This is a genomic window from Moraxella sp. CTOTU48268 (assembly GCF_032069585.1).
Lineage (GTDB): Bacteria > Pseudomonadota > Gammaproteobacteria > Pseudomonadales > Moraxellaceae > Faucicola > Faucicola cinerea.
In genome coordinates this window covers 57,370-99,903 of the sequence record NZ_DAMALV010000003.1, presented here as the reverse complement: position 1 = coordinate 99,903, position 42,534 = coordinate 57,370, and the positions used below count along the sequence as shown (strand labels likewise).

Here is a 42,534-nt window from a genome sequence, read left to right as displayed (position 1 = left end):
ATTTAATGGGAAAAAAATGAGCAATTATACATCCACCTCACTTGAAGTATTAGAAGGTCTTGACCCGGTACGCCGTCGCCCTGGTATGTACACTGATACCACCCGCCCAAACCACTTGGCACAAGAAGTCATCGACAACTCGGTGGACGAAGCCCTTGCAGGTCACGCCAAAAACATCACCGTGATACTGCACACGGATGGCTCATTATCAGTCGAAGATGACGGACGCGGCATGCCCACCGACATTCACCCTGAGTTTAACCAATCAGGCATTGAACTGATACTCACCCGCTTACACGCAGGCGGTAAATTTTCTACCGACAACTATCAAGTCTCAGGCGGTCTGCATGGCGTGGGGATTTCAGTCGTCAATGCCTTATCGCACAAAGTCGATGTTACTGTGTGGCGAAATGGCGAAGCATTCACCATGCAATTTGTCGATGGCAATGCCGTTGCTCCGCTGGCGGTTGCCCCGTCTTCTAACAAGAAAAAACGCGGTACGCTTGTGCGGTTTTGGGTCAATGAAACATACTTTGATTCACCAAAATTTAACATCAAACAACTCAAACATCATCTTAAAGCCAAAGCCGTGTTATCGGCAGGGCTGACCATCACTTTTATCAATGACATTGACGGCGACAAAGACGTTTGGCAATTTAGCGATGGGCTATCGCAATACTTGACTGAGCAACTGGTCGAAGAAATCACCCTCCCAGAACAGCCATTTGTGTTTAATTACGACGCCAAAAAAGGCGAGCGAGCAGGCTTAAGTTTTGCCATTTGTTGGCTTAGTGAGGGTGGTACGCCTGTGCAAGAAAGCTACGTTAACTTGATTCCTACAGCACAAGGTGGCACCCACGTCAATGGACTACGCACAGGTATTACTGACGCGTTAAAAGAATTTTGTGAACTGCACAATCTACTGCCGCGCAACGTCAAACTCGCTGCCGAAGATGTGTGGGATGGGGTCAATTATATTTTATCGCTAAAATTCTCCGAACCGCAATTTAGCGGACAGACCAAAGAGCGCTTATCGAGCCGAGAAGCGGCGGGCGTGGTACAAGCCTTTGCCAAAGATGGCTTTAGCCTGTGGCTCAATCAAAACTCAGAGATTGCCAAACAAATCGCTGAATTGGCGATTAACAAAGCCGGCAAACGGCTAAAATCTGCCAAAAAAGTTGAGCGTAAAAAAATCACCCAAGGACCTGCACTGCCAGGCAAATTGGCGGATTGTCGCGGTGATTTGCGAGATGGCGCAGAGCTGTTTTTGGTGGAAGGGGATTCGGCAGGTGGCTCAGCAAAACAGGCACGTGACCGTCACTTCCAAGCCATTATGCCCCTGCGAGGCAAGATTTTGAACACATGGGAAGTATCGCCCGATACGGTGCTTGCCAGTGAAGAGATTCATAACATCGCCATTGCCATTGGCGTTGATCCTGATTCGGACGACTTGAGCGAACTGCGTTATGATAAAATCTGTATTTTGGCGGATGCCGATTCGGATGGACTGCATATTGCCACGCTGCTGTGTGCGCTGTTTGTCAAACATTTTAAAGCGGTCGTTGATGCTGGGCATTTGTATGTCGCTATGCCACCGCTATACCGCATTGATATTGGCAAAGAGGTGGAGTACGCCCTTGATAATGACGAGCTTGAGCAAATCTTGAAAAAAGTGGCAAAAAATAAAAAGCCGCAAATTACCCGTTTTAAAGGCTTGGGCGAGATGAGTGCCGAACAGCTACGTGAAACCACGATGAATCCTGATACGCGACGTTTGGTGCAGCTAGACCTTGATGACCCAACTGCAACCGATAGCGTGATGGATATGCTGCTTGCCAAAAAACGCGCCAGCGACCGTAAAACATGGCTTGAGCAAAAAGGCGATTTGGCGGAAATTGGGGTTTAATGGCTAGGCAAAAATGATTGACGTTAAGCCTACAATGATAGCGCGTACATTTGAAAGTGCATGGCTATTTGATACGTTTAAACATTATCAAGTAGATAAATACTATGACGCTTTAAACTTTTCAAAGGAAAATGACGCTCGTGATGCGATTTATCAACTTTCCCTTTCTGCCTAACATCTAATATGGGGCAAATCTGCGAATATGACTAAATTGTTGATTACCCTGTTTTTATTCTTTATCACCGCCATTGCCGAGATTGTCAGTTGCTATCTTGGCTATCTGATGCTCAAACAGCACAAACCGCTTTGGCTCATTGTACCTATGACCATCACGCTTGCTCTGTTCGTATGGTTACTGACCCTTCATCCCACCGCGACAGGACGAGTGTATGCCGCATATGGTGGCATCTATATCGCGACGGCTTTGATATGGCTAAAATTTGTCGATGGCGTTTCTCTGACACACTGGGACAGCATTGGCGGTTTAGTAATATTGTTGGGCGCAACTGTTATTATCCTGCAGCCCAAAAGTTTATTATAAATTCCTCCAATCAACAAATTTGCTAATTTCAGTGAACTAATGTAAACTGAAAATTTTAGCCTAGTATCTTAATTTTAGTATCTCAAAGAGTATATTCATGGATATCAACCAAACGCCAGTAGACCCTAGCCAATTTGGGTCTAACGTGCCGCGCCGTCATGACCCCAAAATTGCCAAACTTGCCGCAAAATACTTACAAATAACAGGTTGGCAAGTGGTCGGTGACGTACCTGATGTCAAACAACTGGTGATGCTCGCTGCCCCGCACACCTCCAATGAAGATGGCTGGAATGCGGTCATGGGTATTTTATCGGTTGGCATTGATTTTAAATTGATGGGTAAAAAAGAGCTGTTTCGTCTCCCCCTCATCGGGTCTTTCTTAAAATGGGGTGGGATGATTTCGATTGACCGTCAGAAAAAAGGTTCAACTTTGCAGGCGGCCATTGAGCAATTTAACCAACAAGAGCAGCTTTGGTTAGGGTTGGCACCTGAAGGGACACGCAGTTATACCGAAAAATGGAAAACAGGGTTTTATCATATTGCTGTAGGGGCGGGCGTACCCATTTTACCGATTGCGATGGACTATAACACCAAGCAAATGCGCTTTATGCCCTTGTTTTACCCAACAGGCGACTATGACGCCGATTTACCCAAAATTTTAGAAAACTATCGCGGCGTCAAAGGCAAATACTTTGAGAAAATGTCACAGCCGTTACAAGATTTGCATGGCTAACTGTCTTAGCTACCCCATAAATTTCTTATGCTGTCTCTACGTTGAGCTACTTTTAGTTAAGGTAACTTTATGTCAAGGGCTTAACAAGCCTGCGGTCGCATTCATCCCATTCATCGTTAGCGGGTTGATAGGGTAAAAAATGGGTAAAAATGCGGTATGAAAGTCCTTCTGCTGCCGATACGGTCAATAAAAGGGTATCGAGGTAAAGACCGTTTTGCTATCGCCGCTATTTGCCCACAAAAAAACCTAAACCTGACGATGCCATAGGTTTTACAAACTATTTCTGCTATGATAGATACAATTTTGAGACGATTTTTTAATAGTTATTAGACCTTAATTGGACATATCAGATAGGAAATTTTATGAGCAATAATACAGTTCCCGTATTGGCAGCAGTTGTGTTAGGTGCTTTGGCATTATCACCCGTTTTTATCAAAAGTTTTGGCAACGACCCACAAGTAGCCGCCATCGGTAGCCGTCAGTTGGCGGGTAATTCAGCCGCTATCAATGCCCAAAGCAGTGAAGTGGCAAAGGTAGGTTATAGCCTAGGTTATATGATGGGTCAAAACGTCAAAAAAGACGCCAAAGACCTCAATCCTGCTGATATCAATCAAGGTATCAATGACGGTTTTAATGGTAAAGAATCGACCATGACCCGTGAAGAAATGATTAAAGCGGTACAAACCTATGAGCAAAATCAAATCCAAAAACGCCTACAAGACAACCAAGCCAAAGGCGAGGCTTTCCTAGCGCAAAACGCTAAAAAAGCAGGGGTCAAAACTACCGCGTCTGGCTTGCAGTATGAAGTGCTCAAAGAAGGTACCGGCGCGCAGCCAAAAGCCACAGATATCGTAGCAGTACAATATGAAGGTAAATTGCTAGACGGTAAAGTATTTGATAGCACCGCACAGCATGGCGGTCAACCTGCGGTATTCCCGCTTAACCAAGTTATCCCAGGTTGGACTGAAGGCTTACAATTAATGAAAGAAGGCGGCAAATATCGCTTCTACATTCCATCAAAACTTGCTTACGGTGAGCAAGGCGCCCCTCAAGGTGGGATTGAGCCAAATAGTGTGCTCATCTTTGATGTTGATTTGCTAAAAGTCAATCCACCGGCTGATGCCGCACAGCCTGCCGCAGCGGATATCCAAGCCCAATTACAACAACAAATTGAATCCATGCAGTCAGCTTCTCAACCTGCTCAATAGGTGGGGTTGGCATCAGATAGGTGATCTCAATCAGCTGGGCAAGCGCAACTATCGAATTCGCTCGCCCTACTCATCGGCACGATGACAAAGGAACATCCCAATGATTTTAGCATATAAAAAAGTAAGTTTAGTGACTGGCATCGCTACTGGCATGCTGTTAGTGGTTACATCAATCAGTGCAAATGCCGCACCGGCCAGCACTCGTGCAAACAAAGTTGCGTCCTCTGTTTATGTACCAAAATCCACAGTGACGGCAGCTAGCCCAGCATTGGCACAAGTCGGCTATAGTTTTGGCTATCTGATGGGTGAGAGCAACAAAGACAGTATTGATGACTTAAATCTTGATGCGTTTTTTCAGGGATTTCGAGATGCATACTCAGCGCAGTCGCCCAATCTTGACAAAAAACAAATGCAAAAAGTATTGCTAGACTATCAAAAAAACAAAGAAATTGCCTATGCCAAAGAAGTACAAGCGTTAGCAGCGAGCAATGCGGCGAAAGGCAAACAATTCTTGCTAGAAAACGGCAAAAAATCAGGCGTGATGACTACCGCGTCGGGTCTACAATACCAAGTGCTAACACAAGGGAGAGGCAAATCGCCTAAAGCGACGGACAAAGTCAAAGTCCACTACGAAGGTCGCTTGATTGACGGTAGCATTTTTGACAGCTCTTATAAACGTGGCGAACCTGTGACTTTCCCACTCAACCAAGTAATTAAAGGTTGGACAGAAGGGCTACAGTTGATGAAAGAAGGGGGTAAATACCGTCTGTTTGTCCCCGCTAATTTGGGGTATGGCGAAGCAGGTAATGCCGATATCGAACCCAATAGCGTGTTGATTTTTGATATTGAGCTGTTACAAGTCAATCCACCTGTGACTCAACCTGTCAAACTTTAAATTTTTTCCTATCTTAAAGTTTTCCCCAGTTGGCTATAAAAAACGCTCATATTCCTATTGAGCGTTTTTTATATGATGGCCTGAACGGCGTACCTTTAAAGCACCTTTTTTAATACTTTAGAGTTGCGGGTATTGTCATAAAAGGCATAGCGATCAGCAGGTAGCGATTCAGCAGGGACTTCCATAAACCCATGCTCGACAAACCAATGCGCGGTGCGAGTAGTCAAGACATAGAGTTCATGAATGCCGCGGCTACGCGCTTGTTGCTCTAAGAATGCGATCAAATCTGCGCCACGGCTACCATTGCGATAATCGGGATGGACAGCCACACAAGCCACTTCCGCGGCTTGGTCGTTGAGTGGGTATAAAGCCGCGCAGCCTAATACCATGCCATCACGCTCAATCACGCTAAAGTTTTCGATATCGCTCTCTAAACGCTCACGTGAACGACGGACCAAAATACCTTGTTCTTCGAGTGGCTCTAGCAGTTCAATCAAACCTACCACATCATCGATATCGGCACGGCGAATTTCTTCATACGGGTCATGGGATATCAGCGTCCCTGAGCCATCACGGGTAAATAACTCTTCAAGCAGTGCGCCATCTTTGGCATAGGAGATGATATGGGTACGGTGGATACCGTATTGACAAGCATCGCTGGCTGCCCGTAAGAAACGCGCGATTTCTGAGCTTTCAGGAACATCACGTAAGAAGCGTGTCACTTCATGCGGAATCATCTCTTTAAGCAGGTGAGTGCCATCTTTATAGATACCTGTTTGCTCACCCAAGAAAATTAATTTATCCGCTTTTAGGCTAATCGCCGCTTGTAGCGCCACATCTTCAGCCAGCAGGTTAAATACTTCGCCTGTCGCAGAATAGCCCATACTGCCCAAAATCACCACATGGTCATGGATTAAATTATTGTGGATGGCTTCGGCATCAATCGCGCGCACTTCCCCAGTGAATTGATAATCGATGCCATTACGGATACCGTAAGGACGGGCGGTGACGAAGTTGCCTGAGATGGCGTCAATACGAGAGCCATACATCGGCGAGTTGGCAAGTCCCATCGATAGCTGCGCTTCAATTTGCAGACGAATTGAGCCAACGGCTTTTAGGATGTACGGCATGGCTTCTTTTGTGGTGATGCGCACATCATCTGCCATCGGTGTTTCGATATGGTTCTCGGCAAGATTGGCATCAATTTGCGGACGCGCACCGTGAACGAGTACGAGCTTAATGCCAAGACTATGCAGCAGCGCAAAATCATGAATCAAATGGCTAAAATTGTCGTGATTGACCGCTTCGCCATTGAACATAATGACAAAGGTCTTGCCACGATGGGTGTTGATATAGGGCGCAAAGTTACGAAACCATAATACATAAGGCGGGGTAACATAAGCTGGGGTTGTGGCAGCGGCATTTTGTTGGGCAGTATTGGGTAAATCAATCATAGCGTGATAGGCAAGTATAGGGTTATTATCAGTCATCGTTTCGCCATCGGCAAGCGGTGCAGTGCCATGGGTAAAACTTGCTGAAGTGTCGGTTGAAGTTGGCATGATAACAGTAGACATGATAAAAAAAGTAGACGTACAAACAGCGCACGATAAAGTTTTTGTCTCTTTTAATTCAACATACATGTAAGCTTAACAGCGTGATTGCGCGCATCGCTCAGAGACTAACGATAAGGCTATCAATAAACCTTACAAAATACAATAGTTAATCTTACTGATTTTGGCTGCGCTGTTTGTATTTAGTAAATTCATCCCGCAACTTTCAACTTGCTAGTGAGTTAAATTGTAAAGTTTGTTATGCTAATCTATAGTCGAGCCTTAACCTATTTGATCACCCAATCAGCGGTGTATGCCAACCTGCCAAAAAAAGAGAATACGCTAGCACCCGCTGACACAACAATTTTGAACATTTGAAAATCATGATTTAATGGAGAATATTCATGCAAAAGCTTTCAGTATTCGCGCTAATGACCGCATCACTTGGCGCATCAGCCGCCGCAACGGCTGTGCTGCCAACGGTGGCCTTAGACCCTGTTGATAATAGTCAAGCTGCATCTATCTCAGCCCCCGCTGCTGGTCAAGTTCAAACCCGCATTTTAGCCTCTGTTGTTGGTCAGGATCCACAAGGTCAAGAAGTGTTAAGCCCCATCAATGCACAAACGCGCCTTGCATCAGGCAACGTCGTAGAGTATCGCGGCTACTTAACCAATAACAGCCCTGACCGTATCCGCAACATGAAAGTGACCATGAACATTCCAGCCAATATGGAATTAGTGAGCACAAGCGATGTGGAGCCAACCCGCGCGTTTGGTAGTATGGACGGTGCCAATTTTCAATATATGCCGCTAAAAACTAACATGAATGGCGTGCTACAGAACCTACCGATGGCTTACTATAAAGCCATACAGTGGGATGTACCAGGTTTGGGTCTTAATGAGGTAGCGATGGTAAAGTATCGTTTAAAAGTAAAATAATAAGCGCTCAATACCTAGAAGCAATGCCTAGAAGGGCTCAACGCATAAAACCGCTCGAAGCGTAGCACTGCTCAATGAATGAGCGGTTTTTTTAGTTACAATTTTTGAAACTTGCCGATTTTTTGCTCAATATCGCTGAGCTTTGCTAAGGTTGCGACTTCCCCTGCTTTTATCGTCGCCTCTCTGGCTACGGTATTGGTCGTGCCAACATCACCAACGGCTGGGCGTATCACTACGTCCGCTAATTTAATTTCAGCAGCGTTTGCTTGATTGGGGATGACGGCAAATGTCTTATCCAATAGTGCCCAAAAATCTTGTGGATGACTGTTTTTTGGCGGGCTTGAGACATCTACCGCGATGATAACGTCTGCGCCCATCTGTTTGGCAGTTTGCACAGGCACAAGGCTTGTCAGACCACCATCGCCATAGCGTTTATTGTTGATACGTGGCGGTACAAAAACGCCATACACGCTACTGGACGCACGCACCGCAAGACCGGTATTGCCTTTATCAAAGACGGCTTTTTGCTTGGTGGTTAAATCGGTGGCGACACTGGCAAAACGGATGGGGAGTTTTTCAATTGGTTGATTATCGACTTGGGTATTGACCCAGTTTTGTAGTTTGATGCCTTCGATAAAGCCTTGTTTGCTCCAGCTATAATCAAGCAATTGATTATTGCTAACATGGGTCGCGATGTCTTCAAGTTCGCTAGCGGACTTGCCACTGGCGTATAAACTACCGACTAGACTGCCGCTACTGGTACCGACGATTAGGTCGGGGGTGATGCCATTTTTTTCCAGTACCTTGATGACGCCGACATGGGCAAAACCTTTGGCACCGCCCCCGCCTAATACAAGGGCGATTTTGGGTTTTATTGATGGTTTAGCAGATGGTTTTATAGGTTGGGTGGGTATCACTGGCGTTTTAGTGCAGGCGGTAACCGTAAAACAAATGCTAGTAGTTATCAGGGCAAAAAAAGAAAGCGGTTTCATAGCAAGCCTAAGTACGTAGAGCAATCATAATGACACTGGGTTGTCTTTTAACTTTTAAAATGGCAATATTTTCTGCCAATTGGGTAAAATTTTTAACCCCAAATTGGGTGGGGTTATAGCCTTTGTTTTTAAGCTCGCTGCCAAACTGTCCAATATGTAGCCAACCTTGGTTTTTAGTCAATAATTTTTTGATTATGGGTTTGGCGAAAATCTCATAAATATCATCGAGCAATTTTTGCTCTTGAGTTAGCGTGGTCGCATCGGTTGGTAGATTTTTTATCTTATTTTGACTCGGTTTTTGTCGAATCATTAACAGATTGTTTTGCATTTGGGTTTCAAATAAATCTATCTGATTAAACAAGCTGCGCCACTTACTATAACCATAATTTTTGGGCGAAATTTTCGGGTAATCGCTATTTAAATAACTGACAACGTTGGAAAAATTTGACCAACCATTATTTTGTCGATGATGTTGGATACTTTGCCGACAGGCATTTAATAAAGCTGTGTCTTGTTTTAGTTGCTGCGGCATTACGCGAGCGATAGGCGGCTCAGATGCGCTTTCATTCATAGCCAGCTTTTGAGTAAAAGATGTATCAGTTAACTGTTGACTTGGGGTTGGTTTGGTCGCGCTATTGCTTGGCTCTGGCGGTATTGTATCATCCATTACAAAATAATCATCGCAAGCAACTTTAAACGATTCTACGGTAGTCGATTTGCCAAAGCCAAAAACTTTCTTGCCTTTGGTACGTAAGTTTTTGGCTAATATGCTAAAGTCACTGTCTGATGAGACGATACAAAAACAGTCGTAATCAAGATAAGATAAGTCAACGGCATCAATAGCTAAGGCGATATCGGTCGAATTTTTACCTTTAACGTAGGCGGGAATATGCATTTGTTCAAGCAATAACTTCAGTGATATATCATCCCAAGTTGTTAGTTTGCCTTGTTTAAAGTCGCCATAAATTCGCTTGCAGGCGATTGTGCCAAGGGTACTGACTTTAGCTAGAATACTTTCAATATTTTTTGCATTGATATTATCGCCATCAATCAAAACAGCAATATTATTAAATGATAAATTTGTTGAGTTCATCGGTTATAAAGCGTAAATTGTGTCGCTATGTATTCTAACTTAATTTGGTGTTTCTTTATGCTATTTTTATCATGGACAGCGCATCTAAGCTTATGATATGACGCTAAAACCTGACATCTTTAATCTCCCTGTTACTGCGCTTGCTGGCGTGGGTAGCAAAATCGCTGAACAGCTTGACCAACTTGGTATTGAGCGCGTGTTTGATTTGTTGCTACATTTGCCGCGTGATTATGAAGATCGCAGCCGACTGGTCAACATGTGTGATGTCGTCGATGGACAATCGGCATTGCTACAAGGCACCGTTGTCCGCGTCGACAACAAAAAGATGGGCTTGAGCGTGACATTGCAAGATAGCACAGCGCAAACAACATTACGCTTTTTCAAAGTCTATCGTGGACTGACCGAAACCATGGCAGTGGGCAATACCTTGCGTGTCTTTGGCGAAATCAGTATCAGTAAGTATGGCACCCAAATCAGCCACCCTGAATATGAAATCATTACTGGGCATCAACCCCTGACCAATACAGGGCTGATACCTGTTTATCCAACGGTCAAAAACTTGCATCAAAATAAACTGCGTAGCTTGATTCGACTTGCGCTGCAGACGGTTAAACAAGCCAATCCTGTGATGGCTACTATCAGTGACACTGAGTGGCAAATCGTACAAAATGCGCTGAACCAACAGTTTCCGTTACTGGCAGGTAGCCACAACCCATTTGGGGAATTTAGCTTGCTAGAAGCCATTAGCTTTATCCATCAGCCACCAATTTATACCGATTTGAACAAGCAAATTTTGGTATTAGAGGCATTAAAAAATCGCAGTCATCCGACGTGTCAGCGGCTCATTATCGAAGAAATGCTCGCCCACCAGCTGAGTCTACTGTACCGCAAACAACAGCTTTATCAGCACAAAGCACCGCGCTGCGATGCCACAAGCGCGCTTGCCAATCGCCTGTTAGCCCATTTACCTTTTACCCCAACCCATGCCCAAAATCGGGTCGTAGCGGAAATCGTCAAAGATTTGTCAACGTCAGTACCCATGCTCCGACTCGTGCAAGGCGATGTTGGCGCAGGCAAAACCTTGGTAGCAGCTTTGGCAGCGTGTTATGCGCTTGATAGCGGCTGGCAAGTGGCGGTGATGGCACCGACAGAGATTTTGGCGGAACAACATCTTAATAACTTTAAAAACTGGTTTGAACCGCTTGGCATCGGTGTGGGTTGGCTGGCGGGCAAGCAAACAGCCAAAGCGCGTGAAAAAGCCTTGCAACAAGTACAAGACAACGAGGTGCAAATCGTGGTCGGTACGCATGCACTATTTCAAGAACATGTCAATTTTGCCAAGTTGGGCTTGGTGATTATCGATGAGCAGCACCGTTTTGGGGTGGAGCAGCGAATGGCGCTCGTAGATAAAGGCTTGGCGCATACCACACCGCATCAGCTGATTATGACAGCCACACCCATACCGCGTACCCTTGCCATGAGTGCATTTGGTGATATGGATACGTCCATCATTGATGAACTGCCGCCCAACCGTACCCCCATCACCACCGTCACCATAAGCCGTGACCGACGCGATGAAGTGATTGAACGTATCGCTGCCAACTGCGAGCAAGGCAAACAAGCTTACTGGGTGTGCCCACTAGTCGAAGAGTCTACCGTGCTTGATGCCCAAGCTGCTGAAGCGACCTATGCCGATTTGAATGACAGGCTCAATCTCAACATTGGTTTGGTGCATGGCAAAATGAAACCCAATGACAAACAAGCGGTCATGGCGGATTTTAAAGCGGGTAAAACCGCTTTGCTGGTGGCTACCACCGTGATTGAAGTCGGGGTCGATGTGCCCAATGCTTCGCTGATGGTGATTGAAAATGCTGAGCGATTAGGGTTATCGCAATTGCACCAGTTGCGCGGACGTGTGGGGCGTGGCACCCAAAAAAGCTTTTGCGTATTGCTTTATCAAACGCCATTGTCAGAAACGGGTATCGAACGGCTCAATGTGCTGCGAGATAGCAATGATGGCTTTGTGATTGCGCAAAAAGATTTGGAACTGCGCGGTGCAGGGGAGCTTTTGGGTAAACGGCAGACAGGGTTTGATAGCTACTATGTCAGTGACCTAGCGAGGGATGAAAGCTTGCTAATCGTGGCGCAAGCGATTGCTAAGTACCTAATTGCTGATGAAAATCGCAAATCACAAGTGCAGCAATATATCAGCCATTGGACACCCGATGCCATCAAATACATTAACGCATGAAAGCCCATAGTAGAGGCTTAAATTCTGATAAAGCGTTGTTTTTACGGATAAAGCGCCTATTCACATCCGCAATTTTTTGTTATTTTATGCCATATGACTGATGGATGAATGAACACTTGCATGGCTATGGGTTTTAGTTGATTTTTTATACACGGGGCAATATCACGGTTATTAATTTAGAATTATCAATATTTTAAGGATACCTGTTATGCCACAAACCAAATATGATGCACCTATCGCAGACAAAGCGCATGCGGATGAAATCATCAAAAAAACCGAAGACATCAAAGGGGTCAAGTTTGTCAACATTAACCCTAATGGCACCATCGTTGTGACCCATGGTGACGATTTTGATGAAGCGGCATTCAAAACGGCCGTGGGTATCTAGCTACTAGTCTTGATAAGCGACTAGGTTTGATGCCTAGTTTTATTGCCTGTATGTTTTATTGCATAGATTTTTGACTGCACAAAAGCTGACTTCGGTCAGCTTTTTTATTGGCTAAAATTTGCCGTAAATTGTTCATTCAATCGTCATACGGTTGTCACCTTCGTCAGCTAATGTTTCCTAGCGATAGCGTATCTTTTTATTACAATTTGACTTATCACAATTTGACTTTTCATATTGTGGCTTTGCCTAACCTTGAGGAAATCCCATGACTGACCAACCCGCTGAGCAAACTTCTCCTATCCACAATTTGATTAAAGACACCCAGCCATCAACCCCAAGTATCAACCGTCGCCGTTTTTTACAATCAACATCGCTTGCGACTGTCGCAGGTGCATCGATGTTGCTAGCGGGCTGTAATAATGACAATGATGATAATGATAACACAGCGAAGGTTAGCTTTTTACATGGCGTAGCCAGTGGTGACCCGCTTGCTGATAAAGTGATTTTATGGACTCGGGTGACACCGGTGAGCAGTGGCAGCAGCCTTGATGTCGAGTGGCAAATTGCCAGTGATAATACATTTAATACTATCATCCATAAAGGCACGAGCAAAACAAACGGTGGGCAGGATTATACGGTCAAAGTGGATGCCACGGGTTTACAGCCAAATACCCCTTATTTCTATCGATTTATATGTGGTGGTGTCACCAGTCCGATTGGCAAAACCAAAACCCTACCTGTTACGAATGTCAATCAAGTGAAACTTGCGGTGGTGAGCTGTTCAAACTATCCTGCAGGCTATTTTCATGCGTATGCCGATATTGCCAAGCGTAGCGATGTCGATGTGCTGCTCCACTTAGGTGATTATATCTATGAATATGGTCGCCATACCATCGATGACCAAGGTAAAACGGTGCCTGCCTATGCTTCAAGCCAGGCCGCACAGCTCAAGCGCGAAGTCATACCAGTCGAAGAGTTGCTCACCATTACTGGCTATCGCTTGCGCTATGCCCAATATCGTACCGATAAAGATTTGCAAGCTGTACATGCCGCCATGCCAATGATTGCGGTATGGGACGACCATGAGATTAGTAATGACACCTTCAAAGAAGGTGCCGAAAATCACCAATCTAATGAAGGCGACTGGAATCAGCGCAAGATGGACGCGATGAAAGCCTATCATGAATGGATGCCCACGCGTAATAGTGTGATGACGCAAATTTATCGTAGTTTTGATTTTGGTAATTTACTCAGTCTACATATGCTAGACACCCGTGTCATTGCCCGGGACAAACAGCTAGATTACAATAATTTTTTAGTTAAAGACGCCAATGGTCAGCTCACTTTAGATGCCGCAAAATTCACCGCAGCAATGCAAGATACTAGCCGCCAATTGATCGGTTTGCCCCAACAAAACTGGCTAGCAGGTCAATTGCAAGCGTCAAAGTCGACTTGGCAAATTCTGGGCCAGCAAGTGGTGATGGGGCAGATGTTTATTCCTGCACCCGTACTGCTCAACTTTATGAACCCTGCTTTGGGCGTAGATGCCGTCACTTATCTAAGCCTAATGCAAAAAGCGCAAACCGCGCCCACGACCTTGACGCCGCAAGAGCAGAGTGTGGTACAACAATTGCAGCAAGCCCCCTTCATCCCTTATAACCTAGATGCATGGGATGGTTACGCGGTGGCACGCGAGATGATTTATGGTATTGCCAACGCTATGCAAAAAAACTTAGTGGTATTGGCAGGCGATACCCATAACGCTTGGGCGAATAATCTAGTCAATGTCAAAGGCGAACCCGTCGGGGTGGAGTTTGCGGTACAATCAGTGACGTCGCCAGGTTTTGAAGAATACTTAGCAACAGTTGACCCAAAGCAGCTATCACTCGGGTTACCCATGCTGGTCAAAGGTGGTACGTTAAAATGGTGTGACACCTCTCAGCGCGGTTATATGATTGTGACAGCGACCCCTGAGCAATGCACCAGCGACTGGGTGTTTGTCAGTGATATCACCAAACCCACCTATACAAGCAGTGTTGGTAAAACCATGCATGTCAAAGTGGGTGAGCCTTATTTGGTTTAGACAAATTTGATAGAACCCAATAAAAAAGCCGCTAACGTTAGCGGCTTTTTTTTGATACATCATTACATATTTGGGTAGTTTGGACCACCACCGCCTTCTGGGGTGACCCACGTGATGTTTTGTGAAGGGTCTTTGATATCACAAGTTTTACAGTGCACACAGTTTTGTGAGTTGATTACAAATTTTGCGCCGCTGTCACTTTGTACCACTTCATATACCCCTGCTGGGCAGTAACGCTGTGCAGGCTCAGCAAAGATTTTGAGGTTACGCTTAATTGGGACGTCTGGATCGGTTAATTTCAAGTGACAAGGTTGATCTTCAGCATGGTTGGTATTGGAGATAAACACGGAAGATAATTTATCAAAGGTCAGCTTACCATCGGGCTTTGGATACTCAGGGATATAAGCGTGGTCTGCGCGCTCAAGCACATCGTAGTCTGGCATTCTGTCACGAATAGTCAGAGGCATTTTACCCTTAAATATATTTTGCTCTAGGAAGTTGAATGCACCGCCCATCCAGATACCCATGCGGTGCATCGCATTTGCGAAGTTACGCGCTTGGTACATGTCGTTGTAGAGCCAGGATGCTTTGAATTTTTGCTCATAGGTTGGCACTTCGTCATGTTGACGACCAGCCGCAATCGCTTCATACACGGCTTCAGCGGCTAACATACCTGATTTGATGGCGGTATGAGTACCTTTGATTTTTGCTGGGTTTAGGAAGCCTGCATCGTCACCCACTAACACACCACCGGCAAAATACAGTTTTGGTAATGAGTTTAAACCGCCTTTGGTCAAGGCACGCGCACCGTAAGATAAACGTTTACCGCCTTCTAAAATATTGCGAATGAGCGGATGGGTTTTTAAACGTTGTAACTCATCAAATGGCGATAGGTAAGGGTTGTGATAAGACAAGTCAATCACCATACCAAATGACACTTGGTTGTTTTCATCAAAGTATAACCACCAACCACCGTTACTATGCGTCTCGCTAAGTGGCCAACCTGAACCGTGCAGCACCATGCCTTCTTGGTGTTTGGCAGGGTCAATTTCCCAAAGTTCTTTTAAGCCAATCCCGTAGTGCTGCGGGTCTTTGCCTTCTGATAGGTTAAAACGGCTGATTAAGCGTTTACCTAAGTGACCACGGCAACCTTCAGCAAAAATGGTGTATTTTGCCAGTAGCTCATAGCCTGGCTCATAGCCTGATTTTGGTTGACCTTCGGCATTAACGCCCATGTCACCTGTCAATACACCACGAACAGAACCATCTTCGTTGTAAAGAATCTCAGCGGCAGAAAAACCTGGGAACATCATCACTTCAAGCTCTTCGGCTTGGGTGGCTAACCAACGCACAAGGTTACCCAATGAGATAATGTAATTGCCATGGTTGTGCATCAAACTTGGGACGATTTTTTCTGGCAATTCGCGGTATTTGGTCTCATTTTTGAGCATGTAGACGCGGTCACCTTTGGTTTGCACGCGAACGGGCGCACCTTTTTCTTTCCAATCAGGAATCAGTTCAGTCAGTGCATTAGGCTCCATGACCGCACCTGATAAGATATGGGCACCAAATTCTGACCCTTTCTCAACGATACACACGCTAAAATCAGGATTGCCCGCAGCAATGGCAAGTTGACGTAGACGAATTGCCGCAGATAGACCTGAAGGTCCGCCACCCACGATAACTACGTCAAACTCCATTTGCTCGCGTTCGATGTCTTGCATACAAACTCCTTAGAAAAATAAAATTCAGTGATGACAACTTACTTAACCTTGTGCGCATTGTTTAACCCGATGCGCTTCTTCAGCTTATATCTGACAATACATCAACATAAGTCGCATCACGATGATTTTTGCAAGGCTAGTGATCTAGAAGGTTAGCCTTTGATTATCAGTTCATCAAATAATTGCTGGCGCAGGCTGGCAATGTTATCAATGGTTTTCTTGATTTTAACATATAATGAATCGTTATATGAATTCAGAAAAAATACTACTTAGTATAATAGATTAACCCTTTAACCACCTAATATTTTTGCAGGAGAAAATGACTGCCGGGCTTAATTTATCGTATCCAATTTGGCTTGTCTTATGCTAGCTGTCACCTTTATATACAATAAATCGACACAGGTACTAACAGCGACTATTTGAAACCCAGCGTTGAATTGACTACTATGTACCACAAATATGTTCCACAAAGCGATGTCAACACAGCGCATCATGGCATTTATAAACCCATACAACACTCTAAATCCTAATCTAAATAAAAACTACCATAATACGAGCTATAAAATGACTAATACTGATACTAATAATGTAGCATCTAAACCGAGCTTTGATATTAATTTTGATACTAGCTTTGATATAGGCGAACTAAGCCAACAAATCGAGCAATCGGTCGCTTCGCAAGCGCTCGCAGCCGCAAACCATCCGACACGCCAAATTCCACCCCTTGAAAAATGGCAACCCAAACTCAGCGGTACGATGGATGTAGTGGTCAAAGCCAATGGCGAGTGGTGGCATGAAGGCAGTCAAATCACCCGTCAACTACTCATTGATCTGTTTGCCAAAGTGTTATGGTCAGAGGTTGATGACAACAACCACGTTGAGTATTTTTTAAAAACCCCTGTGGAGAAATGGCAAATCCAAGTAGAGGACGCGCCCCTGCTAGTCAATCAAGTGGACGTCATTAACGAGCAATTTGGCGACACTACCAAACCTGTGTTGCAGTTCACCACCACGCAAGGCGATGTGGTGATTGCTGACGAGCAGCATCCGATTCGTTTGGGTCTGCCATTTACCCATGCTAGCCCGCATGATGTTGGCTTACAGCAAAAACAAGCCAGCCAGCCTTATTTATTGGTTCGCCAAAATGGTGACTCAGCATTATACGGACTCATTCATCGCAATGTGTTTTACCATTTGATTAACTTGGGTGAGTTGGTAGAGGGTGAAAAGGGGACTTCATTGATTTTGCACAGTGGTGATAGCACTTTTACCTTGACCATGAGCGCATAAGTCTCAGCGTTAACCAAACTGTTGATAAGTTTTGAGCAAATAAAGTGACGAATGGGCTGTCAAATTCGGCCCCGCATTTTTTTGTAGTGAGTACCTAAAAATTGGTATAAGATAGTGGTCTGTTTTATGGGTACAGTTATTTTGCGGTTTAAAATAGCAACACCCTGCGAGTTGGACTGATTAGGCTATGGTAGAGTTAGCAAGCGCGCCGATAGGCGTATTTGATTCTGGGTTGGGCGGATTGTCGGTATTGACCCATTTGCAGCGGCGCTTGCCATTTGAACGTTATATCTATCTCGCCGATACCCTGCACGTACCCTATGGCTCACGCAGTGAAGCACAGATTCGTGAGCTTACCTTGCAGGCCGTTGCCTGGCTACATTCGCAAGGCTGTAAACTTATTGTGATAGCTTGCAATAGTGCCTCTGCGCATGGATTACAGGCGGCAAGGCGGCAGTATCCTCAAGTGCCGATTGTCGGCTTAGTCCCTGCATTGAAACCTGCGGTGATGCAGTCGGCGACCAAGCAAGTCGCGGTGTTGGCAACCCCAGCGACCTTGCACGGGTATTTACTCAATGAAGTTATTGAACAAGTCGCCAAACCGCAGCAAGTGACTGTCCACAAATATAGCTTTAGCAGCTTAGTGCCTTGGGTAGAATTGGGTATGCCAAGCCATCACCCAGCCGTGACTGATTTAGATCATTTGCTAGGTGAGTTACAGGCTAAAAAGGTAGACCAATTGGTACTGGGCTGTACCCATTTTCCTTTTTTTAAAGCCTATTTGGCACAGCGTATCGATGAGCTGATGACCCATCAAGCTATGGGGCAAGTGGCATTGATTGATTCAGGGGATGCCATTGCCAAACGGGTGCATGATTTGCTTGAGCAAGCCAATCAGCTTGCCTCTCATAAAGAGCGACCACGGTTACAGTTTTATGCCACGGGCAACTTACCTGCCGCTGAGCAGGCGGCAACGCGTTTGTTGCAGCGGTTTTTGCCAGAGTTGGGGATTGATTTTTTTACCTTGTGTGTGACTCAACATTGTACAGTGTATTGAGCTTGTTGGTTAGTCAGCATGGCTTTTTACCCTTTTAGTTTTTAACGATTTAGCTTTTAACGATTGAGCTTTTAATCCTTTACCTTTTTTAATTAATTGCGTTCATTAGAGCGTTATGGAGAAGATAGCATGTCTCAAAAGAAACGTTATCATATTCATATCTCTTTGGTGAGAAATGAAAATCTCTACCTAGAGAACGCGCTAGAGTACGCGTTATCGACGGATTATTTTTTGACTTGGGATTTGCTTGCGACCAATACCAATTTTGTTGAGTACAGCCGCCAACAAATCGACCAATGCGATTATATGATTTTTATTTTGGGCAATGATTACGGTCATTTAAGCCTATCTGGTGTCAGTTATCTGCACTTATCTTATATCTATGCGTCTTCAAAACGCGTCCCGATGATTGCGCTAGTCAATACCCAGCTGAACCAAAATGAGCTATTACGCCAACGTTTGGATTTGTTTAATTTGGTGATTAAAGAACAGGGTTTGCGGGTAATTCACTTCGGTCAGACCCATGATGGCGTGTCAGAATGCGTGCGTATGCTTGGGGAAATCAAAGAGAAATTTCCGCGATTAGGTTGGGTTAAAGACACCCGTTCATTGAGCACGCTACCGGCAGCTGCTAGTGGCGATTTAAAGTCGATGTTTGTCTCGGATAGATTTCATATCCGTAATGGCGTGCAACCCGCCTTAACTGATAGCAGTCTAGAGGGCACTCAACAGTCCCCTGAAGCTGAAGCCAGACCGACCCAGGTTACGCCAAAAGAGCTCAATGAAGCGTTATTGGTCAACTATACCGCACACGCGTTTGAAGGCGGCAATTTGCAAGAAATCAGCGCAACTTACACCTTTAGCTGGGGTAATATTGTGCAAACGCTACAAGCATTACCACAGCCTTTTACCAGTAATATGATGTTGACCCAAATTAATGATTCCCTCAAAGATGCTGCAATGGCAGAAGCGCTCAAAATCTCACCCAATATCCATGCGGTCTCGCGCTGTCAAATCAGTAGTATCGATTATCAATGGATAAAAAGCCAACTGGTGAAAAAACGATGGTTGTCCTCGGTCAAAGAAGGGCGAAGTATCCGCGAGCTGTGGCAGATTAACATCATTGTACAAGCTTAATCCGTCGTTTTTAACACACCTTTTTTGGTGTTTTATCTCAGTATTTTACCCAAGCATTTTATATCAGTGTTGACCAAACCATGATTTACTCATGTCATGATAATGTTATACAGACCTGCTAACTAGCGTCACATTTGTTTATGCTATGATAATCTCACAACATACATAACGATAACATCGAGAATAAAAAGAGGAGAAAATTATGAGCAATCATATGACCCAACAAGCAGACGATCTTGAAAATAACATCAACCAACTTGAAGATACCATGCACGAAGCGCAGCAGTTTCGCACCCTCGAAGAGCAAGTCGAAGACATGAAACGCCGTGGCATCAACCCACGCGATAACTTCAAAAAGTGGGATGAAGACGAAGAGGACAATTGGGGCAGCAATTCAAAAGGCGAAGTCAAACCGATCCAAATGGATGATGGTGAAGAGCCCACCCCGCCACCTATTGTATAAGGTCGTCCCATATGTCGATATTAACGAAACCGTATCGATATCAAAAAAAACCCTTAATGCGGACATTAAGGGTTTTTTGTTGGGGGATGAAAAATTGATAAACACCTTAAATGACTAAGTTTTAAATACCTCAGTTTTAAATCATTTAAGGTTTAAATGACTAACGCTTAAATCACTAAGGCGTTGTCACCCCACCTTGCCCATTGTCGATACGATAGTAACTCGTGCGCCCATTGGCGTCGCGTATCACTTTAGTCGGCGTGGCAGTAATCGTTGAATTCGGTACAGACTGGTATCGAACGGGCGTTTGGGTCGGGTATTGGGTTGGATACTGAGCATTGCCTGTTGGCTGAGTCATTAGCATACGGTAGAGTTTCATACCCGCACGACCATCAGGGTTGACACCTTGCTGCCGCTGAAAATCTTGAATCGCATAGCGCGTTTTATCGCCAATCATGCCATCAGCTTGGCCAATATCATACCCACGATTAAGCAGTGCTTGCTGGATTTCACGGGCTTGACGGCGACTAATACCGGCATCATCCGTTGGCCAAGGTGTGACAAAGCCGACATTGCTAGTGCGGTTTTGGCTAATCATATCGGACAAATGCGCAATCGCTAGCGCGTAGTTTTCTGACGCATTGTAACTATAAAACGCATCGAAGTTTTTACCCACTAAGAACGCAGGGCCTTTAATACCTGCAGGTAATAGCAATCCTGCACTATCAAGGCTAGAGGGTAGCGGCTGACCATTGGCAAGGGTCAAGCCTTGGCTGCGCCAATAGCTCATCGGTTTTTTGGCTTTGCGGTTGCTATCTGCCCAAAATCCTGCAGGCAGCTTGACCTCAAACCCCCAAGGTTCGCCCGTGCGATAACCTGCTTTATCCAAGAAATTGGCCGTTGACGCGAGCGCATCAGCTTGGCTGTTGACCAAATCTTTACGTCCATCACCATCAAAATCTTGCGCCAAGCGTAAGAAGGTACTTGGCATAAACTGGGTTTGCCCAAACGCCCCTGCCCATGAGCCAGTCATATCATCACGGCGGATGTCACCATTTTGCAAGATACGCAGCGCATTGGCGTATTCCGTGCGAAAGTACGACTGACGACGGTCAAAGCAAGACAAGGTCGCTAATGACTGGATTAAGTCTTTTTTACCCAGCTGCTTACCAAAGTTCGACTCTACTCCCCAGACGCCAAGTACATCCGCTCCTTTCACGCCATAGCGCTGCTCGATGCGGTTTAGCGTGCTTTGCAGTTGGTTTTTGGCATTGATACCGTCTTGCACACGCTCTTCATCGACCAGACCTGAGAGGTAGTCCCACACTTCTTTTTGAAACTCAGGTTGATAGTTGAGCGAGACAATCACACTAGGGTCAGGCTCACTTGGGCGATATTGCTCTAAAGTGCTGGCTACACCGCGAAAAGTGCTGCTGTTTTTGAGATTGGATAAACACTGTTGAAACTGGGCATTGCTAAGATTAGGCGGTGTCGGTGCGGCATTGGCTTGGCTAATCATCGCCACGCCTGCCAGCGCCATAAAAATCGGAAGTAAACGCATAACAAACCTTGAATAGTGACAGATAAAGACATCAACAAACGGGGTGAATTTTGACTAATTCAAGGGTATAAAAAAAGCTTGCTTAGTGAAAGGAGTAAATGCATTTAATTACATTTTTTCACATTGGGTGATAAAGCGTTAATTTTTGCACTATTGATGTAAGTTTAACTGTCGAACTCAAAAAAATTGGGCATTAACGGTGTAAAGCCCAATTTTGAAAGCATTAACACAGTATCGATACGGGTCATTGTTCAATCATAAAACCGCTAAAATATTGTTTGAGCTTGGCAAGCTTGGGCGGAATCACAAAATTGCAATAGCTTTGGGTCGGGTTGTTGGCGTAATAATCTTGGTGGTAGTCCTCGGCAACGAAAAACTGCGCAGCAGGATGCACTTCGGTCACCACTTTGATGCCTTGCTCATCACGAAGCTCACCAATCACACGGTCAATGGTCGGTTTTTGCTGCGCTTCATCGGTGTAAAACACCACAGAGGCATATTGTCTGCCGACATCATTACCTTGACGGTCTTGTGTTGTTGGATCATGGGTGGCAAAGAAAATATCCAATACTGTCTCAAGCGGAATAATGGTCTCATCAAAATCGACCTTAATCACTTCAATATGACCGGTATCACCGCCACAGACGGCTTTGTAGTTGGCGGTTACTTCATCACCGCCCATATACCCTGATGTGACATCGGTCACACCTTTGACATGGCTAAATACTGATTCGGTACACCAAAAACAGCCACCACCTAAAATAATTGTTTGCATAATAGTACCTTTTTATGGTTATCTCATTGGTTTTATATAAGGGTTAAAATAAATTATTAAAAGTAAAACGGGTGAAAATGTTAGAATAGCAAAGTTTACTCGCCATTCAAGTTAGGCAATGTAAACCAAGTTTCCGCTATCTAAAAACCTGACAGTTTAAGCGTTCCTTGAGCGTTTCATTGTTGAAGCGAGCATAAAACTGTCAGCGATACTAAGTCAGCGATAATGAGTCTTAGTAACGCTCAATCAGCCATAGTGAGTCAGCCGCATGAGTCAGCCCCAAGCCAAACCACCCCACGATACCTTATTTACCACGCCGCTCGATGCCGATGCGCGGTTTAGCTTTGATGAGCAAGTGGTGGCTTGTTTTCCCGATATGATTCGCCGTAGTGTGCCTGGGTATGGGCAGATGCTCGCCATGTTGCCCATTTTTGCCAAACGCCATTGCCAGTTTCGCCAAACCAATAGCGATGGCAATAAAGTCAGCCGCGTCTATGATTTGGGCTGTTCACTCGGGGCGGTGAGTTTTGCGCTCGCAGGCGAGTTTGCGCCGCAAGATTTGCAGATCAAAGCCATTGATATCTCAGAGCCGATGATTGCCAAAGCGCAAAGTGTACTGATGCAGCATTATCCTGAGCATGATATCGAGCTGATTTGTGCCGATGTGTGTGAGGTGGCGTTTGAGCGGTGCGATATGATTGTGCTCAATTTAACCTTGCAGTTTTTATCCCCTGACAAGCGCGAGCAGTTACTCAAACGCTGTTATGATGCGTTGGTTGAAGGCGGTATTTTGATTTTGACCGAAAAAACCCATTTGCTCGATGAAGCGGACGATGCGTGGCGCGTTGAGCGGTATTATGATTTTAAACGCGCCAATGGCTATAGTGAGATGGAAATCAGTGGTAAACGCAATGCGCTCGAGAATGTGCTTATCACCGATACCCTCGATTTTCATCATCAGCGTCTAGCAACGGTGGGGTTTGACCGCCATTTGACGTGGTTTCAGTTTTTAAACTTTGCGTCGATTATTGCGTTTAAGTGATGATTGCCCTTAAACAATGAAAACCTGTCAATCCTAAAAGAGTCAACCATGAACCATACCATCAAAACTGCCGAAACCGACGTCTATCTTACCTTGCTGCAATTAGCGGAAAAATACCCAGTTGCCAATGAATGGCTTGCCCAGTTGCCCAATTGGCTGGCTACCATCAAAGACAAATCACGTTACGCCCATGCGCCATTTTATCAATCGCTTATTGAGCGCTTGCCCGTAGTTGATAACGCGCAAGTAGACTTAAATCAACCCTGTATCACTGCAGCATTCGATTGGCAAGACAATGAATACAAAAAAACCCATGCGCTACTCAAACGTTTGATGCCGTGGCGCAAAGGCGGTTTTTTACTGGGTCGAGATGACCGGCAAATCCATATTGATACCGAATGGCGCAGTGACTGGAAATGGGATAGGGTACTGCCGCATATCAGCCCACTTTACGGCAAACGCGTGCTAGACGTGGGTGGAGGTTCTGGTTATCACGGCTGGCGTATGGCGGGCGCAGGGGCAAGCACGGTGATTGTGATTGACCCATCGTGTCTGTTTTATCACCAGTTTATGGCGATTCGCCATTTTGTGGGGCAGGCCGACCGTAACGATTACGGACGCAACAGGGTGCACTATGTGCCCGTACCGCTTGAAGCTTTGCCCAATCCTAGCTTGACTAGCGGGCAAGCAGGTCTGTTTCATACCGTGTTTAGTATGGGCGTGCTATATCACCGCGCGTCACCGTTTGAGCATCTTGAGCAATTATACCATCAGCTAGCAAAAGGCGGAGAATTGGTACTAGAAACCTTGGTGATTGAAGGGGATGCAACATCCGTGCTAGTGCCAAGTGAGCGCTATGCACAGATGAATAACGTGTATTTTATTCCATCGGTTGCGGCACTGTCGCTATGGCTGTACAAAGTAGGCTTTGTGGCGGTGCGCTGTGTCGATGTGGATGTGACATCGACGGATGAACAACGCAAAACCGACTGGATGGATTATCAATCTTTAAGCGATTTTCTTGACCCCAATGATAGCAGCAAAACCATCGAGGGCTATCAACGCCCGACCCGTGCGGTGATGATAGCCAAACGACCGTAACGGCACATGAACAAGTAACAAGCGTAGAGCAGTTTAAGGTAGTGGCGTTTTAGGCTAGCAAGATTTAGAGTAAGGGCGTTTAAAGCGTCCTACTAAAATACCACTCCAAGACCATTTTGATGAGAAAGCCAAAAAAACCGCCGCCCAGTGCCAAAAAAATCCAAAATGTGCCTTGCTTGCCTGCATTGTTTTTCTTGGAAATATCGTACATGATAAAAAATAAAAACGCGATAAAGATAGGTAGCAGCACATACATGCCAAGTTTGGTGATTAACTCACTAGAGACTAAAACAAACATGTTATTATCCTATGATTGTCATCAGACATTACAAAATTTTAGCGCATATTATACGCCAAAAAACCGCGTTTCCTTGTAATGGCATGTATCTTTTGACAGGATTATAATGAAAAAACCATCAAAAATTGGTATATTGAACGCCAAAATCAATGCCCATCGATTATGAGCGAGTGATAGCCTCAAATCGATGGTGATTCATTGATTTATCGTGATTTTTTAGCTATCAATCCTGCAACAAAACCTGTAAGCCAACAAAGAGAATTTCCATGTCAGAACAACAACCCGTCATTTCGCAAGCCTTAGCATTAGTGGTGGAATCACTAAAACAACAGCAAATTTTGCCAATCGATTGGGTTGATAACAGTACCATCAGCCGCACCAAAGACCAAGCGCACGGCGATTTTGCCAGTAACCTTGCGATGATAGCAGCCAAGACTGCCAAGAAAAACCCGCGTGAACTGGCACAAACCATCGTGGCGATGTTGCCTGCCTCGGACATGATTAGCAAAGTTGAGATTGCAGGACCGGGGTTTATTAACTTTTTCTTAGATGATAACGCGCGTTTTGCTATCTTAGACACCATCATGCAGCAAAAAGGCGACTTCGGTACATCCGAAGAATTTGCCGGTCAAAAAATCCAAGTTGAGTTTGTCTCTGCCAACCCAACCTCAAGCCTGCACGTGGGTCACGGTCGCGGCGCTGCGTTTGGTATGAGCGTGGCCAACTTACTAGAGGCAGTTGGCTACCAAGTCGGGCGGGAGTATTACGTCAATGATGCGGGTCGTCAGATGGATATTTTGGCAACCAGCACCTATTTGCGCTACCTTGAGCTGTGCGGTGAGCCAATTGTATTTCCCACCAATGCGTACCAAGGCGATTATGTCAAAGATATTGCCAAACCCATCAAAAAACAGCATGGCGATAGCCTAAAAACCGCTTGGGAACATATGTTACTCAATGTACCTGCCGATGCCGAGTACCAAATCGATTCCAACGGCGAAAAAGTCTGTGTCTCAGGTGATAAAGAAGCCCATATTGACGGGCTGATTGCCAATGCCAAAGCCAATTTGGGCGATAATTATCAGATTTTTCATGAAGCCGCACTAAGTACCATCTTGGCAGATATCCAAGATGATTTGGCGGATTTTAATGTCCATTTTGACCAATGGTTTAGCGAAAAATCAATCCAAGATGCCATTGTGCCTGCTTTGGAATTATTAGAGCAGCGGGGGTTTTTATACCAAAAAGACGGCAACTTGTGGTTTAAATCCACCGAATTTGGCGATGAAAAAGACCGTGTCGTCCGCCGTGCCAATGGTCAATTTACTTATTTTGCCTCGGATATCGCCTACCACAAAGACAAGCTTGACCGCGGCTATGACAAAATTATTGATGTGTGGGGCTCAGACCACCACGGCTACATCAAACGCGTGAAAGCGGCGTTGATGGCGATGGGCTATGATGCCCAGCGTATGGATGTGATTTTGGTGCAGTTTGTCACCCTATGGCGCGGTACAGAGCAAATCCAGATGTCCTCACGCTCAGGTCAGTTTGTGACCTTACGTGAGCTGCGTCAAGAAGTCGGCAATGATGCCGCGCGCTTTTACTATGTTGCGCGTAAACCAGAGCAGCACATTGACTTTGACTTAGAACTTGCCAAATCCCATACCAAAGATAATGCGGTGTATTATATTCAATATGCCCATGCACGTATTTGCCGTGTGCTTGAGCGTACTGAAGAGCGCGGTATCAAGGTCGATGACAAAGCCGGCAAAGCACACCAACATCTGTTGACCCAACCTGTTGAAACGGATTTATTGAGCTTACTGGCTTCTTACCCTGAAGTGCTACGCCGTGCTGCGGTTAACTATGAGCCGCATTTATTGACCAATTACCTCAAAGATTTGGCAAGCTTGTTCCACGGTTGGTACAACGATAACCGTATCTTACCCAAAGATGGCGAAACCCCGACCCAAGATGAGCTTGACTTGATGCAAGCGCGTCTGCGGTTATCAAAGTCGGTACGCCAAGTGATTCAAAACGGCTTAATTTTGCTCGGATTAACGGCACCGACCAGTATGTGATATGATTAAGATACGCTAAAAACGCTGTAATATTACCGTATCCCATGTCGTAGGAGATGATGATGGCAAGACCCAAAGGAGCGACCCCGCGTAAAGCGCCAAGCACGATGTCGTTTTTTGCTGCCATGTTGGTGGGCATGATATTGACCGTGGGGATTGGTCTGTTTGTTTATTTGTGGAATCCATTTAACCAAGGCAAAACCACAAGCAGCGACGAAGCGCCCATGGTGCAGCCAAAGGTGCAAGATAAACCCAAAACCAATAATTACGAGTTCTATGACTTGCTCAAAGAACAGCAGGTCAGTGCAGTCCCCGACGAGGCGGCTGCCAGTCAGCCAGTCTCGGTGCAGCCTGATGTGGTGTTGACCCAAGCTGACAGCACCAGTGCGCCCAAATCAGCGAATGTCAGTGTGGTCGATAATCCGTTGTTGTCTGATGATAACGGAACCAAGCCACGCGCTTCAGCCAACAATAGTACGATAGACACCACCACCGCTGCCGATGACAAAAGCAGTGCCGATGCCATTGTGATTGGCAATGAAGAGCCTACGCGGACTTATATCTTGCAAATCAATAGTTTTGACAATGCCGATGATGCCGATAAACGCCGTGCTGAAGTGCTAATGGCAGGCGTGGATGCCCAAATCATCAAAAAACGCTTAAGCAATGACCAAACTGTCTATCAAGTCATCTCTCGCGCCATGAGTAGCCCAGAGATGGCGGCACAAGCCCAACGCCAACTACAAAATAGCCGCATTGATTCATTGATTGTCGAGCAGCGTCGCTAGGCTGATTTGCATGCAAAAAAACCGTGTTATCGCAACACGGTTTTTTATTGTTCGGTGGCATTAAGCTTTTTTACGACTAAATTTGCGTTGCTTTTTGTTTTGCAGTTCAGTCAAGGTGCGTTTGATTTCCTCATCAGTCAGTTGTGAAATTTGCTGTAAGATATGCATCACATCCATATTAAGAATAAACCGCGCGCTTTTTGCCATGGTATGAATGCGAGCATCGAACTCAATCACCCCGCTGGCCGACACCGTAATATACCCTAGACGCTCTAGCGCATCCATAAAGCTAGTAAACAAGGCACGGTCAAAAAAATCTGGCATGTCATCTTCGTATAGCACGGATAGACGCTGACCTAGCAGATGACCCAAATCAATCACTTGATCTTTGGTGAGTTTGCCTGAGCCTTGCTGACTCAGCAGCGCAAGTACCATAAAGTAACGCTCTAAACTTTGCTCAACTGAGTTGGCAAGTACTGTCAACTGCTGATAGCTACGGGTATTCGGCTCTGGTGTGGTCAGGATGCGATGACCGTCCGCATTCACCCCTTTGTCTACGATGATGTTTTCTTCGACCAACGTATCGATATGCTCACGCAAAGTGTCATTTAGGGTGCGCAGGGGGTATTTCAAAAACAACTCTGCTTGCAAGAAGGGGTACATAATACCCACCACCCGCTCAATAGTATTTAGACTCATGGTGCCATTACGCTGTATCAATGATGCACACAGTGACGCGATGATATAAATATGCAAAATATTGTTGCGAAAATAGCTCAGTAGCGGCGCTTGACCGTCCGCAATACGAATCAAGTCACCGAGCACATGTGGGGTGCGCTCGATGAGTTTAAGCTTGACACCATAATTGATAATGGATTCTGGGCTTTGCTGGGTGATTGACACATCATCATCATACGGGATTTTTTCTGCGATACGTTGATATAGTGCCAACTGTTCACGACAGCTTTGCTCATCGAGTGCGCCATGCGGCGTGTCGAGCAGTACCAAAGATAGCAAAGTGACTGGATTAAGCACCGCAGAGCGGTTGATACGCTGCATGATTTTGATGCCCAAATTGTCAATCATGTGAGTGACATTGGCAGGCATATCACTATCGGTACGGTCTTTGGGTAGAGTATTTGGGGCGACGTCAAATTTTTTCATAAAATCAGCTAGATACAGTGGCTGACCAAAACTGACGTGCACATGACCAAAGATACGCTCGATTTTTCGGCTGGCTTTTAACAAACCCAATAGCGACTCAGATTCTTTGGGTTTACCTTTAAGCTCACCCACATAAGTGCCGCCTTCCATAATACGTTCATAACCGATGTAGGTCGGGATAAAGACAATCGGTTTGCCTGCTTGGCGCAGATGGCTTTGTATCGTCATCGCTAGCATGCCTTTTTTGGGCGGTAACAAGCGACCTGAGCGCGAGCGACCACCTTCGATGAAGTACTCAATCGGCGTGTTACGCATCAGCATACTATGCACATATTCACGAAACACCGCAGAGTACAGCGGATTGCCTTTAAAACTGCGACGCATAAAGAAAGCGCCGCCATTGCGTAGTATTTGACCTAGCACGGGAATGTTTAGGTTCTCGCCTGCGGCAACGTAGGGCACCCGTAAACCACGTTTATAAATCACGTATGACAGTAACAGATAGTCCATGTGACTGCGGTGGCAAGGCACGTAGATGATTTCATGGTCGGATGCCAGTTCGCGTACCCGCTCAAAGTGCGCCACTTCAACCCCGTCATACAACTGTGTCCATAGCCAGGTCAAAAAGCGGTCAAAAAAGCGCACGGTTGCATACGAGTAGTCACTGGCAATCTCGTTCAAATACCCACGCGCCAGTTTTCGGCTTTTGGCGAGTTCACGCGAGTTTTCTTTGCTATCGACATTCACGGCATGCTGAATGGCAGGTGTATACAGAATTTTATCGACCACATTGCGACGGTCTGATAAGTCAGGACCTAAGATGGCTTCTTGTTGCTTATCCAGATAACCTTCTAAACGCTGCTGTACCCGTGCAGTGATGGTGTGTAAATGATGGCGCTCTTCACTAGCAGCATCAGTGGATATCACGCTATCGGCTTGCAGCGCAGGGTTTTTGCTAATCTCCTCTTCGATAATGCCACGCAAATCTTTGGGTGAGTGAAACTGCACATAGGTATCCCGCCCTTTGACCCCGATATTAAATAGCTGTTTACTGATGGTGGGCACTTGCCATTCATCAGCGGTGAGGAGGTTAAACAGCGAATCTTCTTTTTCTGGCGCGCGACCCCACAAGATAGTGACAGGGATAAAATCAATGTGTAGCGTTGGGTATTGCTCGACGGCTTCAATCAAACGTAGTAGGCGAGGTGAAAATACGGCGCTGTCATCAGACAGTTTTTCTGTTTTATGGTGATGCAAAAAAATCATTGCGGTATTTTCATCAATACCATGCGCCCGATCGATGACATTGGCTAGGGCAGGGGGTAGGTCGTATTGTTTGGTTTCTAGGTCAATTAAAATACTGTTGCTACGAGAATACTCTTTGAGCACATAAAAGGTGAGTCGCTGGCTTGAGGTATTGGTATTGGCGCTTGCTAAGTTATCGCTAGCTGGCGGTAGCTTATCATCGCCACCATGGGTGCTAGCTTGGCTAATATTGGGGATGTCGCCGATAAGTTTGGATTTGACGGCGAGCCCCAATAATTTGCCAGAGACTTGTCGGTAAAGATTTTTTAACAGCGGGGTCGCAGCAGGATGGGTACCTTTGTTGTTCGCTTCGGTAGTGCCTGAATTTTTCCCTACGTGATTCATAGTATGCCTAGTGATTGCGTGAGTTTTTTCGTAAGTTTTTTAAAGATAAATACAAGGTTTAAAATATGTCTTATCATGCCATAGATTGATGAATTTCTAAACCTTATCACTCAAAAATTCTTGTATAATGAGTGACTTTAATCCATTTTATCTACCCAAAATAACGTTAATCATAAGAGTGTCTATGGCAAGCCAGCAAGATATAAACCATACCCATACGATTGATATCACTCACCAACCACAGGTGCCCGTAACAGCCGTAACGCAGCAGCTTGAGCAGCAAGCGAGTTGGCAGCAATTAGTCACGCAGTTATTGGAAACCTTAACCCTCGTACCGTATCAAGACAGTGTATTTATTGGGCAAAGTTACGACTATGTGGGTGCGCGTATTTTTGGTGGGCAAGTACTGGGACAAGCATTGATGGCAGCCAGCCATACTGTGGAGCATGCAAAACCTTGCCACTCGTTCCATGGCTATTTTTTGCGCGGTGGCGATATCAATAAGCCTGTATATTACCAGGTCGAGAAATTGCGCGACGGTCGCAGTCTTGCTTCACGTCAAGTGACAGCACGCCAATATGATGATGATAACCAACCGAGCATAATTTTTACCATGATGGCGTCTTTTTCACCGTTTGAAGAAGGGCTTGAGTATCAACAACCGATGCCAACGTATCCTGCGCCAGATGTGTTGCTGACCGAGCAGCAGCTCAAAGACCAAGTGGTAGGCAAAATACCTGATGCCCTAAAAGCGCGCTTTATGCGCCAGCGTCATATCGAAATCAAGCCAGTACAGCCGCGTGACCCAATCCATCCAAAAATCATGGAACCTAGCCAAGCCAACTGGCTACGTATCCCGCAGCTGGGCAAACAGTCAATTCAAGTGCAACAAGCACTGCTCGCATTTTCTTCTGATTTTTATTTGATTGGTACAGGGCTGATGCCACATGGGATTAGCTTTATGACTAAAGGGTTGCAAGCGGCAAGTATCGACCATAGTATGCATTTTCACCGCCCATTTGATATGAATGATTGGTTACTCTACAACATGTGGTGCGATACCACATCACAGTCAAAAAGCCTAAACCACGGTCAATTTTGGCAAAATGGCAAATTGGTCGCCACAACCCAGCAGCAAGGTCTAATGCGACTGCGCTAGTGATTCAATAATTTTACCTTATATTAAATAGTAGCCGTATAAGAGAGAAAAATATGTCCAATCCCCCAATTAGTGATACCACTCGCCAGGACATCGCCCAACAAGACAATCACCCATTAAAAGGCTTTGCTGTTATCTATGAGCAAAAAGTGGAATGGGGTGATATGGATGCGTTCAATCACGTCAATAACGTGGTGTATTACAACTATGCCCAGCGCGCGCGTATCCACTACCTTGAACAAGTTGATATGTTTAACTTACAAACCCATACCGTGATTGCTTCGTCATCTTGCCAGTATTTAAATTCGGTCACTTTCCCCGATGTGCTTTGGATTGGCATTCGTGCCAAAAAAATAGGCAATACTAGTCTGACCCATGACTATGTTTACTTTAGCACGGCCCAGCAAAAAGTCGTCGCTACCGTATCATCCGTCATTGTATTTTTTGACCAAAACGGTAAAAACAAACAACCGATTTCTGATGGTCAACGCCAACAACTTGCCGAGTTAGAAAGTCATATGGTTTAACTGTTGCTAAAATTTAATTGTTCATAAAATTTAACTGTTACTAAAATTGTTAAAAAAAGCCACAAGCATAGCAACTTGTGGCTTTTTTGTCTGATAAATTGCTATCTCGTAAATCATTCTTTGTGGCCTGGGTTGGCTACGGTTTCGACCAAGTTTAGGTTAAACCCTGATAACGCGTTGAATTTGAGCGGTGATGACAGCAAACGCATATCACGCACGCCCAGATAACGTAAAATCTGTGAGCCAACCCCAATGCTGCGGTAGGGTTGGTGTTTAAGCGGTGAGTTGGGTTTGTCAGCGACAAAGTTATCGAGCGCTTCGCCCATATCAATCGCTTGTTGATGCCCAATCCATACAAACACGCCACGCTCTGATTCGCTGATTTCTTTGAGTGAGGCATGGATATCCCAGTTACTCTTACCGCTGTTGGGTAGCTGCACGGTGAATAAATCGCGCAATGGCTGGAAGCTATGCACCCGCACAGTGCTCACGCCTTCTTGAGGGTTGCCCTTGACCAGTGCCAAATGGGTATCCTCTGAATTTTTTTCTTTAAAACGATAAGCAGTAAACTCACCAAACTCAGTTTGCATAGGATAGGTTGCAACCATTTCGACCGTTTGCTCATTGGCAATACGGTAATTAATCAAATCAGCGATGGTACCGATTTTTAAGCCATGTTCTTTGGCAAAAATTTCTAGGTCATCACGGCGCGCCATTTCGCCATCTTCTTTGATAATTTCACAAATCACTGCCGCAGGTTCAAGTCCTGCCAAGCGTGTTAGGTCACAGCCCGCTTCAGTATGACCCGCACGGTGTAGCACACCGCCATTTTGTGCCACAATTGGGAATACATGCCCTGGTTGTACGATATCTTCTGGCTTGGCAGTCGAAGACACCGCTGTTTGGATGGTTCTGGCGCGATCCGCTGCTGAAATACCTGTGGTGACCCCTTCTGCCGCTTCGATTGATACCGTGAAGTTGGTGCTAAATTTAGCGCCATTTTTATCCGACATAAGCGGTAAATTGAGCTGTTCACTGCGGTCAGCGGTGATGGTCAAACACACCAAGCCACGCGCATGAGTAATCATAAAGTTAATATCTTCTGGGCGTACATGGGTGGCTGCCATCAACAAGTCGCCTTCGTTTTCACGGTCTTCATCATCCATCAAAACGACCATTTTGCCTGCACGGATGTCATCGATAATTTCTGCCGTTGTATTAAATGCCATAAAAGTGCCTTTGTTAGCGATTTATTAAAATAACATTGATTAAAAAACTGATTGAAAAATAGGGACAGAAAATAAGCGCTATCAGCTAGTATTATTCAAACTATTGTCTAAATTAACCTTAACAATCACCTAATCAAATTGGGTGAAGCTAGTATAGGCGCCCATTTTTTATTAGATCGCTATTATAGCATTAACTCAGTTAGTCTAAGCAGCGAAATATTGATAGCCATAGACGTTGGTAGCGCACGCAGACATAAGGTTAGGGTAGATTAGTTGAAAAAATTAACAAAAATTGGTGATTTTGTATAATTTTTGAGCAAAAATTAAAAAAAACTGGTATATTATTACTTAATAATTAATAAAAATTACATTGTTAATACGTTTTAAAAAAACGCTATTAAAAAGTCATAGACGTCTAACCGATTTATTATCTAAGGATCCTGTGATGTCAGTCTTTTATCTTATCTACACGAGCAAAATTACCTTACAAGCAAGTTTGCATACGATGACGTTGCCTGATATCTATCGTCAATCAGTCGCGCGCAACACCCAAGCAAATGTCAATAGCGTACTATTTCTCAAGCAAGGCAACTTTCTACAATATATGGAAGGTAGTGAGCGCACTATCACCCAGCTATTTGACAAAATCAAAGCCGATAAAAGACACAAAAATATTCACGTCATTGAGCAGGGACAGGCGCCCAATGCGCTGTTTGGGCACTGGAAAATGCACTGCATCAATTTAGATAGCGTCAATGATATGGATGATGTCGATGATATTAGCCCCCTGCTAGACTATTTTGAAACTGCGCAATTTGATAGCGCCAGTGTACCAAGGTTGCTTGCAGATGTAGAAAACTATTATCGTTCGGGCAAATGGCAAAGGCATCAACATACCGACTTTGATAAGGGCAGTTATAGCCATGCCAAGCTGCGCCGATTGGGCTTTAAGCATCGCTATTTTTTGTGGATTCAGCTTGGGTTTTTGTTAGTGTTCTTATTGCTGGTGATATACTGGGTATTACAGAATAGGGTTCATTGGGCTGCGCTAAATCATCCGTTGTCTGCTTTGACGGGTTTTTTAGCCGCCGCTGTTCAATGATTGTCCTTTAACCACTGTATAAAGGCATAGGTTTGCTGTTCTTTGGCATTATCAGCAAAGTCAAACAATCGTGTGCCCATCAAATTATCAGGCAGATACTGCTGTGGGTGGTAATGGTTGGGGTAGTCATGAGGATAGATATAATTGGCGCCATAACCTTCGGCGCGCATCAGCTTGGTGACGCCATTACGCAAATGTAGCGGTACAGGTGATTGGTCATTTTCAGCCAGTCGCATTGCTTTATTGATCGCCTGATAACTAGAATTGGACTTCGGCGATGTCGCCAAATACACCACCACTTGCCCCAAAATAATCCGCGCTTCAGGCATACCGATGCTCTGCACGCTTCGCAGGGCGGTATCAGCAAGTAGTAACGCATTAGGATTGGCAAGTCCGATATCTTCACTCGCCAAAATCACCAACCGACGCGCAATAAAGGCAGGGTCTTCGCCCGCTGTCAGCATCCGCGCCATCCAATACAGTGCCGCATCAGCGTCGCTACCACGGACTGACTTAATCATCGCTGACACTAGGTCATAATGGCCATCACCTGATTTGTCGTAGCGTACCAGGCTTGCACCTGCCACGGCGATGACACTGTCATCAGTCACCACAATCGGTGACTGGCTACCTGGCTTAAAATTGGGGCTTGATTGAATGGCGAGTTCAAGTAAATTTAACGCCTTACGTGCATCGCCTTGCGATAGCGCAAAAATCGCTTGGCTTGATTGTATTTCAATCTTAAATTGTTTAAAAACTGCATCATCGTCAATGGCACGTTGTAGCACTTGGCTGATTTCATCTTCGCTCAAGGGGTTGAGCCGATACACTTGGCAACGAGACAATAGCGCATTGTTGACACTAAACGAGGGATTTTCGGTGGTCGCACCAATTAAAGTAATATCCCCTGACTCAACCGCCCCGAGGAGTGCATCTTGTTGTGCTTTGTTAAACCGATGAATCTCATCGACAAATACCACCGGCGGCTCGCCAAACAAGCCGTCATCTTTTGCCAGTACTTCACGCAGTTCTTTGACCCCTGCATTGATAGCCGAGAGCGGGCGAAAAGGACGACCCACCGCATCGGCTAATAGCATGGCTAAGGTGGTTTTGCCGATGCCTGCTTCGCCATGCAAAATAATCGAGGGTAAGTAACCTTGCTCAACAATACGGCGAATCGGCGCATTGGCACCGAGCAAGTGGGTTTGTCCGATTACCTGGTCAAGCGATTTTGGGCGGACACGTTGGGCAAGGGGGATTTGAGCGAGTTGATTCATCATTAAGGTATAAGTTTAACTGGATTACTTAGTCGAAGGTCTTCAGCGATTTCATTATTTTTTAAATTGGGATTGTAGTCAAGCGCAGCACTTATTTGGTAAAAGTAGCTTGGTAAAAGTAGCTTGGTAAAAGTAGCTTGGTAAAAGTAGTTTGACACAAGTAGCGTGGCAAAAATAACTTGGTAAAAGTAATTGCATCAAAAACAACGAGGGTTTTTTAAGAATTTTAGCATGCTTAAATGACAGCGGTAAGCTAACTTGTTTGATTTGTGTGACTACTTGGATTGAGAAATATTTTTCCTTTGTTAAATAAAAATAAACAGTAATGATGTGAGGCTTAATGAGCCATATTTTTAAAAAAACTACAATATTGTTAATATGACAAGTGTGGATTGACGGGTCAGTTTTTTCTTTTTACAATCTCATACTTTAGTTAATATTCAAACTGACAGTTAGTGCTCACTTTGGTATTTCATTATTATTTAATTAGGCATTATTTAATAAGACATTATTTAACAAGACAGTTTTTTATAAGACAGTTTTTTGGTAATACGGGCATCATAACGGCGACCGCATGAATTACTAGGGTAATTGACGGCTTGCGGGGTTGTTATGTTGCGGCAAAGCCATAGGCAAGTTATTAGCGAGTCGTATGAAATTACATCAATCCATCAAACCATCGACTTACCCAGTAAGCCATCCTCTGCAGCCTCTATCACGCGTGCTTACCCTGTCTGCGTTTACGGTGGCAATGGTTTCGTTGAATTTGTCCTTATCTTTGGCTGCGACTGCTGCGATCACGGTCACCAAACCCAGCCCTACCAAAACCACCCCGACAAAAACTACAACAAAAACCACCAAAACCACCAGTACCCCCACTAAAAATGCTAACAAGCCGCCTGTTAAAACATCAGCTAAAACATCGGCTAAAAATTCTGTTAAAACATTGGCTAAAACCACACCAGCAGCGGCAACTATAAAGCCCACTAGCAGATTGCAGCCCAGTACCAGTGGCGATACCGCAGAGTTTACGCCGGTAATCAATACCCCGCCCAATCCTGAGCCTGTACTCAATGCTAGCCCTGCCACGGACGCACCATCAGCAGACACGCCATCGAAAAAAACCGCGACCCGCTCCAATGAAGTCAAAGGTGGCAAAGTAGCTGGGCTCAGCTACGATCCTACTATCAATAATGGGGTGCCTTATCCGCCAAGTTATGGCCTAGATGTGCCCAGTAATTTGACACTGGCACAAGCGCAGCAGTACCTAGTTAAAGTATCACCCAAAGTCGCGGCAGACAATGCGGCAATCGTGAGTAATGAGCTGCGAGCTGAGTCAACCAAAGGCTTAAATAAACCGATTGTGTATCTGGGTGCCAGCGCCACGCATGTACATGTGGATGACAATATAGATACCACGGGCATTAAAAACAACCTAGCCAATGCCATTGACAACGCAGTCAATAACAATATTGGTAATTTACCCATCACTTTGCCACTGCCTACCACCCCTGTCGATATCGGTGGTTTAATCACCGACCCGATTCCCAATAGCATCCCTGTCAATGTCGATAAAAATAGAACAGGCGCAAATGTCACCGTGCTATGGTCTGCCTATAACGGACATAAAACCGAAGCAGTGACCAGTTTGCTCAATGGTATGACTGATGAAAGCCGTGCCGATGCTGATTTGTCACTGGATGAACAATACACCACGCTTACCAAACGCTATTTTCAAACCCAGCTTGCCATCATGGCAGCTTATCTACGCGCCGATGCGCTCAATGCGATTCGTGCCACTGACCATGCCGCGCAGCGCGCACTGGATGTGGGGCTGATTTCAAAAGTCGAGCGTTTGGAAGCAAAAAAAGCCTTAGCCGATGCCGAATACGAAAATAGCAAAGCGCTGAACGATGCTGAGCTTGCCATGACCGCACTACAGCGGTTACTGCGGACGCCATATTTTATCAAACCAACATCGCCTTTATTTGTATCCACCAAGCCGTTGCCGCCACTCAGTTATTTTCAGCAGCAGGCTAAAATGCATCACCCAGGTTTTGATAAGGTTGCCGCCAAGTACAACCAAGCTAAAGCGCTGCATGAATTTAGTGAATCCGCCTACAAACCCAATGTCACCGTCTTTGGTCGCTCTGAAATCGACGCTGACCCAAATTGGATTGCTGGGGTGTCTGCCAACTGGAAATTGTGGGGTGGGGTAGATCGCCGTACCAGTACCCAATCGAGCCTTGCCAAGCTGCACCAAGCCGAATTTAGCCAAGTGGATGTCAATGATAATATTATGTTATTGGTAGAAAAAAATTGGCAAACAGTCAACAATGCACGCGATAATTTCATTGCCTTAAATACCAATATTGAACTTGCCAGCGAGATGCTACGTTTTCGTCAGCTCGGTTTTAAAGAAGGCGTCAACACGGCCGTAGAAGTGATGCAAGCCGAGGCCAATTTGGAAAAAGCCAAAACCGAGCAAGCCAAAGCGGCAAATGATTATGTACAGGCAATGGCAGACTTGATGCAAAGCTGCGGTACGCCGCTAGAGTTTAACCGTTATATGCAGGCAGCAGATGTCAAGCTACCAGCGATTTATTTTGAACATCGTAAAAACTAATCAATTATTTTAACCCGTGTCTTTATTTCACCAGTAGGCTTACCGTATGGCTGATCCACAAAACCCAACACCAGACAATGCGATGGACAACGCTAAAGACAACACTTTGGACAGCGCTGCGGATAATGCTAATGCAGCGATGAACGCCCAAGCTGCCGATGAGCCGCACGCAGAGGACAGCCTGTCAGCCGCTACGTCGGATAGCCGTTACGTGCCGCCCACCAAAAAACCCAGTAAAATTCGCACTATCATTATTGCCTTGATTATCCTTGGGCTGATTGGACTGGTCGCATGGGGGCTAATCAAAGACAAGCGCGAAACGCGCAGCGAGCCTGTGACCATACAAGGGCATATGGAAGTAGAGCAAACGCCTGTCGCTGCCAAAGTTGCCGGTCGTATTGCCAATATTTATGTCAAAGAAGGCGATGAAATTAGCGTCGGCACACGCTTGATTGATATGGATAGCCCAGAAATCAATGCCAAGGTCGAAGAAGCACAAGCAGGCAAAGAATTAGCCCAAAGCCAACTGGACAAAGCCAACAATGGCGCAAGACCGCAAGAGATTGAAATGGCAAAATACCAGTACGATGCTGCCCAATCCGCTGCTGACCTTGCCAAAGTCACCTACGAACGTATTAATCGACTAGCGGCAGAAGGCTTGATGTCACGGCAAAAACGTGACGAAGCCTATACCAACTATGTCGCCAGTGTCGATAAAGCCAAAATCGCCAAAGCCCAATATGAGTTAGCCAAAACGGGCGCGCGCAGTGAAGATAAAACCGCCGCGCAAGCGCAAGTCAGCCAAGTAGAAGGCAAGCTTAAAGAAGCGATGGTTGCCAAAGAAGAAGCCAATCTTAAAAGCCCGATTGCGGGTATCGTGGACAACGTGATTGTCAAACCAGGTCAAGTGGTTGGACAGGGCGTACCACTGATGACCATTGTTGACCCCAAAGACCAATGGGTTGTGCTTAACGTTACCGAAAACAATCTAAACCATTTTGCAGTCGGCAGTGAATTTAGCGGTACGGTTCCTGCATTATCGGTCAACAATCAGCCTTACCGCCAAGTGTTTAAAGTGTACGCAAGTTCCGTGCTATCAGATTTTGCCACGTGGCGCCCCACCAACAGCAAAGACGGCTTTGATATGCGTACCTTTGAGATTCGTGCGCGCCCGAGCCAGTCAGATACACGCCTAAGACAGGGCATGACCGTATTGGTTGATATACCGGCAAGCCAGCAGCCAACCCAAACACAATGAAGTCAACCATGATATCAAAACTGACATCAAAACTGACATCAAACAAGCGCTCTAAACCCTCACTGACATCGTCCGCTGTGCCAAATACCAGTGACAGTGTCAGTGTCAGTGTTAGGGCTGGTAACAATGACAATGATCAAGAGCGTCATGCGCAGTTCGATAACCGCTCAGGCTTTGTGCAATTCTTTGCAGCGTTTTGGTACAGTGCGCGCCGTGAATGGGATTTTTTGGTGCAAAATCGCTGGGATTTTTCCTTGATGTTTTGGATGCCCATCATATTGATATTTTTGGTGTGGTGGATTTTTAGCAAAGGCATGGCAGTCGGGATTCCGATTGCGGTCATAGACAATGACCACTCCGCGCAATCCGCGACGATTATCCGTTATATTGATGCGACGCCTGAAGTTGCGGTGGTCAAAAGTCTTCATAGTGCCGCTGCCGCCCAGCAAGCCATCGAGACTACCGATGTCATGGCGGTGGTTGAAATCCCAGAGAATTTTTCAACCAATCTACTGGCTGGCAAAACCTCGCGCTTGCTACTCAATGTCAATGCCCAGTATGGCACGCATTCAGGCATGATACAAAAAGCGGTACAGACAGCGGTAGGTACTTTCTCGGCAGGGGCAGAGATGCAGCGGCGAGTCGCCATTGGCGAAGATGTCACCCTGACCAAAACCAGTTATGCACCGATACAATCGCAAAGTGTGGCACTGTTTAATACCGCCAATAATTATCAGCAATTTTTGGCAGTCACTGTGGTACCAGCCTTACTACATATTTTGTCGATGGTGATTGGGGCGTCAACTGTCGGGCGAGAGCTGGTCGACAAGACGTTAGGTGAGTGGTACCAGTCGCTAAAATCCCCCAAATTTGCCAGTAACCATGCCAGTAACTATGCCTTTAACCGCCCCTTTAATCCTAACCATCCTGTGACACTGGGGCACGAAAAACCCAAACTATCGCTGATTATCGCAGGGCTCAATGGCAAACTAATTTGGGCGATGTTTGCCTATACGCTTTGGGCAGCGGTGGCGTTGACCTTGGTGATGCAAATTTTTCCCATTCGCTTGGCATCCGTGGCGATTACTTATCTGATATTTTTAATGTTTATGATGGTGTCGTTTTGGCTTGGGGTGATTGTCACGGTAGGTACGTTTTCGTATCGTCAAGGCTTGTCATTTACCGGATTTATCTCCGCGCCGTCATTTGCTTTTTCAGGGGTGACGTTTCCATTTTTGGCGATGAGTCCTGCCGCGCAGCGTTGGGCAAATGCCCTGCCATTAACCCATTATCTCAACTTGCAAACCGCCCAATTACAAATGGGTGCGCCGCCATCGTTTGCCTATAGCAGCTTTATCGGATTTTTTATTGCCGTCATGATTACCTTATTGCTAGCCGCCTTGTTGACCAAAAAGGCCTTGTTGAAGCCTGAAAAATGGGGGCAACGCTGATGCCCACCCAGACAACGCCCGGCAAAGTCGACGTAAGCAAATCTGCCAACATTTGGGAGCGCGGTTTTTTGCTGCAAGTTTTGCATGTATGGCGCAGCGTGTTTCAAGACAAAGGGGTGCTCAGTATGCTACTGATTGCCCCGATTATTTATGGTTTTTTTTACCCGTGGCCGTATTCAAAAGAAGTGGTGCGTCATGTCCCTGTGGCAGTGGTGGATTATGACCATTCAAGTCTATCGCAGACCATTATCAGCTACGCCCAAGCCAATCCACGCATCCAAAGCACCATTGTAAACGATGAAAACAGTGCCAAGCAGCTGATGTGGCAAGGCAAAATTGCAGGCTACATGGTGATACCCTCAGGGCTGTATCAAAAAGTGACCACAGGACAACCTGCCAAGGTGAGTATCCTTGCCAACGGTAACTATTTTTTGCTCAATAAACAAGTACAATCGGGGTTTTTAGAAGTCATCGGCACAGTGTCGGCAGGGGCGAAAGTACAAAAAAATGTCGCCATCGGGCAAGATATCACGGTTGCCAAAAACAATATTTCCCCTGTTGCGCTGACGATTAATCCGTTATACAACCGTACCGAAGGCTATGGCAGCTATATTGTCCCTGCGGTTGCAATATTGATTCTGCAGCAGATGTTTTTGATGGGCACAGCAATGCTAGTGGGTACTTGGGCAGAGCAAGACATGCACCGCGCTTCGATGAAAACGTGGCTTGCGCGAATATTGGGCTTAGCGTGTTTTGGTTTTGTGCTCGGCTGTTTTTATTATGGCTGGGTGTTTTCCAACAATGACTATATCCGTAACCAAAATCTGACGGGTTCACTGATACTGCTTGCCCTGTTTTTCCCCGCGGTAACGGCACTGGGCTGTTTACTTGGGGTGTGGTTTGGGGCGCGAGAACGGGCGATGCAAATCTTGGTCGCAAGTTCAATGCCGATGCTGTTTGTCTCAGGGATTTCGTGGCCGTATCAAATGCTGCCTGAGCCACTGCAGTATATACGCTGGGTGTTGCCTAGCACCTCTGGGATGAATGCCTCTGTGATGCTGAACCAGATGGGCGTGCCACTGGCGTATGTCAACGTGTATCTCATGGCACTCATGATGATTTTCTTGGTTTGTTTATTGCTGCTACTTTTATTAGCGAGTAAAGAAAGTGAATCGCTAGCAGATTAATCCTTG

The 42,534-nt window shown here is 45.5% G+C and carries 35 protein-coding genes; 25 read left to right on the top strand and 10 right to left on the bottom strand.

Features of this window, described 5'->3' with window-relative positions:
- Positions 1–16 precede the first annotated feature (16 nt).
- From parE to RT143_RS01785, 6 genes are all read left to right on the top strand, one after another.
- Entirely contained in the window at positions 17–1,906 is a 1,890-nt protein-coding gene (parE, locus tag RT143_RS01810; RefSeq protein ID WP_313090805.1) for a DNA topoisomerase IV subunit B, read from the top strand.
- Positions 1,907–1,919: 13 nt separating this feature from the next.
- Entirely contained in the window at positions 1,920–2,081 is a 162-nt protein-coding gene (locus RT143_RS01805) for a hypothetical protein (RefSeq protein ID WP_313090761.1), read from the top strand.
- Between the two features lie 27 nt (positions 2,082–2,108).
- The gene (locus RT143_RS01800) at positions 2,109–2,447 is read left to right on the top strand and encodes a YnfA family protein (protein ID WP_313090760.1); all 339 of its coding nucleotides are present in this window, start codon (positions 2,109–2,111) and stop codon (positions 2,445–2,447) included.
- 97 nt (positions 2,448–2,544) lie between these two features.
- Positions 2,545–3,180, top strand: a complete 636-nt coding sequence (locus tag RT143_RS01795; protein ID WP_138017853.1) for a lysophospholipid acyltransferase family protein — start codon at positions 2,545–2,547, stop codon at positions 3,178–3,180.
- Between the two features lie 362 nt (positions 3,181–3,542).
- Positions 3,543–4,388, top strand: a complete 846-nt coding sequence (locus tag RT143_RS01790; RefSeq protein ID WP_159373977.1) for a BamJ family beta-barrel-assembly machinery protein — start codon at positions 3,543–3,545, stop codon at positions 4,386–4,388.
- Between the two features lie 151 nt (positions 4,389–4,539).
- Entirely contained in the window at positions 4,540–5,283 is a 744-nt protein-coding gene (locus RT143_RS01785; RefSeq protein ID WP_409519676.1) for a BamJ family beta-barrel-assembly machinery protein, read from the top strand.
- 95 nt (positions 5,284–5,378) lie between these two features.
- On the opposite strand, the gene argA is transcribed toward RT143_RS01785, so the two are convergent.
- Entirely contained in the window at positions 5,379–6,737 is a 1,359-nt protein-coding gene (gene argA, locus RT143_RS01780) for an amino-acid N-acetyltransferase (RefSeq protein ID WP_065262875.1), read from the bottom strand.
- A 500-nt stretch (positions 6,738–7,237) separates the two neighbouring features.
- Between argA and RT143_RS01775 the strand changes: the two genes are divergently transcribed.
- The gene (locus RT143_RS01775) at positions 7,238–7,771 is read left to right on the top strand and encodes a hypothetical protein (RefSeq protein WP_313090756.1); all 534 of its coding nucleotides are present in this window, start codon (positions 7,238–7,240) and stop codon (positions 7,769–7,771) included.
- 95 nt (positions 7,772–7,866) lie between these two features.
- Here the strand turns inward: RT143_RS01775 and RT143_RS01770 are convergent, their stop codons facing one another.
- The gene (locus RT143_RS01770) at positions 7,867–8,763 is read right to left on the bottom strand and encodes a patatin-like phospholipase family protein (protein WP_313090754.1); all 897 of its coding nucleotides are present in this window, start codon (positions 8,761–8,763) and stop codon (positions 7,867–7,869) included.
- A gap of 7 nt (positions 8,764–8,770) precedes the next feature.
- Positions 8,771–9,856, bottom strand: a complete 1,086-nt coding sequence (locus RT143_RS01765; RefSeq protein ID WP_313090752.1) for an NYN domain-containing protein — start codon at positions 9,854–9,856, stop codon at positions 8,771–8,773.
- A 97-nt stretch (positions 9,857–9,953) separates the two neighbouring features.
- Between RT143_RS01765 and recG the strand changes: the two genes are divergently transcribed.
- The 3 genes from recG to RT143_RS01750 all read left to right on the top strand — a co-directional run bounded on the left by recG (position 9,954) and on the right by RT143_RS01750 (position 14,578).
- On the top strand, positions 9,954–12,107 hold the full coding sequence (gene recG / locus RT143_RS01760) for an ATP-dependent DNA helicase RecG (protein ID WP_313090751.1): 2,154 nt from the start codon (positions 9,954–9,956) through the stop codon (positions 12,105–12,107).
- Between the two features lie 208 nt (positions 12,108–12,315).
- The gene (locus tag RT143_RS01755) at positions 12,316–12,495 is read left to right on the top strand and encodes a hypothetical protein (RefSeq protein ID WP_313090748.1); all 180 of its coding nucleotides are present in this window, start codon (positions 12,316–12,318) and stop codon (positions 12,493–12,495) included.
- 265 nt (positions 12,496–12,760) lie between these two features.
- Positions 12,761–14,578: an alkaline phosphatase D family protein gene (locus tag RT143_RS01750; RefSeq protein WP_313090747.1), complete on the top strand. Its 1,818-nt coding sequence runs from the start codon at positions 12,761–12,763 to the stop codon at positions 14,576–14,578.
- Between the two features lie 62 nt (positions 14,579–14,640).
- On the opposite strand, the gene RT143_RS01745 is transcribed toward RT143_RS01750, so the two are convergent.
- Positions 14,641–16,302 carry an electron transfer flavoprotein-ubiquinone oxidoreductase gene (locus RT143_RS01745; protein WP_050325177.1) on the bottom strand — a complete coding sequence of 554 codons (1,662 nt, stop codon included), beginning with the start codon at positions 16,300–16,302 and terminating at the stop codon, positions 14,641–14,643.
- A 564-nt stretch (positions 16,303–16,866) separates the two neighbouring features.
- Between RT143_RS01745 and RT143_RS01740 the strand changes: the two genes are divergently transcribed.
- The 4 genes from RT143_RS01740 to RT143_RS01725 all read left to right on the top strand — a co-directional run bounded on the left by RT143_RS01740 (position 16,867) and on the right by RT143_RS01725 (position 20,249).
- Positions 16,867–17,592 carry a DUF1285 domain-containing protein gene (locus RT143_RS01740; protein WP_313090746.1) on the top strand — a complete coding sequence of 242 codons (726 nt, stop codon included), beginning with the start codon at positions 16,867–16,869 and terminating at the stop codon, positions 17,590–17,592.
- Between the two features lie 187 nt (positions 17,593–17,779).
- Complete coding sequence (murI, locus tag RT143_RS01735) at positions 17,780–18,649, top strand: glutamate racemase (protein WP_313090745.1); 870 nt, start codon at positions 17,780–17,782, stop codon at positions 18,647–18,649.
- Positions 18,650–18,778: 129 nt separating this feature from the next.
- Complete coding sequence (locus RT143_RS01730; protein WP_050325180.1) at positions 18,779–19,786, top strand: DUF4062 domain-containing protein; 1,008 nt, start codon at positions 18,779–18,781, stop codon at positions 19,784–19,786.
- Between the two features lie 202 nt (positions 19,787–19,988).
- Positions 19,989–20,249 carry a hypothetical protein gene (locus RT143_RS01725; protein WP_313090743.1) on the top strand — a complete coding sequence of 87 codons (261 nt, stop codon included), beginning with the start codon at positions 19,989–19,991 and terminating at the stop codon, positions 20,247–20,249.
- Positions 20,250–20,424: 175 nt separating this feature from the next.
- Here the strand turns inward: RT143_RS01725 and RT143_RS01720 are convergent, their stop codons facing one another.
- Positions 20,425–21,810, bottom strand: coding sequence for a lytic murein transglycosylase (locus tag RT143_RS01720; protein ID WP_313090742.1), 1,386 nt, complete (start codon positions 21,808–21,810; stop codon positions 20,425–20,427).
- A 244-nt stretch (positions 21,811–22,054) separates the two neighbouring features.
- A complete protein-coding gene (msrA, locus tag RT143_RS01715) occupies positions 22,055–22,585 on the bottom strand; it encodes a peptide-methionine (S)-S-oxide reductase MsrA (protein ID WP_065262829.1) in 531 nt (176 codons plus the stop codon).
- Positions 22,586–22,853: 268 nt separating this feature from the next.
- Between msrA and cmoA the strand changes: the two genes are divergently transcribed.
- Both cmoA and cmoB read left to right on the top strand, forming a co-directional pair.
- Positions 22,854–23,627, top strand: a complete 774-nt coding sequence (cmoA, locus tag RT143_RS01710) for a carboxy-S-adenosyl-L-methionine synthase CmoA (RefSeq protein WP_313090740.1) — start codon at positions 22,854–22,856, stop codon at positions 23,625–23,627.
- Positions 23,628–23,675: 48 nt separating this feature from the next.
- Positions 23,676–24,728 carry a tRNA 5-methoxyuridine(34)/uridine 5-oxyacetic acid(34) synthase CmoB gene (gene cmoB / locus RT143_RS01705; protein WP_313090739.1) on the top strand — a complete coding sequence of 351 codons (1,053 nt, stop codon included), beginning with the start codon at positions 23,676–23,678 and terminating at the stop codon, positions 24,726–24,728.
- A gap of 79 nt (positions 24,729–24,807) precedes the next feature.
- Here the strand turns inward: cmoB and RT143_RS01700 are convergent, their stop codons facing one another.
- Positions 24,808–25,026, bottom strand: a complete 219-nt coding sequence (locus RT143_RS01700; RefSeq protein WP_007117392.1) for a DUF2788 domain-containing protein — start codon at positions 25,024–25,026, stop codon at positions 24,808–24,810.
- Positions 25,027–25,292: 266 nt separating this feature from the next.
- On the opposite strand from RT143_RS01700, the gene argS reads away from it, so the two are divergent.
- Together argS and RT143_RS01690 are read left to right on the top strand one after the other, a co-directional pair.
- A complete protein-coding gene (gene argS, locus RT143_RS01695; RefSeq protein ID WP_313090738.1) occupies positions 25,293–27,110 on the top strand; it encodes an arginine--tRNA ligase in 1,818 nt (605 codons plus the stop codon).
- Between the two features lie 62 nt (positions 27,111–27,172).
- Positions 27,173–27,898 carry an SPOR domain-containing protein gene (locus RT143_RS01690; RefSeq protein ID WP_313090737.1) on the top strand — a complete coding sequence of 242 codons (726 nt, stop codon included), beginning with the start codon at positions 27,173–27,175 and terminating at the stop codon, positions 27,896–27,898.
- Positions 27,899–27,958: 60 nt separating this feature from the next.
- On the opposite strand, the gene plsB is transcribed toward RT143_RS01690, so the two are convergent.
- A complete protein-coding gene (plsB, locus tag RT143_RS01685) occupies positions 27,959–30,712 on the bottom strand; it encodes a glycerol-3-phosphate 1-O-acyltransferase PlsB (RefSeq protein WP_313090736.1) in 2,754 nt (917 codons plus the stop codon).
- 184 nt (positions 30,713–30,896) lie between these two features.
- On the opposite strand from plsB, the gene RT143_RS01680 reads away from it, so the two are divergent.
- Together RT143_RS01680 and RT143_RS01675 are read left to right on the top strand one after the other, a co-directional pair.
- Positions 30,897–31,871 carry an acyl-CoA thioesterase gene (locus RT143_RS01680; protein ID WP_313090735.1) on the top strand — a complete coding sequence of 325 codons (975 nt, stop codon included), beginning with the start codon at positions 30,897–30,899 and terminating at the stop codon, positions 31,869–31,871.
- A gap of 53 nt (positions 31,872–31,924) precedes the next feature.
- Positions 31,925–32,398 carry an acyl-CoA thioesterase gene (locus tag RT143_RS01675; RefSeq protein WP_313090734.1) on the top strand — a complete coding sequence of 158 codons (474 nt, stop codon included), beginning with the start codon at positions 31,925–31,927 and terminating at the stop codon, positions 32,396–32,398.
- A gap of 113 nt (positions 32,399–32,511) precedes the next feature.
- On the opposite strand, the gene ribBA is transcribed toward RT143_RS01675, so the two are convergent.
- Positions 32,512–33,627 (bottom strand): bifunctional 3,4-dihydroxy-2-butanone-4-phosphate synthase/GTP cyclohydrolase II, encoded by a 1,116-nt coding sequence (ribBA, locus tag RT143_RS01670; RefSeq protein WP_313090733.1) that lies wholly within the window; start codon positions 33,625–33,627, stop codon positions 32,512–32,514.
- 445 nt (positions 33,628–34,072) lie between these two features.
- On the opposite strand from ribBA, the gene RT143_RS01665 reads away from it, so the two are divergent.
- Complete coding sequence (locus RT143_RS01665) at positions 34,073–34,729, top strand: BLUF domain-containing protein (RefSeq protein WP_313090732.1); 657 nt, start codon at positions 34,073–34,075, stop codon at positions 34,727–34,729.
- Here RT143_RS01665 and RT143_RS01660 read toward each other — a convergent pair.
- Positions 34,723–36,009, bottom strand: a complete 1,287-nt coding sequence (locus tag RT143_RS01660) for a replication-associated recombination protein A (RefSeq protein WP_313090731.1) — start codon at positions 36,007–36,009, stop codon at positions 34,723–34,725. The two genes, RT143_RS01665 and RT143_RS01660, sit on opposite strands and share 7 nt — an antisense overlap.
- 649 nt (positions 36,010–36,658) lie before the next feature.
- Between RT143_RS01660 and RT143_RS01655 the strand changes: the two genes are divergently transcribed.
- Genes RT143_RS01655 through RT143_RS01640 form a run of 4 tightly spaced genes read left to right on the top strand, consistent with a single transcriptional unit; the run spans position 36,659 to position 42,528 of the window.
- Positions 36,659–38,632, top strand: coding sequence for a TolC family protein (locus RT143_RS01655; RefSeq protein WP_313090729.1), 1,974 nt, complete (start codon positions 36,659–36,661; stop codon positions 38,630–38,632).
- Between the two features lie 46 nt (positions 38,633–38,678).
- Positions 38,679–39,890, top strand: a complete 1,212-nt coding sequence (locus RT143_RS01650) for an HlyD family secretion protein (protein WP_313090728.1) — start codon at positions 38,679–38,681, stop codon at positions 39,888–39,890.
- Between the two features lie 8 nt (positions 39,891–39,898).
- A complete protein-coding gene (locus tag RT143_RS01645; protein WP_313090727.1) occupies positions 39,899–41,341 on the top strand; it encodes an ABC transporter permease in 1,443 nt (480 codons plus the stop codon).
- Positions 41,341–42,528: an ABC transporter permease gene (locus RT143_RS01640; RefSeq protein WP_313090726.1), complete on the top strand. Its 1,188-nt coding sequence runs from the start codon at positions 41,341–41,343 to the stop codon at positions 42,526–42,528. Before RT143_RS01645 ends, RT143_RS01640 begins: the two co-directional genes overlap by 1 nt.
- Positions 42,529–42,534: the final 6 nt, after the last annotated feature.

Coding starts and splice junctions, on each gene's coding strand:
- cmoA (WP_313090740.1), top strand. CDS start 22,854: ATGAGTCAGCCCCAAGCCAAACCACCCCACGATACCTTATTTACCACG.
- RT143_RS01675 (WP_313090734.1), top strand. CDS start 31,925: ATGTCCAATCCCCCAATTAGTGATACCACTCGCCAGGACATCGCCCAA.
- RT143_RS01785 (WP_409519676.1), top strand. CDS start 4,540: ATGCTGTTAGTGGTTACATCAATCAGTGCAAATGCCGCACCGGCCAGC.
- RT143_RS01690 (WP_313090737.1), top strand. CDS start 27,173: ATGGCAAGACCCAAAGGAGCGACCCCGCGTAAAGCGCCAAGCACGATG.
- RT143_RS01800 (WP_313090760.1), top strand. CDS start 2,109: ATGACTAAATTGTTGATTACCCTGTTTTTATTCTTTATCACCGCCATT.
- RT143_RS01730 (WP_050325180.1), top strand. CDS start 18,779: ATGTCTCAAAAGAAACGTTATCATATTCATATCTCTTTGGTGAGAAAT.
- argA (WP_065262875.1), bottom strand. CDS start 6,737: ATGATTGATTTACCCAATACTGCCCAACAAAATGCCGCTGCCACAACC.
- RT143_RS01720 (WP_313090742.1), bottom strand. CDS start 21,810: ATGCGTTTACTTCCGATTTTTATGGCGCTGGCAGGCGTGGCGATGATT.
- RT143_RS01755 (WP_313090748.1), top strand. CDS start 12,316: ATGCCACAAACCAAATATGATGCACCTATCGCAGACAAAGCGCATGCG.
- RT143_RS01645 (WP_313090727.1), top strand. CDS start 39,899: ATGATATCAAAACTGACATCAAAACTGACATCAAACAAGCGCTCTAAA.
- RT143_RS01745 (WP_050325177.1), bottom strand. CDS start 16,302: ATGCAAGACATCGAACGCGAGCAAATGGAGTTTGACGTAGTTATCGTG.
- RT143_RS01680 (WP_313090735.1), top strand. CDS start 30,897: ATGGCAAGCCAGCAAGATATAAACCATACCCATACGATTGATATCACT.
- RT143_RS01665 (WP_313090732.1), top strand. CDS start 34,073: ATGTCAGTCTTTTATCTTATCTACACGAGCAAAATTACCTTACAAGCA.
- recG (WP_313090751.1), top strand. CDS start 9,954: ATGACGCTAAAACCTGACATCTTTAATCTCCCTGTTACTGCGCTTGCT.
- RT143_RS01770 (WP_313090754.1), bottom strand. CDS start 8,763: ATGAAACCGCTTTCTTTTTTTGCCCTGATAACTACTAGCATTTGTTTT.
- RT143_RS01640 (WP_313090726.1), top strand. CDS start 41,341: ATGCCCACCCAGACAACGCCCGGCAAAGTCGACGTAAGCAAATCTGCC.
- RT143_RS01725 (WP_313090743.1), top strand. CDS start 19,989: ATGAGCAATCATATGACCCAACAAGCAGACGATCTTGAAAATAACATC.
- plsB (WP_313090736.1), bottom strand. CDS start 30,712: ATGAATCACGTAGGGAAAAATTCAGGCACTACCGAAGCGAACAACAAA.
- RT143_RS01650 (WP_313090728.1), top strand. CDS start 38,679: ATGGCTGATCCACAAAACCCAACACCAGACAATGCGATGGACAACGCT.
- msrA (WP_065262829.1), bottom strand. CDS start 22,585: ATGCAAACAATTATTTTAGGTGGTGGCTGTTTTTGGTGTACCGAATCA.
- RT143_RS01795 (WP_138017853.1), top strand. CDS start 2,545: ATGGATATCAACCAAACGCCAGTAGACCCTAGCCAATTTGGGTCTAAC.
- RT143_RS01655 (WP_313090729.1), top strand. CDS start 36,659: ATGAAATTACATCAATCCATCAAACCATCGACTTACCCAGTAAGCCAT.
- RT143_RS01740 (WP_313090746.1), top strand. CDS start 16,867: ATGACTAATACTGATACTAATAATGTAGCATCTAAACCGAGCTTTGAT.
- ribBA (WP_313090733.1), bottom strand. CDS start 33,627: ATGGCATTTAATACAACGGCAGAAATTATCGATGACATCCGTGCAGGC.
- murI (WP_313090745.1), top strand. CDS start 17,780: ATGGTAGAGTTAGCAAGCGCGCCGATAGGCGTATTTGATTCTGGGTTG.
- argS (WP_313090738.1), top strand. CDS start 25,293: ATGTCAGAACAACAACCCGTCATTTCGCAAGCCTTAGCATTAGTGGTG.
- cmoB (WP_313090739.1), top strand. CDS start 23,676: ATGAACCATACCATCAAAACTGCCGAAACCGACGTCTATCTTACCTTG.
- RT143_RS01660 (WP_313090731.1), bottom strand. CDS start 36,009: ATGATGAATCAACTCGCTCAAATCCCCCTTGCCCAACGTGTCCGCCCA.
- parE (WP_313090805.1), top strand. CDS start 17: ATGAGCAATTATACATCCACCTCACTTGAAGTATTAGAAGGTCTTGAC.
- RT143_RS01765 (WP_313090752.1), bottom strand. CDS start 9,856: ATGAACTCAACAAATTTATCATTTAATAATATTGCTGTTTTGATTGAT.
- RT143_RS01700 (WP_007117392.1), bottom strand. CDS start 25,026: ATGTTTGTTTTAGTCTCTAGTGAGTTAATCACCAAACTTGGCATGTAT.
- RT143_RS01805 (WP_313090761.1), top strand. CDS start 1,920: ATGATTGACGTTAAGCCTACAATGATAGCGCGTACATTTGAAAGTGCA.
- RT143_RS01775 (WP_313090756.1), top strand. CDS start 7,238: ATGCAAAAGCTTTCAGTATTCGCGCTAATGACCGCATCACTTGGCGCA.
- RT143_RS01790 (WP_159373977.1), top strand. CDS start 3,543: ATGAGCAATAATACAGTTCCCGTATTGGCAGCAGTTGTGTTAGGTGCT.
- RT143_RS01750 (WP_313090747.1), top strand. CDS start 12,761: ATGACTGACCAACCCGCTGAGCAAACTTCTCCTATCCACAATTTGATT.